General features: G+C 54.7%; 36 protein-coding genes and 1 pseudogene (1 of these 37 cut by a window edge). 10 read left to right on the top strand and 27 right to left on the bottom strand.

From position 1 onward, the window contains the following. Positions 1-69: 69 nt before the first annotated feature. From tilS to rpsB, 21 genes are all read right to left on the bottom strand, one after another. The gene (tilS, locus tag ABLV11_RS09020) at positions 70-1,377 is read right to left on the bottom strand and encodes a tRNA lysidine(34) synthetase TilS (protein WP_162556145.1); all 1,308 of its coding nucleotides are present in this window, start codon (positions 1,375-1,377) and stop codon (positions 70-72) included. 63 nt (positions 1,378-1,440) lie between these two features. Next, on the bottom strand, positions 1,441-1,830 hold the full coding sequence (locus ABLV11_RS09015) for a VOC family protein (protein WP_004107908.1): 390 nt from the start codon (positions 1,828-1,830) through the stop codon (positions 1,441-1,443). A gap of 62 nt (positions 1,831-1,892) precedes the next feature. After that, a complete protein-coding gene (locus ABLV11_RS09010) occupies positions 1,893-4,031 on the bottom strand; it encodes a lysine decarboxylase LdcC (RefSeq protein WP_064372834.1) in 2,139 nt (712 codons plus the stop codon). A 76-nt stretch (positions 4,032-4,107) separates the two neighbouring features. Further along, positions 4,108-5,898, bottom strand: coding sequence for a chitinase (locus tag ABLV11_RS09005; protein WP_004107911.1), 1,791 nt, complete (start codon positions 5,896-5,898; stop codon positions 4,108-4,110). A 190-nt stretch (positions 5,899-6,088) separates the two neighbouring features. Beyond that, positions 6,089-7,048: an acetyl-CoA carboxylase carboxyl transferase subunit alpha gene (gene accA / locus ABLV11_RS09000; protein ID WP_004107912.1), complete on the bottom strand. Its 960-nt coding sequence runs from the start codon at positions 7,046-7,048 to the stop codon at positions 6,089-6,091. Between the two features lie 12 nt (positions 7,049-7,060). Beyond that, positions 7,061-10,543, bottom strand: a complete 3,483-nt coding sequence (dnaE, locus tag ABLV11_RS08995; protein WP_016807405.1) for a DNA polymerase III subunit alpha — start codon at positions 10,541-10,543, stop codon at positions 7,061-7,063. A gap of 38 nt (positions 10,544-10,581) precedes the next feature. Further along, positions 10,582-11,178, bottom strand: a complete 597-nt coding sequence (rnhB, locus tag ABLV11_RS08990) for a ribonuclease HII (RefSeq protein ID WP_023320356.1) — start codon at positions 11,176-11,178, stop codon at positions 10,582-10,584. Further along, positions 11,175-12,323, bottom strand: coding sequence for a lipid-A-disaccharide synthase (gene lpxB, locus ABLV11_RS08985; RefSeq protein WP_004107922.1), 1,149 nt, complete (start codon positions 12,321-12,323; stop codon positions 11,175-11,177). Before lpxB ends, rnhB begins: the two co-directional genes overlap by 4 nt. Further along, on the bottom strand, positions 12,323-13,111 hold the full coding sequence (gene lpxA, locus ABLV11_RS08980; RefSeq protein ID WP_004110721.1) for an acyl-ACP--UDP-N-acetylglucosamine O-acyltransferase: 789 nt from the start codon (positions 13,109-13,111) through the stop codon (positions 12,323-12,325). The genes lpxB and lpxA overlap by 1 nt, the downstream gene beginning before the upstream one ends. A 3-nt stretch (positions 13,112-13,114) precedes the next feature. Beyond that, entirely contained in the window at positions 13,115-13,570 is a 456-nt protein-coding gene (fabZ, locus tag ABLV11_RS08975) for a 3-hydroxyacyl-ACP dehydratase FabZ (RefSeq protein WP_004098761.1), read from the bottom strand. A gap of 102 nt (positions 13,571-13,672) precedes the next feature. Then, positions 13,673-14,698 (bottom strand): UDP-3-O-(3-hydroxymyristoyl)glucosamine N-acyltransferase, encoded by a 1,026-nt coding sequence (gene lpxD / locus ABLV11_RS08970; RefSeq protein ID WP_004107927.1) that lies wholly within the window; start codon positions 14,696-14,698, stop codon positions 13,673-13,675. 3 nt (positions 14,699-14,701) lie between these two features. Next, positions 14,702-15,187 carry a molecular chaperone Skp gene (gene skp / locus ABLV11_RS08965; RefSeq protein WP_004098757.1) on the bottom strand — a complete coding sequence of 162 codons (486 nt, stop codon included), beginning with the start codon at positions 15,185-15,187 and terminating at the stop codon, positions 14,702-14,704. Between the two features lie 130 nt (positions 15,188-15,317). After that, complete coding sequence (gene bamA / locus ABLV11_RS08960) at positions 15,318-17,747, bottom strand: outer membrane protein assembly factor BamA (protein ID WP_032728922.1); 2,430 nt, start codon at positions 17,745-17,747, stop codon at positions 15,318-15,320. Between the two features lie 31 nt (positions 17,748-17,778). Then, positions 17,779-19,131 carry a sigma E protease regulator RseP gene (gene rseP / locus ABLV11_RS08955; RefSeq protein WP_004107932.1) on the bottom strand — a complete coding sequence of 451 codons (1,353 nt, stop codon included), beginning with the start codon at positions 19,129-19,131 and terminating at the stop codon, positions 17,779-17,781. 11 nt (positions 19,132-19,142) lie between these two features. Further along, on the bottom strand, positions 19,143-20,000 hold the full coding sequence (gene cdsA / locus ABLV11_RS08950; RefSeq protein WP_004107933.1) for a phosphatidate cytidylyltransferase: 858 nt from the start codon (positions 19,998-20,000) through the stop codon (positions 19,143-19,145). Positions 20,001-20,012: 12 nt separating this feature from the next. After that, the gene (gene ispU, locus ABLV11_RS08945; protein WP_004107935.1) at positions 20,013-20,771 is read right to left on the bottom strand and encodes a (2E,6E)-farnesyl-diphosphate-specific ditrans,polycis-undecaprenyl-diphosphate synthase; all 759 of its coding nucleotides are present in this window, start codon (positions 20,769-20,771) and stop codon (positions 20,013-20,015) included. A 242-nt stretch (positions 20,772-21,013) separates the two neighbouring features. After that, entirely contained in the window at positions 21,014-22,213 is a 1,200-nt protein-coding gene (gene ispC / locus ABLV11_RS08940) for a 1-deoxy-D-xylulose-5-phosphate reductoisomerase (protein WP_004110719.1), read from the bottom strand. A gap of 225 nt (positions 22,214-22,438) precedes the next feature. Next, positions 22,439-22,996, bottom strand: a complete 558-nt coding sequence (gene frr, locus ABLV11_RS08935) for a ribosome recycling factor (RefSeq protein ID WP_004107940.1) — start codon at positions 22,994-22,996, stop codon at positions 22,439-22,441. Between the two features lie 206 nt (positions 22,997-23,202). Then, on the bottom strand, positions 23,203-23,928 hold the full coding sequence (pyrH, locus tag ABLV11_RS08930) for a UMP kinase (protein ID WP_004098747.1): 726 nt from the start codon (positions 23,926-23,928) through the stop codon (positions 23,203-23,205). Positions 23,929-24,074: 146 nt separating this feature from the next. After that, positions 24,075-24,926 carry a translation elongation factor Ts gene (gene tsf / locus ABLV11_RS08925; RefSeq protein ID WP_004098746.1) on the bottom strand — a complete coding sequence of 284 codons (852 nt, stop codon included), beginning with the start codon at positions 24,924-24,926 and terminating at the stop codon, positions 24,075-24,077. Positions 24,927-25,045: 119 nt separating this feature from the next. Further along, positions 25,046-25,771, bottom strand: coding sequence for a 30S ribosomal protein S2 (gene rpsB / locus ABLV11_RS08920; protein ID WP_003856207.1), 726 nt, complete (start codon positions 25,769-25,771; stop codon positions 25,046-25,048). Positions 25,772-26,094: 323 nt separating this feature from the next. On the opposite strand from rpsB, the gene map reads away from it, so the two are divergent. The 5 genes from map to ABLV11_RS08895 all read left to right on the top strand — a co-directional run bounded on the left by map (position 26,095) and on the right by ABLV11_RS08895 (position 34,266). Further along, positions 26,095-26,889, top strand: a complete 795-nt coding sequence (map, locus tag ABLV11_RS08915; protein ID WP_224329788.1) for a type I methionyl aminopeptidase — start codon at positions 26,095-26,097, stop codon at positions 26,887-26,889. A 192-nt stretch (positions 26,890-27,081) separates the two neighbouring features. Further along, entirely contained in the window at positions 27,082-29,745 is a 2,664-nt protein-coding gene (glnD, locus tag ABLV11_RS08910) for a bifunctional uridylyltransferase/uridylyl-removing protein GlnD (RefSeq protein WP_105889724.1), read from the top strand. Between the two features lie 33 nt (positions 29,746-29,778). Then, the gene (gene dapD, locus ABLV11_RS08905; RefSeq protein WP_004107948.1) at positions 29,779-30,603 is read left to right on the top strand and encodes a 2,3,4,5-tetrahydropyridine-2,6-dicarboxylate N-succinyltransferase; all 825 of its coding nucleotides are present in this window, start codon (positions 29,779-29,781) and stop codon (positions 30,601-30,603) included. A 107-nt stretch (positions 30,604-30,710) separates the two neighbouring features. Then, entirely contained in the window at positions 30,711-31,100 is a 390-nt protein-coding gene (locus tag ABLV11_RS08900; protein WP_004098742.1) for a DUF3461 family protein, read from the top strand. A gap of 187 nt (positions 31,101-31,287) precedes the next feature. After that, positions 31,288-34,266, top strand: coding sequence for a putative mucin/carbohydrate-binding domain-containing protein (locus ABLV11_RS08895; RefSeq protein WP_224329790.1), 2,979 nt, complete (start codon positions 31,288-31,290; stop codon positions 34,264-34,266). A gap of 37 nt (positions 34,267-34,303) precedes the next feature. Here the strand turns inward: ABLV11_RS08895 and cdaR are convergent, their stop codons facing one another. The 3 genes from cdaR to dgt form a co-directional block, all read right to left on the bottom strand. Then, positions 34,304-35,461, bottom strand: coding sequence for a DNA-binding transcriptional regulator CdaR (cdaR, locus tag ABLV11_RS08890; RefSeq protein ID WP_004098741.1), 1,158 nt, complete (start codon positions 35,459-35,461; stop codon positions 34,304-34,306). Positions 35,462-35,651: 190 nt separating this feature from the next. After that, positions 35,652-37,091 carry a serine endoprotease DegP gene (gene degP, locus ABLV11_RS08885; protein ID WP_004107952.1) on the bottom strand — a complete coding sequence of 480 codons (1,440 nt, stop codon included), beginning with the start codon at positions 37,089-37,091 and terminating at the stop codon, positions 35,652-35,654. Between the two features lie 134 nt (positions 37,092-37,225). Further along, positions 37,226-38,740, bottom strand: coding sequence for a dGTPase (dgt, locus tag ABLV11_RS08880; RefSeq protein ID WP_016808888.1), 1,515 nt, complete (start codon positions 38,738-38,740; stop codon positions 37,226-37,228). Between the two features lie 84 nt (positions 38,741-38,824). Here dgt and mtnN point away from each other — a divergent pair, with 84 nt between their 5' ends. From mtnN to ABLV11_RS08865, 3 genes are all read left to right on the top strand, one after another. Then, positions 38,825-39,523, top strand: coding sequence for a 5'-methylthioadenosine/S-adenosylhomocysteine nucleosidase (mtnN, locus tag ABLV11_RS08875; protein WP_004107960.1), 699 nt, complete (start codon positions 38,825-38,827; stop codon positions 39,521-39,523). Then, positions 39,516-40,316 (top strand): vitamin B12 ABC transporter substrate-binding protein BtuF, encoded by an 801-nt coding sequence (gene btuF, locus ABLV11_RS08870; protein ID WP_017144950.1) that lies wholly within the window; start codon positions 39,516-39,518, stop codon positions 40,314-40,316. Before mtnN ends, btuF begins: the two co-directional genes overlap by 8 nt. Before the next feature lie 180 nt (positions 40,317-40,496). Next, entirely contained in the window at positions 40,497-41,120 is a 624-nt protein-coding gene (locus tag ABLV11_RS08865) for a TRIC cation channel family protein (RefSeq protein WP_004107962.1), read from the top strand. 87 nt (positions 41,121-41,207) lie between these two features. On the opposite strand, the gene erpA is transcribed toward ABLV11_RS08865, so the two are convergent. Together erpA and clcA are read right to left on the bottom strand one after the other, a co-directional pair. Further along, positions 41,208-41,552, bottom strand: a complete 345-nt coding sequence (erpA, locus tag ABLV11_RS08860) for an iron-sulfur cluster insertion protein ErpA (RefSeq protein WP_004098733.1) — start codon at positions 41,550-41,552, stop codon at positions 41,208-41,210. Between the two features lie 81 nt (positions 41,553-41,633). After that, positions 41,634-43,052 (bottom strand): H(+)/Cl(-) exchange transporter ClcA, encoded by a 1,419-nt coding sequence (clcA, locus tag ABLV11_RS08855; protein WP_148721406.1) that lies wholly within the window; start codon positions 43,050-43,052, stop codon positions 41,634-41,636. A 180-nt stretch (positions 43,053-43,232) separates the two neighbouring features. Here clcA and hemL point away from each other — a divergent pair, with 180 nt between their 5' ends. Continuing rightward, positions 43,233-44,513, top strand: a complete 1,281-nt coding sequence (gene hemL / locus ABLV11_RS08850; protein WP_004107964.1) for a glutamate-1-semialdehyde 2,1-aminomutase — start codon at positions 43,233-43,235, stop codon at positions 44,511-44,513. Positions 44,514-44,790: 277 nt separating this feature from the next. Next, positions 44,791-44,938, top strand: a pseudogene (locus tag ABLV11_RS08845) (Rpn family recombination-promoting nuclease/putative transposase); the annotation flags it as partial. A gap of 113 nt (positions 44,939-45,051) precedes the next feature. On the opposite strand, the gene fhuB reads toward ABLV11_RS08845, so the two are convergent. Continuing rightward, positions 45,052-46,356: the 3' portion of a Fe(3+)-hydroxamate ABC transporter permease FhuB gene (gene fhuB / locus ABLV11_RS08840; RefSeq protein ID WP_224329792.1), read on the bottom strand. Its footprint extends 678 nt past the window's final position; the window shows 1,305 of its 1,983 coding nt (coding positions 679-1,983); the start codon falls outside the window, past its right edge — the gene reads right to left on this strand; its stop codon occupies positions 45,052-45,054.

The raw sequence follows: 46,356 nt of genomic DNA, 5'->3' as shown, positions 1-46,356 counted from the left end.
TATAGCCTTACAGGATCAATCACCACCTCCCTAGGAGGTGGTTTAGGGATGACAATCAAAACGGGTGGCCTAGCCGCCCGTTTTCCTCCATCTCATCTGGAAGCCTTCACTTTCCTGAACTTTCCCATCGACGGTAATAAACAGACCATCGGCGGCGGCAATAAGCGTTTCGCCATAGAACAGTAGCGGAGTCGTATCGCGTCGCCAGGGCGCAACGCCCAGCTCCTGCCAGATTTTTTTCAGCTTGCGACCACCGTTGCGACCCACGATATGCAGATTACCGCTGGCACGAAAGCGAACAGTAACGGCTTCTCCCTCGCGCGGCCCGCGTAACGGCCCGCCGGACAGTAAACTCAGCTCGCCGAGACCGTCAGGTAACGGCAGCGGGCTGGCAGTATCGCGCCACTCCAGCATTGTCTCACTCTGGCCTGGAATATATCTCACCCAGTACAGACGCTGCTGGTAGCGGCGAACGGTAAACGGACCAAGGCGCAAACAGGGAAACGCATCCTCGCGCGCCATCGCCACTTCACGCCAGATACGCTCCGGCACCTCGCGCGAAGGCATTGGTGCATTGAGCCCAGCCAGCCAGCGGCGCAGCAGCGCGGCCCGCCGAGGTGCGCTCATAGTCGTCAACGGAGCGATAGTTAACGAACTGTCCTCAGCAACCAGCGTTGCCAGCTCGGCGGCCAGCATTTCATCCAGCAGCTGTTCCTGTTCGCCGCACAGGCTGGCGCTGCGCGCCACGGCCTCGGCAAAGTGCGGCCAGCGTGCATGAAGCAGCGGGAGAATCCGCAGGCGGAGAAAGTTGCGATCGTAAGCGTCATCCTGGTTGCTTTCGTCTTCAATCCAGCTGAGCTGACGGGCCATCGCCCACTGATGGAGGGAGTCACGGCTTTCGTGAAGCAGCGGGCGCAGCAGTTTCGTCCCGGCAAAATCGGACTCGCCGGCCATCGCCGAGAGCCCGGTAGGGCCGCTTCCCCGCTTAAGGGCTAACAGGAAGGTTTCGCACTGGTCGTCAAGATGCTGCGCGGTCACCAGCGCTTCGCCGGGCGCCAGCGCCGAACGAAATGCCTGGTAGCGCGCCTGCCGCGCATGAGCCTCAATTCCCAACCCCTCATCGGCGAGCGCGACCCGCTCTACCAGAAGCGGCACCTGCCACTGCTGGCACATTTGCTGGCAGTGCGCCACCCAGTCGTCGGCGTTGGCGCTAAGCCCGTGGTGAATATGTATCGCCCTCAGGCGAACGGTGGGATCCTGCTCGCGCCAGAGCACCAGGCGATATAAAAGCACGCTCGAATCCAGCCCGCCGCTAAAGGCCACTAAAAAATGGCGGTGCGGCTGAAGCGTGTGCGCAATGTCCGGGATCATCATCATGAGAGTACTAACTGAGGAAAGCGTGTTCGGCACGTTACCCGCCAGAACACGCGCTGACAAGAATTACTGCTGATAAATCTCCAGCGGCAGCCCGTCGGGATCGTTAAAAAAGGTGAAACGCTTACCGGTAAAAGGGTCGATACGAACCCCTTCACAAGGCACACCGTGCGCCTCAAGATGAGCCACAGCAGCATCGACATCATCGACGCTAAACGCCAGATGGCGTAACCCGCAGGCTTCGGGGCGACTCGGACGCGAGGGAGGAAACGGGAATGAAAACAGTTCAATGACATATTCACCATTCAGCGCCAGATCGCCTTTCCAGGAATCACGCTCTGCGCGATAAAACTCCCCCTGCAGGGTGAACCCCAGGATGTCGCAGTAAAACGCTTTACTCTTCGCATAATCCGTCGCAATGATAGCGATATGGTGAACCCGTTTTAAACCCAGCATGGTACCACTCCTCCTGTTGAAGCCAACAACGTTACTCGCTCAGTTCATTATTGCGCAAGCGCTTAGTCATTTTTTAAGACTCGAACCCAGTACACCCCATCTTCATCGCGTTTCGCGCCGTGGATATCGGTTTCGAAGCCCGGATAGTGGCGGCCAATAGAGCACAGCATGAGCAGGAAATTGAGCACCGCGCGGCTCTCTTCGGCGATCATCTCACCGGGCATCAACAGCGGCACGCCGGGCGGGTACGGTAGGATCATATTCGCTGAAATACGCCCGACCAGATTTTCCAGTTCGATAGTTTCCACTTCACCTTTGATCTGCCGCTGCCAGGCCTGATGCGGCGTCATTTTCATCTCCGGCAGGACGTCAAAGGCGCTAAGCATCAGCTGCGAGAGCTGGTGCTGGCGAATCAGACGATGAATACCCTGCGCCAGATCCTGAATGCGCATATTGCGGTAAAAATCCGGATCTTCAGCGTACAGATCCGGCAGCATATTTTTCACTCGCAAATTGAGATCGTAAGAGCGTTTGAACTCAGTCAATCCGCGCAACAGTCCCATCGCTCGGGTTTTATCTATACCGATACTGAAAAGGAACAGCAGGTTGTACGGGCCCGTTTTCTCGACGACCACGCCGCGCTCATCAAGGAATTTCGCCACCAGCGCCGCCGGTATACCTTCATTATCCATATTACCCTGCTCATCCATGCCGGGCGTCAGAATCGTCACTTTCACCGGATCGAGGTACATATGGTCGCTATCGGCATCCTGAAAACCGTGCCACTGTTCACCGGGCGAAACCGGCCAGCACTGCGCTTCACCAATCTCTTCCGGCTGCCAGATATCAAAGAACCAACCGTCAGACTCCTCGCGTAATCGCTGCACCTCTTTACGAAAATCCAGCGCCCGCTCAATCGAACGCTGGATCAGTCGCCTGCCGGAATTACCCCGCAGCATGGCTGCCGCCGTTTCAATAGAGGCAACGATCGGGTAGCTCGGTGAGGTCGAGGTATGCATCATAAAGGCTTCATTGAAGGTATCTTCATCGTAGCTGCCTTTAATATGAATCAGCGAAGCCTGCGATAGCGCCGCCAGCATTTTGTGCGTCGACTGCGTTTCAAAGATCACTTTGCCCGGGATGCGATCGCCGCTCATCCCGCTTTTCCCGTGATAGATCGGATGGAAATGAGTGTAGGGTACCCAGGCGGAGTCAAAGTGGATTGACGGCACGTCGAGGGTCTCTTTGATCCAGGTCGTGTTATACAGCAGCCCGTCATAGGTGGAGTTAGTGATCACCGCATGAACCGGCCACCCGGCGCCGCCGGTGGCGTTGACTTTTTGTTGAATACTATCGCGGGTAAATTCACGCTTGGGTATGCCGCCGAGGATCCCTAGCGCGTTGCGCGTCGGTTTCAGCCATAGCGGCACCACATCGCTCATCATCAGTAAATGGGCCAACGATTTATGGCAGTTGCGATCGATAAGCAGGGTGCTGCCCGCCGGGGCAGAATACATACCAACAATTTTATTCGACGTCGAGGTTCCGTTGGTGACCATATAGCTCTGCTCGGCGCCGAAGGCGCGGGCAATATACTCCTCGGCCTCCAGATGCGGGCCGCTATGATCGAGCAGCGACCCCAGCTCCGTCACGGAAATAGAGACGTCGGCCTTTAAGGTATTACCGCCAAAGAAATCATAAAACAGACAACCCACCGGGCTTTTTTGATAGGCCGATCCGCCCATATGTCCAGGCGTACAGAAGGTATATTTTCCCTCCTGTACGTAGTTAAACAGCGCCCGGGTAAACGGCGGGGTGATGTTGTCGAGGTATTCGCGGGTGTATTGACCGATGCGGGTAGCGATCTCTTCCGAAAGCCCCAGCGCATATTCAAAGAACCATAGCGTCATACGCAGGTCCTGACTGCTGACGTCCATCGTCGAATGGGCGTTGATAAAGGCGTACAGCGGCAGATACTCATTTAAACGATTGATATCGCTGCACAGATCCACGCTGTACTCATCCCAATCGAAAATGACTCCGCAGATCCGCGGATTATGCTCAATAAACTGCAAAAGGTCGGCGCTATTTTGCGGCCAGATGGTCTGGAAACCTTGCCGTTGCAGGGCAGCTTCCAGTTCTTTCATCGGTTCGTCTTTATAATAGACGCCGTGGGGACCCATGATCGCAATAATATTCACGCTTTCCTCCAGGAATTGACCTAAGGAAAGCATAATAGCACCCCGCCAGCGCTTAGCGCTGGCGGATTTATCTCTATTACAACGCCTTCCACGCATCGCCCCAGGCAATGCCGGCGCCAGGCTCATAGTAAGTCGGCGCCACGTTGCACCATGCTCCTTCCGGAAGCGGTTTACACTGATACAGCGCGCCGTGGTTATTGACGATATCGCCCTCTTTCCATGTCTGGGTACTGCTCCAGGAAGGATAGCTAATGGTATCGCTATCTTTGCCATCCGTCGTTTCGTCCGCAGCAGCGGCTTTGGCCTTGACGTTCAGAGTGTAAGTTGCCGTGCTGGACAACGAACCGTCGCTTACCGTCAGGCTAACCACATACTGGGCATCGCGATCTTTTTCCGGTGCGGTGAAGGTAATTACGGCTTTATCCTGTCCGCTAAGGGTCTGGCCGTCCTGAGACATCCAGGTGTAGCTTAGCTTGTCGCCGTTCGCATCGGTAGAACCTTCCGCGCTCAGAGAAACCCTGGCACCAGCTTCAATTGCGCCAATCGGACCGGCGATGCGAGCCACCGGCGCCACGTTCGTCTCCTGCGCAGGTGTGGTATCGTCAGGCTTGACCGGCGTAATATCCTCGGACTGGCCGCTGTCATCAACGATATTGACGTTGAAGTGGCTCTGCACACACTTCGCATAGTCGCCCTCTTTAAAAGCGGTATACGGCGTCTGATAGCCCACCAACTGGCAGGCGTTAGTCTTGCCGTCAGCGGTGTCCGGACTCCATCCCCAATCCTCTTCCCAGTAAATCGGCAATGCGCCCGCACCGCCTTCATCGAACTGCTTCATATTCTTACAGCCGAGAACTTCGTCGTCGGCAATCGGCACTTTGAGGTAGTTTGCGAACTCTTTGTAGTAAGCAATACGGTTAAGAGACTGCGCGTTCTCTTCCGCTCCGCCGCACTCAACGCCGCCGTTGATAATCTGAATGGTTACCCCAAAGCCTTCGACCAGGCCATTTGCTTTATCATGATCGTTTGGAACCCAGGTTCCGTCGATGACGTGCAGCATAGAGGGCTTCGGCGGCTGCGGATAAACGAAGAAGAAGACGGCGCTCGCCAGGTTCATCCAGGTATCCGCCACCAGCTCCGGTTTATCCAGCAGCGGACGAACGTCGCCATCGTACATTGCATCGGAGAACGGACCATAGTTGTAGTTATAGGACAGCTGTTTCGCTCCGCGGCCGAAGTAGCTCAGGTAGTCGCCGTCTTTATCTTTACCGCATGGCCAGGTCTGCCCCTGCCAGATAGAGGGATCGCATTCGCCGTTATAGCCGCCCTTCTGACCTTCAACCCAGCCAACCTCACGCAGATAAACCAGCGCCTGACGCCATTCGGGAATATCACGCCAGCTTTCATGGCCGCCGGTCTCCTGAGCAAAGTGGGCAAACATGGTTGCCAGCGATTTACGGCAGATGGCATCGCTGTCGCGTCCGTCGGTATAGGTTCCGCACACGGCAGGGAATTTACCAATAGCTTTCAGAAAATTAGAGTAGGTATATTCTGCGGCGCGCATCGGGAACAGATATTCCCAATCCTGTTCTGAAAGGATGCTTTCAACACGCTTAACGTTCGCCGGGTTGCTCGCCAGGCCCGGTGCGATTTTCTCCACTTCGCTGTTAGGCAGGGTTTGAATTGATGATTTAACCGACTCCATCAGCGGAAAGTCGGTTAAGGCTTTTTCTTTAGCGGCCAGGTCGCTCGCTTTCATGGTTGTCGCTTCCGTTGCGCCCAGCAGCGGTGCAGCCTGTGCGGCCCCCAGGCTTAACATGATCCCTGCGGCCACGGCGCTTATCGCGACGGTTTTGTGCAATGCCATAGAACTTCTCCTTTATCCTTGTTAACGGCCTGCCGGGTTGCAATACCAGGCAGTCGCTACTGTTTTAAGGGAGAGCGGCATCATCGGCTAATCACATTAGCTCATGTTCTTCTCACGTCATCTCAATAAACAACACATAAAAAAAGGGCCGGAAAATCCGACCCTTAGCGTTGAAAAATGAGATCAATAATCAGGCGTAGCCGTAGCTCATCAGGCGTTGGTAGCGGCGGTTCAGCAGTTCTTCCTCGCCAAGCACGTCGAGGTCAGCCAGATCGGCCAACAGCTGTTCTTTCAGTGAGGCTGCCATCGCTTCCGGATTACGATGCGCGCCGCCCAGCGGTTCAGGAATGATGGAGTCAATTAGCTTCAGCTCTTTCAAACGCGGAGCAACAATTCCCATCGCTTCAGCGGCCAACGGCGCTTTGTCAGCGCTTTTCCATAGAATGGACGCACAGCCTTCCGGGGAGATAACGGAATAGGTGCTGTACTGCAGCATATTCACTTTATCACCGACGCCAATCGCCAGCGCGCCGCCGGAGCCGCCTTCACCGATAACGGTGCAGATAACCGGCACGCTCAGACGGGACATTTCACGCAGGTTGCGAGCAATCGCTTCAGACTGGCCGCGTTCTTCCGCCCCGACGCCTGGATAAGCACCAGGGGTGTCGATGAAGGTGATGATCGGCATTTTAAAGCGCTCTGCCATTTCCATCAGACGCAGCGCTTTACGATAGCCTTCCGGCGCCGGCATACCGAAGTTGCGGCGAATTTTTTCTTTGGTTTCACGCCCTTTCTGGTGGCCGATAATCATCACCGGACGCCCGTCCAGACGCGCAATCCCGCCAACGATAGCTTTATCATCGGCGTAGGCGCGATCGCCGGCCAGTTCGTCGAATTCGTCGAAAGCCAGGCGGACATAATCCAGGGTGTATGGGCGACGTGGATGGCGGGCCAGCTGGGCAACCTGCCATGCACCAAGATCGGCGAAGATCTTGCGCGTCAGCTCTACGCTCTTTTCACGCAGGCGATGCACTTCTTCATCGATATTAATATCCAGTTTCTCATCCTGACGGCTAACCGCAGTCAGAGAATCGATTTTCGCTTCCAGCTCTGCAATCGGCTGTTCAAAATCAAGGAAATTCAGACTCATAGTATTCCTGTATTAGTCAAACTCCAGTTCCACCTGCTCCGAGCCGATAAGGCCACGCAGATCGTTAAGTAAACGATCGCTCGGAGAGACGCGCCATGTTGCGCCAAAACGCAACCGCGCGCGTGCATCCGCCCTCTGATAATAGAGGTGTACTGGAATAGTTCCCGAACGGTGGGGTTCCAGAGACTGACGGAGTCGGTTTAAAAGCTGGTCATCAATTTGCCTGTCCGTCAGCGAGATAGCAAGCCCGCGAGCATATTTTTCCCGGGCTTCGTCAATGTCCATAACTTCACGAGCGGTCATTTTAAGCCCCCCGCTGAAGTCATCAAAGCTGACCTGTCCGCTGACGATAAGTATGCGGTCTTTTTCCAGCAGCTGCTGGTATTTATCCAGAGCGTCGGTGAATAGCATCACCTCCAGACGCCCGGAACGGTCATCCAGCGTACAGATGCCGATACGATTGCCGCGCTTGGTGACCATGACCCGCGCGGCAATAACGAGCCCCGCCGCCGTGGTCACTTTACCACGATCGGTCGGATGCATGTCTTTGAGTCGTACGCCGCCAACGTAGCGTTCGATCTCTTTCAAATACTGGTTAATCGGGTGCCCGGTCAGGTACAGCCCCAGGGTCTCCCTTTCGCCATCCAGCACCACCTGTTCCGGCCACGGCTGGCAGCTGGCGTAGGACTGCTCGATTTGCTCCGGCTCTTCCGCCAGCACGCCGAACATGTCCGCCTGACCGATAGCTTCGGCTTTCGCGTGCTGATCGGCAGCCTTCAGCGCGTCGCCCAGCGAATTCATTAACGCCGCGCGATGCGGCCCGAGGCGGTCAAAGGCCCCGGACATGATCAGTTTTTCCAGCACCCGACGGTTGAGTTTTTTAATATCCGTACGCGCGCAGAGATCGAACAGTTCGCGGAAATAGCCGCCCTGATTACGGGCTTCAATGATCGCTTCAATCGGACCTTCGCCGACGCCTTTAATCGCGCCGATACCATAAACGATTTCGCCATCGTCGTTAACGTGGAAATGGTACAGGCCGGAGTTAATATCCGGCGGCAGAATCTTCAGCCCCATCCGCCAGCACTCATCCACGAGGCCGACGACTTTTTCGGTGTTATCCATATCCGCGGTCATCACCGCCGCCATAAATTCAGCCGGATAGTGCGCCTTCAGCCACAGCGTCTGATAGGACACTAAAGCATAAGCGGCAGAGTGCGATTTGTTAAAGCCATAACCGGCGAATTTCTCCACCAGGTCAAAGATCTTCATCGCCAGCTCGCCGTCAACGCCATTTTTCTTCGCGCCTTCTTCGAAGACAGAACGCTGCTTGGCCATCTCTTCCGGTTTTTTCTTACCCATCGCACGACGCAGCATATCCGCGCCGCCGAGGGTATAGCCGGAAAGCTCCTGGGCGATCTGCATGACCTGTTCCTGGTACAGGATAATGCCATAGGTTGGCTCCAGTACCGGTTTCAGACATTCATGCTGCCACTGTACGTCCGGATACGATATCTCTTCACGGCCGTGTTTACGGTCGATAAAGTTATCCACCATCCCCGACTGCAGCGGCCCCGGACGAAACAGGGCCACCAGGGCGATCATATCTTCGAAGCAGTCGGGCTGCAGACGCTTAATCAGATCCTTCATGCCGCGCGATTCAAGCTGGAAGACGGCGGTGGTTTCCGAGCGCTGCAGCATATCGAAGCTTTTTTTATCGTCGAGCGGAATAGCGGCGATATCCAGCGGCCCCTCGCCATTCTTCTCGCGGCGGGCGTTGATCATCTCCAGCGCCCAGTTAATGATGGTGAGCGTACGCAAACCGAGGAAGTCGAACTTTACCAGCCCGGCATATTCGACATCGTTTTTATCAAACTGGGTAACCGGATGCTGGCCCGCTTCATCGCAGTATAGCGGGGCAAAATCGGTAATTTTGGTGGGCGCGATCACCACCCCGCCCGCGTGTTTACCGGCGTTACGGGTGACCCCTTCGAGCTTACGCGCCATGTCGATCAGCGCTTTAACCTCTTCATCCGCCTCGTAAATTTCCGGCAGCTGCGGTTCGGCTTCAAACGCTTTCGCCAGCGTCATCCCCGGGTCTGGCGGCACCAGCTTGGAAATACGATCCACAAAACCGTACGGGTGACCAAGCACGCGGCCAACGTCGCGGATTACCGCCTTCGCCGCCATGGTACCAAAGGTAATAATCTGCGAAACCGCATCGCGGCCGTACATGTCCGCAACGTGCTCAATCACCTGGTCGCGTTTCTCCATGCAGAAGTCAACGTCGAAGTCGGGCATGGAGACACGTTCCGGGTTAAGGAAACGTTCGAACAGCAGGTCGAATTCCAGCGGATCGAGGTCGGTAATTTTCAGCGCATAGGCCACCAGCGACCCGGCGCCGGAACCACGGCCGGGCCCGACCGGCACGCCGTTATCCTTGGACCACTGGATAAACTCCATCACGATCAGGAAGTAGCCCGGGAACCCCATCTGGTTAATCACCTGCAGCTCAATATCCAGACGCTCATCATATTCAGGACGGCGTTTTGCCCGCTCATCCGGGTCGGGGAACAGGAATGCCAGACGCTCTTCCAGACCCTCTTTAGATTTCTTAATCAGATAATCTTCGGTGGTCATATCCCCGGTCGGGAACTGCGGCAGGAAGTATTCACCAAGGCGCACGGTCACGTTACAGCGTTTGGCGATCTCAACGCTGTTTTCCAGCGCTTCGGGTATATCGGAAAAGAGCTCGCACATCTCTTCTTCGCTGCGCATATACTGCTGCGGCGAATAGTTGCGCGGACGCTTTGGATCGTCGAGGGTAAAGCCGTCGTGGATGGCCACGCGGATTTCATGAGCATCGAAGTCGCCCGGCTCAAGGAAGCGAACGTCGTTGGTTGCCACCACCGGTAAGCCGCGAGTTTCCGCCAGCTTCACCGCCGCATGCAGATAAGACTCTTCATCCTGGCGGCCGGTGCGAATGAGCTCAAGGAAATAGCAATCAGGGAAATGCTGCGCATAAAAATCAACGCACTGATCCACCAGCGCCATATTGCCGCGCAGCAGACTACGGCCCACGTCGCCCATACGCCCGCCAGAGAGCAGAATTAAGCCTTCTTTTAATTCGATCAGCCAGTCGCGATCGATAATCGGGCCCGCTGCGCCATAGCCGCGCTGATAGGCTTTGGAGATCAGCAGCGTCAGGTTTTGATAGCCAGTATTATTCGCAGCCAATACCGTAAGCTGGCTCAGTTCATCGCCGAGCAGATCGCTCTGGACGTGGAAATCGGCCCCGACTATGGGTTTAATTCCGGCGCCGTGTCCCGTTCCGTAGAACTTCACCAGCCCGCAGAGGTTGGTAAAATCAGTGATCGCCAGCGCAGGCATGCCGAGCGCGGCCGCCTTTTTTACTAACGGTCCGGTTTTCGCCAGACCATCGATCATGGAATAGTCGCTGTGCACCCGCAGGTGTACGAAACGTGGTTCAGCCATCTTCAGATTCCGCGTTACTTTAGTGCTTGCGTGTCAGTTCAGGACGCCAGGCCCAGCGCGCGTTTCACCGGGCCAAAACTGCGCCGGTATTGCTCGATAACGCCATGTTCCAGCAGCTTTTGCAGATGAAAAGCGGTGGGATAACCTTTATGTTGTGCAAAGCCGTACTGTGGAAATTGCCGATCCAGCGCGGCCATTTCCGCATCGCGCGTCACTTTCGCCAGAATCGATGCGGCGCTGATTTCCGCCACCCGGCTATCGCCTTTGACAACCGCCAGCGAAGGTACGGGCAGCGGCGGACAGCGGTTACCATCAATAAGAACAAATTCCGGGGAGACGCGCAAACCCGCGACGGCGCGCTGCATGGCCAGCATGGTCGCGTGTAAAATATTCAGTTCATCGATTTCATGCGGCTCCGCCCGACCCAGGCTCCAGCACAGCGCTTTTTCTTTGATCTCGTCAAATAGCGCCAGGCGCCGTTTTTCGCTGAGCTTTTTCGAGTCATTAAGACCCACAATCGGTTTGGCCGGATCGAGTATCACCGCAGCCGTCACCACCGCGCCAACCAGCGGACCGCGTCCGACTTCATCGACTCCCGCAACCAGATGGGTATGCGGATACACGAATTCCATCATTTTGCTAACTCCAGAACTGCATCCGCCGCCTGCTCATCAGCGTTGCAGCGGATCTGCTGATGCAGCGCGCGGAAGGTTTCATGCATATCGTGGCTGGTTTTACCGTCGGCCAGCAGCGGCTTCAGCGCCTCCGCCAGCGCCTGCGGTCGGCATTCATCCTGCAGCAGCTCTTTAACCAGTTCACGCCCGGCCAGTAAGTTCGGTAACGACACGTAGTCGGTCTTCACCAGCCGTTTCGCCAGCCAGAAGGTAAAGGGCTTCATCCGATAACCAACTACCATCGGGCACTTAGCCAGCATACACTCCAGCGCAGCCGTGCCGGAGGCCAGCAGCGCAGCATCGCTGGCGATCATTGCATCGCGAGCCCGCCCATCCAGTAGGTGAACGGCCAGCTCCGGCGCCGTTTCCGCCTTGATACGCTCAAACTGTTCCCGCCGCTTCGCGTTGACCAGCGGAACGACCACTTCCAGATCGGGATAATATTCTCGCAGGATTTGCGCCGTTTTCAGGAAGTCGGCGCTGAGCATCTCGACTTCTGCCCCACGGCTACCCGGCAGCAGCGCCAGGCAGTGTACGTCACGCGCGATCCCCAGACGGTCGCGCGCCGCGTCTTTGTCCGGGTCCAGCGGCATCGCATCCGCCATCGTGTGGCCGATAAACCGGCAGGGAACGTTAAATTTGTCATAAAACGCTTTTTCGAAAGGCAGGAATGCCAGAACCAGATCGGTGGATCTGCCAATTTTGAAAACGCGTTTTTGCCGCCATGCCCAAACCGATGGGCTGACGTAATGGATCGTTTTGATACCCTGCTTCTTCAGATTACCTTCGAGGGTGATATTGAAGTCAGGCGCATCAATACCGACGAACACGTCTGGTTTAAGCTCGGTAAAACGTCGGGTGAGATCGGCGCGAATGTGCAGCAGTCGACGCAGGCGTCCCAGCACTTCAACAATGCCCATCACCGCCAGCTCTTCCATCTCGTACCAGGCCTCGCAGCCTTCCGCCTGCATTAACGGCCCGGCAACGCCTACAAAACGAGCATCAGGCATACGGGCTTTGAGCGCGCGAATAAGACCGGCACCAAGAATATCGCCGGAGGTTTCTCCGGCGACCAGGGCAATCGTCAGGGGACGTGATTCAGCCATTAACGAATCAGGCCGCGCGTGGAGCGAGCAAAGAAGTCGGTAAATGTCTGCACTTCAGGATACTGTGTCGCCAGTTCGGCGATCTCGGCTTTCGCTTCATCCAGCGTTTTACCGCTGCGGTACAGTAGCTTATAGGCGTTACGAATCGCAGTGATCGCCTCACGGCTGAAGCCGCGACGTTTCAACCCTTCGATGTTAACGCCAAACGGCGTTGCGTGGTTGCCCTGAGCAATAACGAACGGCGGAACGTCTTGCGCTACGCCGGAGCAGCCGCCCACCATCACATGCGCGCCAATAATGCAGAACTGATGCACGGCAGTCATGCCGCCGATGATAACAAAATCATCCAGCGAAACATGACCTGCGAGGGTGGCGTTATTAGCCAGAATACAGCGGTCGCCAAGCGTACAATCATGCGCCACGTGGGCGTTGATCATCAGCAGGTTATCGCTGCCCACCTTCGTTAATCCACCGCCCTGTACTGTGCCACGATGAATGGTGACGCTTTCGCGGATGCGGTTGCGATCGCCAATTTCCACGCGGGTCGGTTCGCCAGCATATTTCAGATCCTGGTTAACTTCACCGATGGAAGCGAACTGATAGATCTCGTTGTCGCGGCCAATTTTGGTATGACCGTTGATGACAACGTGAGATTTCAGTACGGTGCCTTCGCCGATTTCGACGTTAGCGCCAACAATACAAAACGGGCCAATGTGGACGTTAGCGCCAATAACGGCGCCTTCTTCTACAATGGCGGTAGGATGAATAAAGGCGGTTTTATCAATCACGTATCAGGCCTCCCGGCTACGGGCACACATCATCGTTGCTTCGCAAACCACTTTCCCGTCCACCGTCGCAACGCCTTTGAAACGAGTCAGGCCGCGACGGGTTTTCTCAAAAGTGACTTCCATAATCATCTGATCGCCAGGCACGACCGGACGTTTGAAACGCGCTTCGTCAATCCCGGCAAAATAATACAGCTCGCCCGGTTCCAGTTTTCCAACGCTTTTGAATGCCAGAATGCCGGTAGCCTGGGCCATCGCTTCCAGAATCAGTACGCCCGGTAAAATCGGCTTACCAGGGAAGTGCCCCTGGAAAAACGGCTCATTTACAGAAACATTTTTTACTGCGCGTAGAAAACGACCTTCTTCAAAATCCAGCACGCGATCGACCAGCAGGAACGGGTAACGGTGAGGCAGCAGTTCCAGAATCTCTTCAATGTGCAGAGTATGAGTGTCAGTAGTCAAAATACTCTTCCTGTCTAAATATACTAAAAGGCAATAATAACACGGCCTGCGGCAATCTCATGAATGCAACAGGCCGAAAATTTAAATGTGGCTGGAGAAGCACTAATCTTGTTGATTAACCTTGCGCTCAATGGCTTTGAGACGCTTGCTCATATCATCAATATTCAGTACCAGCGCAGCGGTCTTGCGCCAGACCTTATTCGGCTGCAGCGGGATACCTGAAGAATAAACGCCTGGCTCGGTGATCGGTCGCATAACCATCCCCATACCCGTGACGGTGACTTTATCGCAGATTTCCATGTGGCCGTTGATCACGCTGGCTCCGCCGATCATGCAGTAGCGGCCAATCTTGAGGCTGCCCGCCATAATCACGCCACCAGCAACTGCGGTGTTGTCGCCAATTACCACGTTGTGCGCAATCTGACACTGGTTATCAATAATCACGCCGTTACCAATGACGGTGTCGTCCAGCGCGCCGCGATCGATGGTCGTACAAGCGCCTATCTCCACGCGATCGCCGATAATGACGCGACCCAGCTGCGGGATCTTAACCCAGTTGCCGCGATCGTTCGCGTAGCCGAAGCCATCTGCGCCAATCACCGTGCTGGACTGAATCAGGCAATTCTCGCCGATCTCAATGTCGTGGTAAACGGTGACGTTGGCCCATAAACGCGAGCCGGCACCTATTTTCGTATTTTTCCCAACGAAGCAACCGGCGCCGATAACCACGTTATCACCGAGGATAACACCCGACTCGATAACGGCATTCGGGCCAATCGCTACGTGAGTACCCAGCTTCGCCGTGGCATCGATGACCGCGCTCGGCGCGATATCCTGCGCCGGCTGCGGCGTGGTATCAAGAATTTGAGCCATGCGCGCGTAGGTCAGGTAGGGATTACGCACTACCAGCGCGGCGCTGTGGGCAAAAGGCAAATCATCCTGCGTCATCACGACGGCAGATGCCTGGCAAGCGGCCAGGTGTTCACGGTACTTAGGATTTACCATGAAAGTAATATGGCCCGCTTTCGCGGACTGCATGGACGCAACGCCGGTGATGACGATATCGCCATCACCGTGTAATTCTGCATCCAACTGCTGGGCTAAATCAGCCAGTCGAATTGAAGGCATTACTTATTTAACCTGTTTCAGCACATCAGCGGTGATGTCTTTTACATCGCTGCTGTTGTATGCAACGGCATTAGAGTCAACAACCAGATCGATGCTCTGATCTTTAGCGACGCTCTGCACAGCGCTCTGGATACGAGTCACCAGCTTGCCGCGCTCTTCGTTAGAACGACGTGCACGATCCTGTTCAAAAGACTGCGCTTTCTGGGAGAAAGTCTGGCGCTGAGCCATCACGTCTTTTTCCAGTTTGGTACGGTCAGAGCCCGCTTTCATGGACTGCAGACGCTGCATTTTAGACTGCAGGTCGCCTTCCATACGCTGCAGCTCGCTCGCGCGGCCTTTAAACTCGTTTTCCAGCGTGTTAGAAACGCCTGTTTTCTGGGCAACCTGCTGGAACAGGCTGTTCATGTTAACCATTGCAATTTTATCTGCCGCCTGAGCGGAAGTTACCATTGCTAAACCCAGACCTGCAGCTAATAACCACTTTTTCACAATTAACTCCTTACCATCCCATGAGTACCCAGGGGTACCGTTATTTGCGTGGCCAGGCGATAACCTCAGTTATCGCCAATAGTCAGCGCTATACTGCAACTGCACTTACATTCCATTGTAGCCAACACAATTACCAGGTTTTACCGATGTTAAACTGGAACTGTTCAGCTTTGTCTCCATCGTACTTTTTAAACGGCTGAGCGTAGGAGAATACCAACGGTCCTAACGGCGACATCCACTGCACCGCGATACCCGCAGACATACGGATATTGCTCGGATCGCTATAGTCCGGGTAACCGCCATAAGCGCTTGAATCCCAATTCGTATCCCACACGGTACCCATATCCCAGAAGAAGGAAGTACGGACCGAGTTGGCATATTTATCGCTGATAAACGGCGTTGGGGTAATCAGCTCAAGGCTGGCCACCGCCATGGCGTTACCGCCCACCGCATCATCAGATTTACACGGTGCAGACTCGCTGCTCTTACATTCGTTATCGTAGCTGTCATCATCGTCATGACGGCTGCTGGCCGGGAAATACACTGCCTTCGGACCGATAGTGTTGGACTGGAAGCCACGCACGGTGCTTGAACCACCGGCATAGAAGTTCTCATAGAACGGCATCTCTTTGCCGCCCAGACCATCACCATAACCAAAGCGGGTTCGACCCAACATGACCCATTTATGATCGTCATCGATCGGGACATAAGTCGCGGTATCCAGCGTCGCTTTGTAGTATTCGTTATCCGAACCCGGAATCGTCACTTTACCGTTCAGGTTGACGCGTGAACCTTCGGTCGGGAAGAAGCCCCGGTCGAGCTTGTTATACGTCCAGCCGTAGTTGAAGGTGAAGTCGTCAGCACTGAACGAGTTTCTGTCGTTCGTGTTGTCCGGATACTGTCCCATCGAATTCAGGTAACGCCACATGGATACTTGAGGCTGCATATTGGACAGCTTGTTATGCACATAGCCAAGGCCCGCGCGCAGCGTGTTGTACTCGTTGACCGGGAAGCCCAGCGTAATATCTGTACCATAGCTCTTGTTGGTATAGTCAGACAGATCCGCATCGTTAGCATCGAAGTCGTTATAGAAGACACGACCGCCGAGGCTGACGCCATCCACGGTAAAGTACGGGTTCGTCACCGACAGTTCAGTATAGGTCTGGTAATCGTTTTTGGTGCCGTTAATTCCCACAGAATAGCCGGTACCGAGCCAGTTATCCTGCTGAACGCCGGCCTGGAAGCTTACGCCGCTTTCCGTACCGTAACCCACGCCGAAGTTAAAGCTACCGGTATTGCGTTCTTTAACTTTATAGACCACGTCAACCTGATCCGGGCTGCCCGGCACGCGCTGCGTATCGGTATCAACCGTTTCAAAGTAGCCCAGACGATTCAGACGATCTTTCCCCTGGTCGACCAGGTCGCTGCCCAGCCAGGCACCTTCCATCTGACGCATTTCGCGACGCAGAACGGCATCTTTCGAGGTATCGTTGCCTTCGAAGCGAATTTTACGCACGTAGTAGCGGTTACCCGCATCGACGTTTACGTGCAGCTTCACGGTCTTATCACTATCGTTGATTTCCGGCTGGGACTGAACGCGCGGATAGGCGTAGCCGTAGCGACCAAGGAGTTTCTTAATGTCATTCTCCATTTTGGTCACTTTGGTGCCGTTATACAGCTCGCCCGGCTCGACTTTAGTCAGCGCTTCAATTTCTGCCGAATGCCCTGCCAGGTCTCCCGTCACCTGCACGCCAGAAAGCTTGTACTGATCGCCTTCGGTAATGTTGATGGTGATGTAGATCCCTTTTTTATCCGGAGTCAGGCTAACCTGCGTGGAGTCAATGTTGAAACGAGCATAGCCGCGATCCAGATAGTAGCTGCGCAGCGTTTCGAGATCTCCCGCCAGCTTCTGTTTCTGATATTTGCGATCGCCGACCACGTTCCACCACGGCACTTCATCGCGCAGCTGGAAGGTAGAAATCAGTTCATCGGTGCTGAATGCATGATTGCCGACGATATTGATCTGCTGGATTTTCGCTGAGACGCCTTCCTGGAATACCAGTTTCAGGTCGACACGGTTACGCGGCAGCGGCGTCACGACAGCTTTAACGCTGGCGCTATACTTACCGACGCTATAGTAGAAATCCTCCAGCCCCTTTTCGATATCAGCAAGCGTGGTGCGATCGAGAGATTCCCCTACGCGTACGCCGGATGCCTCAAGGTTTTGCTTGAGCATGTCATCTTTCACCGACTTGTTGCCGGAGAAAGTGATGCTGGCAATCGTTGGACGCTCTTTCACCTGCACCAGCAGGGTATCACCATCGCGCAGAACGCGAACGTCCTCAAAGTTGCCGGTGGCAAACAGGGCGCGGATGGTATTACTGATATCATCATCGGTTACGGTATCGCCAGGACGCACTGGCATACTGAGGAGGGCCGCACCAACAGCGACACGCTGAAGGCCTTCGAAATGAATGTCCTTCACCACGAACCCGTCAGCACCGTATACGGTTGCGCTGCTAAACAGCAGCGACGCTATGAGCAACTTTTTCATCGCCATCGTTATTATGCGTTCTTCCTAACAAACTCTCTTACAACCGAGAGAAATCATTGAAAAGTGCAAGCCCCATTAACAGCACCAGCAATATTGAGCCAATGCGATAACTAAAGTCTTGAACTCGCTCGGATACCGGTCCGCCTTTCAGCTTTTCAATCGCCAAAAACAGCAGATGTCCCCCGTCAAGAACGGGAAGCGGGAACAGGTTGATTATTCCGAGGTTCACGCTGATGAGCGCAAGAAACATCAGATAATAAATCAGCCCAAACTCCGCTGACATCCCAGCCCCCTGGGCGATAGAAATCGGCCCGCTGAGGTTGTTCAGTTTGACATCACCGGTTATCAATTTGCCCAGCATCTTGACCGTTAACGACATCAGCTGCCAGGTTTTATCCGTGGCTTCAGCGATGGCGGCAAACGGCCCGTACTGACGCACTGTCTTATATTCATCAGGCAGCGGGATGACCTTAGGTACGACCCCTGCAAACCCCTCAGCTTTACCTTTGGTAGACTTCGTATCCGGCGTCAAGGTTACCGACAGGGGGCTACCCTGCCGCTCGATGTCCAGAACTAACGCCTTACCCGGATTATCACGCACCAGATTAACAAACGTCATCCACTGCGTTAACGGTTGACCATCGACTTTAACGATCCTGTCGCCCGCTTGCAAACCCGCCTTCTGCGCCGCCGAGTTAGATTGTACTTCAGCCAGGACGGTATCAATCTGCGCGCTGCGGGGCTGAATGCCTAATGAAGCAACCGGATCTTGTTTATCCGGCTCAAACGCCCAACGCTGCAGATCGAGGATTTTATCCTGGCGTTGATTGGTCCCGAAAGGGGCGACGGTAACTATTGTTTGCCGATCGCCAATCTTTGCCACCAGCGCCATACGTACTGCATCCCAATCAGGCGTTTCGATGCCATCTATCGCTTTAAGTTCCATTCCTTTTGCAATTTGTGCTTGCGCGGCAATAGAGTCAGGAGCGATATCGGCAACGACCGGTCGCACGCCGGGGACACCGATGATAAAGACCAGCCACCAGGCAAAAATGGCAAAAAGGAAGTTGGCAATCGGCCCCGCGGCAATTACTGCGGCACGCTGACCCACGGTTTTGTTGTTAAACGCGCAGTGGCGCATCTCGGGCGCCACCGGCTCAACGCGCTCATCGAGCATTTTGACATAACCGCCCAATGGGATAAGGGCGATAATAAATTCCGTTCCCTGCTTATCAAAACGGCGCCACAGCGCTTTGCCAAAGCCAATAGAAAAACGCTCAACGCGGATACCGCAGCGGCGAGCTACCCAGAAATGGCCAAACTCATGGACGGTGATCAGCACGCCCAGCGCAATAATAAAAGCAGCCAAATTCCAGAGAACGCTCAGCATAAAACCTTCCGTCAAATCGTCCTGAAAACCAACAAGAGTAGACAAGCAAACACAGGTACCGCAGCCGTCAGGCTATCGATACGATCGAGGATACCGCCGTGTCCGGGAATCAGATTTCCGCTATCTTTGATGCCAGCTTCGCGTTTAAACATGCTTTCGGTCAGATCGCCCAGTACCGAGGCCAGGGCCGCCACAACCGAACACACCAGCAGGACCGTCGGCGTCACGTCCAGATGGGCCCACCAGCCGTAAGCCCAGGAGATAACCGCAGCCGTTAACAGCCCGCCGAAAAAACCCTGCCAGGTTTTACCCGGAGAAACCTTCGGCGCCAGCTTATGCTTACCGAACATTTTCCCGAACATATAGGCGCCGGAATCCGCGCCCCAGACCAGAATCATCACGTAAAGTAACCACAGCGCACCGCTGTAATGATCGTCGGCGTAATGCCACGCTCGCAGCGCCAGCATGCCCCAAAAAAACGGGACAATGGTCAGGATGCCGAATATCAGACGGAGCGTTTTTGAATTGCGCCAGAAGGCCGCAGAAGCGGGGTAAGTCAGAACCAGAAGCAGCGCGACTATCCACCAGCCGAATGATGCCCACAGCGCTCCCTCAACCAGCGGTTGATGAACGTCATAATGGTATTCCGGCATCAGGAATAGCATCAGCGCCAGCAGCAGACCGCAAAGCACCGACAGCCAGACTCGCTGCGTCGTTGAAGTGAAACCGCTAAATTGCCCCCACTCCCACGCGGCGAGCATACAGACCACCAGCGTGACGATGGCAAAGCCCGCAGGCGGCAATAGAAAAAGCGCCGCAATAACGACGGGGATTAAGACGAAAGCAGAAATCAGGCGATACTTCAGCAAAAGTGACCCCCATCAGGCATTGCTGCCACCCGGCTCAGTGCCGCCGAAACGACGCTCTCGATTAACAAAGGCATGGAGTGCACCTTCAAAGTCCTGTTCAGCGAAATCGGGCCAAAGAACATCCGTAAAGTAAAGTTCGGCATAGGCAATTTGCCAAATCAAAAAGTTACTAATGCGGTGCTCTCCCCCGGTCCTAATAACTAAATCTACGGGAGCCAGTTCATGCATGCATACCTGCTGGCTCAGCATCTCTTCCGTGATTTGTTCGGGCTGGAGTAACCCGTCTTGTACCTGTTTGGCCAGATGACGAACGCCCTGAACGATATCCCAGCGGCCACCGTAGTTGGCGGCAATGTTCAGAGTCAAACCGGTGTTGTTCTCAGTAAGCGCTTCCGCTTTGCGAATACGTTCCTGTAAACGCGCATTGAATCGCGTGGTCTCGCCGATGATACGCAGGCGCACATTGTGCCTGTGCAGACTTTTTACTTCGCTATCCAGTGCCCAGACAAACAGCTCCATCAGCGCGCTGACTTCCTGCGCCGGGCGATTCCAGTTTTCACTGCTGAACGCGTATAACGTCAACGCTTCAATACCATTATTAGCCGCGAATGAGACGGCGCGACGAACAGACTTCGCGCCGGCTTTATGGCCAAAGGCGCGGATTTTTCCTTGCCGTTTAGCCCAGCGACCGTTGCCGTCCATAATAATGGCGACATGACGACAGCCATGCGCAGGCAACATTTCGCTGACAGTTTGATTAGCAGACAACATAACGCGTTTTAAGTCCATAATAAGGATTAGCTAAGCTACTAAACACGGGCCACCGGTCAGCGCTGGATACGCATTTTTATCCGGTGCCGGAGCTACGGCCAATCGCAGAGAACAACCAAAAGCTTTACGCAAAAAAGCCGTGTCTTGCCACGGCCACCGTAATCTTTCACACCAAAATGCAACGATCGGATGGCGCAGACTATATCACCGAAGCCATGCGCCCACAAATATCACAACGAGTATCAGAATTTGCGCTGCGCCGCTAGCAGCCGACCTGCGCTTGCCCGGGCCATAGCGTCAATAGCCAGTACTTCATCAATACTTTGCGGTTCATTTAGCGTCTGTTGATCCAAGACCGACTGATTGATTGCCGCAATATCGGTAAAGCGAATATCACCGTTGAGGAATGCCGCGACCGAGACTTCGTTTGCCGCATTCAGCGCGGTTGTCGCCGCCTGCCCCACGTCAAACGCGTCCATTGCCAGCTTCAGGCAGGGATAACGCGCATAGTCCGGCGCGGAGAAGCTCAGGTTGCTCAGTTGACAAAAATCCAACGGTTTTGCTCCTGAGTTGAGACGCTTTGGCCAGCCCATCGTATGGGCAATCGGCGTCCGCATATCCGGCTCGCCGAGCTGCGCCAGCACGCTGCCATCCTGATAGCGCACCATCGAATGAATCACCGATTGCGGATGAATCAGAACTTCCATCTGCTGCGCAGATGCATTAAACAACCAGCGGGCTTCGATATACTCCAGCCCCTTATTCATCATGGTGGCGGAGTCGACAGAAATCTTGCGCCCCATGGACCAGTTTGGATGCTTACATGCCCGATCGGGGGTCATCGCCGCCAGTTCCGAAATCGCCGTTTCGCGGAAAGGACCACCGGAGCCCGTTAGCAGAATCGACGACACGCCGTTTTGGGTTAAATCAGCGTACCCCAGATCCTGTTGAACTGTTTCCGGCATACTCTGAAAAATCGCATTGTGCTCGCTATCTACCGGTAACAAACGCGCTCCGTATCTCTGCACGGCCTCCATAAACAGACGGCCGCAGGTCACCAGCGACTCTTTGTTCGCCAGCAGCACCGTTTTACTCGCGCGAATAGCTGAAAGCGTCGGTACCAGGCCCGCTGCGCCGACAATCGCCGCCATGACCTGGTCAACGTCGTCGAGCGCTGCGACTTCCGCGGCAGCCTGCTGGCCGCTCATGACCTCAGTCCGGCTACCCTGCTCGCGCAGTTTTGACCGCAGCAGTTCAGCGCTGCGCGCATCATCCATTACCGCGTAACGAGGGGAGAATTCCAGACATTGTTCAACCATACGGTCGACATTTTTCCCGGCGACCAGCGCAGTGACAGAAAAACTATCTGGATTATGGCGCACCACGTCCAGCGTGCTGCAGCCGATAGAACCGGTCGAACCGAGAACGGTTAATTGCTTCATGAGGCGTCCAGAAAAGGTAGACAGGATTAAAAGCAAAACGCCGCCAGCAAACCCTTGTGCATCAATGATCGGATGGCAGAGCGGAGGCGCAGCGCCTTTGACATGGTGCCAAAGGCTACAAGGCCAGCCGTCTGAACGCAATCCCGAAAATTGAGCGTACGGTCTCCTGTACGGCGTTTCAGATTTTACGCAGGTCGATGGTCAGACCCGCGTGTCGGCAGAGAATCAGAACTGCATCAGTTCCGCTTCTTTATCCGCCAGCGCCGCATCAACTTTTTTGATAGCAGCATCAGTCATTTTCTGCACATCTTCCTGAGAACGGCGATCGTCATCTTCGCTGATCTCTTTCTCTTTCAGCAGTGCTTTTACTTTGTCGTTGGCATCGCGACGAACGTTACGTACGGCAACGCGCGCCTGTTCAGCTTCACCACGCACGATTTTGGTCAGATCTTTACGACGTTCTTCGGTCAGCGGCGGCAGCGGAACGCGGATATCGCTTCCCGCGGAGCTTGGGTTCAGACCGAGGTCGGAAGCCATAATCGCTTTTTCAACGGCCGGGCTCATAGAGCGATCGAAAACGTTGATCTTCAGCGTGCGGGAGTCTTCTACCGTTACGCTAGCCAGCTGGCGCAGCGGGGTCGGCGTGCCGTAGTATTCCACGATAATGCCATCCAGCAGGCTGGGAGAAGCACGACCCGTGCGTATTTTGCTGATTTGGGTTTTGAACGCTTCGACGCATTTCTCCATGCGTACTTCAGCATCTTTTCTGATATCGCTAATCACGTTACGAATCCTTGAAAACTTGTCTCAGACAGACCAGACGGTCGCCCACTGCAAAAGTGAGCTAAGTATAGTCATGTTTATGCTCAGCGTCCTTCAGGCTGAGGAATCAGCCGCAGCATTCCGTCCACCGAGCATGTTGAAAACCATCGGGTCAAAAACCCGAAAAAGTAAGGCCGAATATTACCCGTATTTGGCGCCGACGGGAATTACTCCGTAATTAATGTGCCTTCTTTTTCGCCCATCACCACGCGACGCAGCGCGCCAGGCTTATTCATATTGAATACGCGAATCGGCAATTTGTGGTCGCGGGCCAGGGTAAAGGCAGCAAGATCCATCACTTTCAGCTCTTTATCCAGCACTTCGCTGTAGGTCAGCTGATCGTACATGGTTGCAGAAGGATCCTTGGCCGGATCGGCGGTAAAGACACCGTCGACTTTGGTCGCTTTTAGCACCACATCGGCTTCAATTTCAATACCGCGCAGGCAGGCAGCGGAATCGGTAGTAAAGAATGGGTTACCGGTACCCGCGGAAAGAATCACTACGCGGTTGTTACGCAGCAGGCTAATTGCTTCTGCCCAGCTGTAGTTATCACACACGCCGTTCAGCGGAATCGCTGACATCAGGCGGGCGTTCACATAGGCGCGATGAAGTGCATCACGCATTGCAAGGCCGTTCATGACCGTTGCCAGCATGCCCATGTGGTCGCCCACAACGCGGTTCATACCTGCTTTCGCCAGACCAGCACCACGGAAAAGGTTACCGCCACCAATCACTACGCCAACCTGAATACCCAGCTCAACCAGTTCTTTAATTTCCTGAGCCATGCGGTCAAGTATGCTCGCATCAATACCGAAGCCTTCTGAACCTTGCAGAGCTTCGCCACTTAACTTAAGCAGAATACGTTTGTAGACGGGTTTTGCATTGGTAGCCATGTTTCTTTCCTGAGACTGTCAACGAATGAGATGAGTTAATTCCGGCGACATTGTACGTCGCTTTTCAGCGTGCCCACTATAGCGGTTGGCTGAATTTACACATTAGGCGCAAAAAGAAGCCGCCCTCAGGCGGCTCCTTTTGAAAATTAAGACTGCTTGGACATCGCAGCAACTTCTGCTGCAAAGTCAGTCTCAACTTTCTCAATGCCTTCGCCCACTTCAAAGCGGATGAAGCCAGTCACGTCAGCGTTATGCTCTTTCAGCAGCTGAGCAACAGATTTGCTCGGATCCATAACGAACGGCTGACCGGTCAGAGAAACTTCGCCGGTGAATTTCTTCATGCGGCCTTCAACCATTTTCTCTGCGATTTCTTTCGGCTTGCCAGACTGCATGGCGATATCCAGCTGAACCTGGTACTCTTTTTCTACCACTTCAGCGGAAACGTCTTCCGGCTTAACGAATTCAGGCTTGCTTGCAGCGATGTGCATAGCCAGCTGTTTAACCAGCTCTTCGCTCGCGCCTTTAGCAGCAACCAGAACACCGATACGCGCGCCGTGCTGGTAAGAACCCAGTACTTCGCCTTCCAGGGAAGACACGCGACGGATGTTGATGTTCTCACCGATTTTAGCAACCAGCGCAACGCGTTCTTCTTCGAACTGTGCTTTCAGAACTTCAACGTCGGTGATTTTGCCAGCAACTGCAGCATCCAGAACTTTGTTAGCAAATGCCTGGAAGCCACCATCTTTAGCAACGAAGTCAGTCTGGCAGTTAACTTCCAGAATGATGCCGTAGGTGCCATCGATTTTGGTAATGATGACGCCGTCAGCTGCAACGTTGCCTGCTTTTTTCGCTGCTTTAATAGCACCGGATTTACGCATGTTTTCGATTGCCAGCTCGATGTCGCCGTTCGCTTCAGTCAGCGCTTTTTTGCAATCCATCATGCCTGCGCCAGTACGCTCGCGCAGCTCTTTTACCAGGGATGCGGTAATTTCAGCCATTCTTTAATCCTCGGGAGATGTGATCTGCCCGGTTCCAGGAACCAGACAGATTTGAAAGTGAAAAAGGGGCCGCTAAGAGGCCCCTATTTATACACGGTACTAAATAAGGGTATGCCTTATTATTCAGCTTCTACGAAGCTTTCTTCCGCCTGAGAAGCCAGATCCTGAGAACGGCCTTCACGAACGGTAGCAGCAACAGCGCTCAGGTACAGGCTAACTGCACGGATTGCGTCGTCGTTACCCGGGATAACGAAGTCAACGCCGTCCGGATCGGAGTTAGTATCAACGATAGCAAATACCGGAATACCCAGGTTGTTTGCTTCTTTGATTGCGATGTGCTCGTGGTCAGCGTCGATAACGAACAGCGCGTCCGGCAGGCCGCCCATGTCTTTGATACCGCCCAGGCTGTTTTCCAGCTTGTCCAGCTCACGAGTGCGCATCAGCGCTTCTTTCTTGGTCAGCTTGTCGAAAGTACCGTCCTGGGACTGAGTTTCCAGGTCTTTCAGACGTTTGATAGACTGACGAACGGTTTTCCAGTTAGTCAGCATACCGCCCAGCCAGCGATGGTTCACGAAGAACTGGTCGCAGCTGTTAGCAGCGTCTTTTACCGCTTCGCTTGCAGCGCGCTTAGTACCAACGAAAAGGATTTTACCTTTGCGAGAAGAGATCTTGTTCAGTTCAGCCAGCGCTTCGTTGAACATCGGTACAGTTTTCTCAAGGTTGATGATGTGAACTTTGTTACGCGCACCGAAGATGAAAGGCTTCATTTTCGGGTTCCAGTAACGGGTCTGGTGACCAAAGTGAACACCAGCCTTGAGCATGTCGCGCATGGAAACAGTTGCCATGTTTAAAACCTCTATAGATAAAAGTTGGGGTTATGCCTCCACGTATCCCATATTACCGACCCCAAAGGGCACCCCGGAATATGTGCCGATACGTGTGTGTTGTTACACAAAGTGAGATTTGTCGCTTCAGTCCATCTTGTGTATCTGAGAATGGAACAGAAGTCCGGCGCGCTTTATATCACAAAACAGGACCGGACACCAACTGTTGTTGACGTCGCGTGCTGTTAATGATTCTCAATTTGGCAGCAGGACGCCCGGACTGTTAACATTGTTCAGACATAATCTATTATTGTCGAAAAAATCGACACTGCTGGACACAATCCATGGCTATTTCTATCAAGACATCTGAAGACATCGAAAAAATGCGCGTTGCCGGCCGCCTGGCCGCTGAAGTGCTGGAAATGATCGAACCCTACGTAAAACCGGGCATTAGCACCGGCGAACTGGACCGCATCTGCAACGATTATATCGTTAACGAGCAAAAAGCCGTTTCTGCCTGCCTGGGCTATCACGGTTTTCCCAAATCCGTCTGCATCTCTATTAATGAAGTGGTGTGCCACGGGATCCCGGACGACGGCAAGCTGCTGAAAGATGGCGATATCGTCAACATTGACGTCACCGTCATTAAAGATGATTTCCACGGCGATACGTCAAAGATGTTTATCGTCGGCAAGCCGACTATTCTTGGCGAGCGCCTGTGCCGCATTACCCAGGAAAGCCTCTATCTGGCCCTCAAAATGGTCAAACCGGGAATCAATCTGCGCACTATCGGCGCAGCTATTCAGAAATACGTTGAAGCCGAAGGTTTCTCCGTGGTGCGCGAGTATTGCGGACACGGTATCGGCCGCGGTTTTCATGAAGAGCCGCAGGTGTTGCACTACGATTCTCCGGAAACCAACGTGGTGCTCAAGCCAGGCATGACCTTTACCATTGAGCCGATGGTCAACGCCGGCAAAAAAGAGATCCGCAGCATGAAAGACGGCTGGACGGTAAAAACCAAAGACCGGAGCTTGTCTGCACAGTATGAGCATACTATTGTGGTGACAGACAACGGCTGTGAAATACTGACGTTACGCAAGGATGACACCATCCCGGCGATAATCTCGCACAACGATTGATGAAAAGCCGGCGCCAGCCGGCTTTTTTATGACGAGCACCCTGTGGGCCGCCGCAAGCGACGTTAAAAATCGCTCCCGGCGATTTTTTATGACGGGCATCCTTGCCCGTCACCCTAAGGGCCGCCGCAAGCGACGTTAAAAATCGCTCCCGGCGATTTTTTATGGGCGATAGTTTTTTCTTATGGTGGCGCGATGAGCAACTCTTTATCTGATACTGTCTCCCCTTCCCTGGCCGGACAGCCCGCTAATCCGGGCCGCTGGCCGAAGAGTGATTTCAACTGCGCGGCTATCAAGACGCATATCGACGCTTTCCAGCGCTGGCTGGGCGAGGCTTTTGACCAGGGCATCGTCGCAGAGAAGTTGATTGAGGCGCGGACCGAATTTATCGATCAGCTGCTCCAGCGGCTGTGGATTGAGTACGGTTTCGGGTCAATTAATGACATCGCGCTGGTCGCCGTCGGCGGTTACGGTCGCGGCGAACTCCACCCGCTGTCAGATATCGATCTGCTTATCCTGAGTCGTAAAAAGCTGCCCGATGAGCAGGCCCAGAAGGTCGGCGAGCTGCTGACGCTACTGTGGGATATTAAACTGGAAGTTGGCCACAGCGTGCGCACCCTCGAAGAGTGCCTGCTTGAGGGGCTATCAGACCTCAGCGTCGCCACCAACTTGATCGAATCGCGTCTGCTTATAGGCGACGTCGCGCTGTTCCTTGAACTGCAAAAGCACATCTTCAGCGACGGCTTCTGGCCATCGGAAAAATTCTTTGCGGCAAAAGTTGAAGAACAGAATGTCCGCCATCAGCGCTATCACGGAACCAGCTATAATCTGGAGCCGGATGTGAAAAGCAGCCCCGGCGGCCTGCGCGATATTCATACTCTGCAGTGGATCGCGCGCCGCCATTTCGGCGCCACCTCGCTTGATGAAATGGTCGGTTTCGGCTTCCTGACCGAAGCCGAGCGCAACGAGCTTAATGAATGCCTGCATCAGCTGTGGCGGATTCGTTTTGCGCTTCATCTTGAGCTCAACCGCTACGATAATCGCCTGCTGTTCGACAGGCAATTCAGCGTCGCCCGTCGCCTGCGCTATGAAGGCGAAGGCAACCAGCCGATCGAACATATGATGAAGGATTTCTTCCGCGTCACTCGTCGGGTCAGCGAGCTGAACCAAATGCTTATCCAGCTGTTTGAAGAAGCGATTCTGGCGCTCACCGAAGATGAGAAACCGCGGCCGATTGATGATGATTTTCAGCTGCGCGGCACGCTTATCGATCTGCGCGACGACACGCTGTTTATCCGCGAACCGCAGGCGATTCTGCGCATGTTCTTTATGATGGTGCGCAACAGCAGCATCACCGGTATCTACTCCACCACGCTTCGCCATCTGCGCCACGCCCGGCGCCATCTGACGCAACCGCTTTGCTATATTCCCGAAGCGCGGACCCTGTTCCTCAGTATGCTGCGCCATCAGGGCGCGGTTAGCCGGGGACTGCTGCCGATGCACCGCCATAGCGTGCTGTGGGCCTATATGCCGCAATGGTCGCATATTGTTGGTCAAATGCAGTTTGACCTGTTTCACGCCTATACCGTCGATGAACACACTATCCGCGTACTGCTCAAGCTGGAGAGCTTCGCCAAAGAAGAGATCCGTAGCCGTCACCCGCTGTGCGTTGAGCTGTGGCCGCGCCTGACGCATCCGGAGCTGATCTTTATCGCCGCCCTCTTCCACGATATCGCCAAAGGGCGCGGCGGCGACCATTCAATTCTCGGCGCGCAGGATGTGTTGAAATTCGCCGAGCTCCACGGTCTTAACTCTCGCGAAACCCAGCTGGTCGCCTGGCTGGTGCGCCATCATCTGCTGATGTCGGTCACCGCCCAGCGCCGTGATATCCAGGATCCGGAAGTGATCAAGCAGTTTGCCGAAGAGGTACAGACGGAGAATCGTCTGCACTATCTGGTCTGCCTGACCGTTGCCGATATCTGCGCCACCAACGAAAACCTGTGGAATAGCTGGAAGCAAAGCCTGCTGCGCGAGCTCTATTTCGCCACCGAAAAGCAGCTGCGCCGGGGAATGCAAAATACGCCGGATATGCGCGAGCGGGTGCGTCACCACCAGCTACAGGCGCTGGCGCTGCTGCGAATGGAAAATATTAATGAACAGGCGCTGCATCAAATATGGAACCGCTGCCGCGCGAACTACTTCGTGCGCCATACGCCAAACCAGCTCGCCTGGCATGCGCGCAATCTGCTGCAGCACGATCTCAGTAAGCCGATGATCCTGCTCAGTTCCCACGCCTCGCGCGGCGGCACCGAGATTTTTATCTGGAGTCCGGACCGCCCTTATCTCTTTGCCGCCGTTTGCGGCGAGCTGGATCGACGTAATCTTAGCGTTCACGATGCGCAGATCTTTACTACCCGCGACGGTATGGCGATGGATACCTTTATTGTTCTTGAGCCGGACGGAAGTCCGCTTTCCGCCGACAGGCACGAAATGATCCGCGTGGGCCTGGAACAGACCATCACCCAGCGCAGCTGGCAGCCGCCGGCTCCCCGCCGTCAGGCGGCAAAACTGAGGCATTTCTCCGTCCCAACGGAGGTTAATTTCCTGCCGACGCATACCGACCGCAAATCTTTTCTGGAACTGATTGCTCTCGATCAGCCGGGTCTGTTAGCGCGCGTTGGTCAGGTGTTTGCCGACCTCGGAATTTCGCTCCACGGCGCGCGAATTACGACAATTGGTGAGCGAGTAGAAGATTTATTTATAATCGCCACCGCAGACCGGCGTGCCCTTAATAATGAGCTGCAGCAAGAAGTGCAACAACGGTTGACAGAGGCCCTCAATCCAAACGATAAAGGGTAACGTATTTTTTTAAGTAAATGGAAAGAGTAAACAATGCAGCAATTACAGAACGTTATTGAGTCCGCCTTTGAGCGTCGCGCCGACATCACCCCGGCAAACGTGGATACCGTAACCCGCGAAGCGGTTAACCAGGTGATTTCTCTGCTTGATTCCGGCGCGCTGCGTGTCGCTGAAAAAGTCGACGGCCAGTGGGTCACCCATCAATGGCTGAAGAAAGCGGTTCTGCTCTCTTTCCGTATTAACGATAACCAGGTTATCGATGGTGCGGAGAGCCGCTACTTCGATAAAGTCCCAATGAAATTCGCGGATTATGATGAAGCGCGCTTCCAGAAAGAAGGCTTCCGCGTCGTTCCGCCAGCGGCCGTTCGCCAGGGAGCGTTTATCGCTCGCAACACGGTTCTGATGCCGTCCTATGTGAACATCGGCGCGTACGTTGACGAAGGTACCATGGTTGATACCTGGGCGACCGTCGGCTCCTGCGCGCAGATCGGTAAAAACGTTCACCTGTCCGGCGGCGTCGGCATCGGCGGCGTGCTGGAGCCGCTGCAGGCTAACCCTACTATTATCGAAGATAACTGCTTTATCGGCGCGCGTTCTGAAGTGGTTGAAGGCGTGATCGTTGAAGAGGGTTCCGTGATCTCCATGGGCGTCTATCTCGGCCAGAGCACCAAAATCTACGATCGCGAAACCGGTGAAGTGTTCTACGGCCGCGTGCCGGCAGGCTCCGTTGTCGTCTCCGGCAACCTGCCGTCGAAAGATGGCAAGTACAGCCTGTACTGCGCGGTCATCGTGAAGAAAGTTGATGCCAAAACCCGCGGCAAAGTCGGAATCAACGAACTTCTGCGTACTATCGACTAAGCAGTATAAAAAGCGGGAGGCATCCCGCTTTTTTTATATATTGAGCTGGCGAAGATGGATTTTTTCGTTAATTATTCAAAGATTACGATGATATCAAAGGTACCGTTATGTACGATAATCTGAAAAGTCTTGGTATTACCAATCCTGATGAAATCGATCGCTATAGCCTGCGGCAGGAAGCCAATAACGATATTCTGAAAATCTACTTTCAGAAGGATAAAGGCGAGTTCTTCGCCAAGAGCGTCAAGTTTAAATATCCGCGTCAGCGCAAAACCGTGGTCGCCGACGGCGTGGGCCAGGGCTATAAAGAAGTTCAGGAGATTAGCCCTAACCTACGCTATATCATCGACGAGCTGGATCAAATCTGTCAGCGCGATCGTACCGAAATCGATCTGAAACGTAAGATCCTGGACGACCTGCGTCACCTGGAAAGCGTTGTCACGAATAAGATCAGCGAAATTGAATCCGATCTGGAAAAACTGACGCGAAATAAATAAGCCTGATACGGGCCAGAGTCTGGCCCTGTTTCCCCCTCTCTTCTCTCACTCATGCCTCATCTGCGAACTCAGTGAACCTCAGATTTTCGTCTCTCATCTCATTTCATCTCATTTTACTATCCACATGAATTACATAATAAAATAATGACATGTATGTTCATTTTCCACCTAAAAAGGAGGTCATACTATGACACTGGAAATTGAACAAACATGTTATACTCTGCAATCTGCGCCCTGGCTGGATCGCGCAGATTTTCAAAAAGGACGCAAGCACGATCGTCAGCCTCTGGGCTTTATTCTGCCCGCCAATACGGTGCTGCAAATCCGCCAGCCGGATATTAGTAACGGTAATGCGATCCTACGCCTGCTGTGCGATGATACCGCGGTAGAGAGCACCTGCACGCTGGCCACAGGCTGGAAAACAGTCAGCGCAGCCGTCGATACCGTCCCTTTTGTCGATACTCTGTTTACTGACCAGCCCTGCGAGTTCACTATCGTCTATCAGCAACCTGCGGCAACTAAACCCCTACCGAGCTGGAAAGCGGGCCAATCCGAGGATGAATTTTTCTTCAGTTGGGAGAAAAATAAATCGTCATTCGCGCTGCTTGATTTGGATGTTATTACCCTGCTGCTGCCCTATGCCGACCGCGATAATGCGATGAAAGCGGGCTTACCGGCACTGCACCGTTTTTATACCCACATTTTCAAATGTTATAACGAGTGGGCTGGTCTAAGCGATAATCCGGATGCGCCGTGGAACCAGGATGTTGCCAACCGCTACTTTGTACGAGCTGATAAACATGGCGTCGGCCTGGCTTATTATGGTTCAGGGTGGTGCGCACAAAACTCCGCAACCATTGGCGAAGGCTGGCTGGATAACGTCGCCACGCAGTGGGTAATCCTGCATGAGATTGGCCACGGTTATCAGGGTAAATTTATGCAGGACACCACTCTGCCCGTTAGTGAGGTGTGGAATAATATTTACGCCTCGTTCTACCAGCAGCTCACGCTGAACCAGGATAATCATCTCTATGTTGATGGCTGGCTTTATAACTATGGCCAGCAGGCCGTGCAAGAAGTCCAGCTAATGAACTATATTAACGACCAGACGCCGGTAGCCAGCTGGGGCCTGCGTCCGCGTCTGCAATTTTTGATGCTGATGCTGCTCAAAGCGGGAACCAAAGCATTTAGCGCCTTCAACCAAAACTATCGTGAACTGGCCAATGGGGATAACTTCTGGCCGTCCGATCATCAGCTTGTTGATATGCTGGCGACCGCCATTGCTACCGCCACTGGGTATGATGTGACTCCATTTATCGAGCTAGGCGGCTTAACGCTGGAAAATGCTACCCGAAAAAATATCGCCGCGATGGGCGCAAAACCGCTCTATCCGCTATATCTTTTACTTCCGCAAAGCGAATGGGATAGCGCGCGGCGGCAGCTGGGCCTGGATTCCTTCGTCTGGCTGGTGGATAACAGCGAACTGGCATCATTAGGCAAAACGGGCACGCTTTCCCTGACGCTCAATATCGACCAGCCGGATCAAATCTACGGTCGGACGCTGACTATCAAGGATAATTGCGGCACGCGTTATTCCCTGCTTGTCGATGATGACACCTTGCTTCTGAATGACATTCCCATTGGCATTTATCAGATCGATCCACCGAAGGGCCGTTCACAAAAATATCGTCCGGACATCAGCTATCTTATTGTAAAAGAAGGTGCCAATGCCGCTACCGTCAACTATACCCGGCTAAGCGACACCAGCGCGCACAACGTGAGAATGGACTTTTTAGGTCTTAGCGATAAGCTATTTGCCTGTCTTGATATCGATTACGAAAATCAGCAACTTATTTTAGACGTTATCAGCACTACGCCGCATAGCTACTATCCTGATACGCTGTATGCTAGCGTAAGCGTTCTTTCCGCGAGCGGTGAAAAGATTTTTGAGCGCAAAATGAACGGCACGAACTGCGCCACCGGTAAGGAGATTGTTCCCTTCGGCCCTCACTATCACTTATATATTACTCACGTCGAGCCGGGACGACTGAAAGCCTCGCCGGGATATTTAACGCTGCTCTCAAGTGGAAAATTCCAGCTGATGCGCATTGATGATAATGGGCTTTATAGCTTTATCCTCGACAATAATCCGGCAGAAGACTTACAGACTATTTTCGAACACAATGCTCTGGCGATACGTAGCAAGCCATGGCTGTTAGCACAGGAAGAGAGCGTAAGTAAAAACGATCTCTGGCTGCTGCTCTCTCGTATGGAAGAGCCTCAGCGCAGCAAATTGCTCAAAGAGTATGCCGACGTCCTGCCCCAGGATAATAGCGAACCGGGCGAACTGACGGGCAAAAGCGTTACCCTCAATCTCAGAGGGCAAGGCAATAAAGATTTCTGCCAGATCGTTATCGATAATCAGCAGCACGCAATGACGGTCGCCACGCGTACCGGCGCGCCGCACCCGTATTATGTTTCCCATACCTATGCCAGCATTACGGTAACCGGAGCGGACGAAACGGTGGTTTATCACCGCAACTATGCTGGCGCGGCCAGCAACCGGGCAAACAGCGAAACTATCGCGCTCGCTGAAAATATGATCATCGAGGTTTTCCATGATGAGCCATTCCGCTCCAGCGCCAGCAACGATACGACTCATAGTGCCATTACGCTGAAGCAGCACAACTGCTGGCGGGTAGTGAAGGATGGGCTGACGACCTGTTCGCTTATACCCGAAGAGCAGGATGAGGAAACCCCTGATGCTGAGGAGGGGGCAACAGAGCTTTACGGCGATCTCTTCACCTGGCAGCTGCTCGGCGAAAATAATACCCGTTTCGCGACGATGGAGATGGATATTGGCGGCGGCGTGCTGACCTTTGCCGCCAGCCCTGGGGTGCCGAATAAGCAATTTACGACGACCTATGCCACGGTAAATGTCTACAATACGCGCGGCTCGGTGGTTTATCGCCAGTCCATTAAAGGCTCATCGCAGCTTGGCGATTATATAGATACGGCAATACTTGATGAGGGCTATATCGTCGAAGTCTTTCATGCCGAAGCCGGAGATCGCTCCGTCATCATCAATCCGTTAAATGGTCATTCCTGGGCACAGCCTAATACCGTCTCCTGGCAAGTCACGGCCCGCGGACTGCAGCGCCTGTAATCCGCCATTCCCACTCCCGCCTGCGGCGGGAGTGTTTTTAACGCTGCTCATCCAGCTGGAGTGCAATATACAGCAGCAGACGATCGTCAAAATTTCCCAAATCCAGCCCCGTCAGTTCAGAAATACGGTTCAAGCGATATTCCAGCGTATTACGATGGATAAATAGCGCTTTGGAGGTCGCCAACGGCTGCACGTTATGACGAAACCAGGCCTGTAAAGTACGGCGCAGCAGGCCATTGTTATCCATCGCCTTCAGGCGAACCAGCGGGCGCGCCAGCTCATTGGCCTGCCAGCCACCGCGCAGGCTATCCAGCAGGACCGGCAGCATCAAATCCTGGTAGAAATAGCTACGGCTTTCGGGCATCCGCTGCTTGCCGACCATCATCGTGGTCCGGGCGGTGCGGTACGAGCGAGCAATGCTGCCCGGCCCGGTAAAGAAATTGCCCAGCGCCACGCGAAAACGCAGCTGACCGTTCTCTTTCATCCGGCTAATTAGCTGCTCAACGCGTTTGCAGTGATCTTCTGCATCCCAGCGCCCAAAGGCATTCAGCGCGGGCTTCAGCACCACCATCTCGGTCAGCGAGACAATGGCCACCAGATTATTACGATCCGGCGTGGTCAGCGCGGTTTGCAGCTGCTGCAGTTCCGCCATCGCGCTATCGACGCCCAGCTGGCCGCTATCTACTTCAATCATCGCCACGACGCGCGGTTGATTGAGATCGATCCCCAGACGCTGCGCCCACTCAGTCAGCGCTGGCGTGTTCTCTTCCGCCTGAATCAGGTTCATGACCAGCTCTTCGCGCAAACGGCTATCCTGGGCCAGGAGATGCATCAGCCGCGATTGTTCCAGCATCATCTCGGCGGTCATACAAACCAGTTCCCCGTATTTGCGCAGCGACTCCGGTTCCCCGGTCAGACCGATTACGCCGACGATCTCTCCTTCCAGACGCAGCGGCAGATTGATCCCCTGACGCACGCCGTGCAGGTGGCGGGCAACAGCATCATCAATGTCGACAACCCGTCCCTGAGAAAGCACCAGCAGCGCCCCTTCGTGCAATTCACCAATTCGCTCGCGGTCACCGCTGCCGATAATGCGCCCTCGGGCATCCATCACGTTAATATTGGTATCAATGATGCGCATCGTGCGCGCCACGATATCCTGCGCCATTTTGGTATCAAGATGCCAGCCAGCCATGTAACCCTCCCGTGAGCAGGCTACCAGCATAGAAGAGTTGGCAAAACGCCGCATTGTGCATTTGCCCAAAGCCGGGGAGAGAAGTATGGAGTTGTGGAAGATGTCACAGAACCAAAAATGGAACCCTCAGCAGAAAGAAAAAGCCCCTTCCCTCCGCAAGGAGAGAAGGGGCTTTGCAGACGGCGACGAATTACTGCATCAGCAGATAAATAGTCGCATCGCCGCGCTGAATGTTCAGCGCCAGAACAGAGGGCTTGGCATCAAAGATTTTGCGCAGGTCGGCAATATTTTTCACCGGTTGCTGGTTAGCGCCAACGATGATATCGCCTTTTTTCAGGCCAATCTGCGCCGCCGGAGTGCCCGCTTTCACGTTGCTCACCACGACGCCTTTGTCCTGGCCTTTGTTGCTCATTTCCGCACCTTCAATACCGTTGAAGATCGTGCTGGAATCAACCTGATTCTGGTTGCTCTGCTGCAGCTCAACGGTCACCGTCACCGGCTTACCGTCGCGCAGCAGGCCAAGCTCGACTTTGCTGCCGATCGGCATGGTACCCACCTGGGCACGCAGAGCGGCGAAGCTGCTGATCGATTTACCGTTCAGCGTGGTAATCACATCGCCGGCTTTAATGCCCGCCTTAGCGGCGGCCGAGTTTGGCATGACCTGGCTGACGAACGCGCCGCGCTGCGCATCAACTTTCATCGCTTTCGCCAGCTCGGAATTCAGCTCGGTACCCATGATACCCAGCTCACCGCGCTTCACCTGGCCAAACTTAACCATCTGATCGGTAAGGTTTTTCACCATGTTGCTCGGAATAGCGAAGCCGATACCAATGTTGCCGCCGTCCGGCGCCAGAATCGCGGTGTTGATACCGATCAGCTCGCCGTTCAGGTTAACCAACGCGCCGCCGGAGTTACCGCGGTTAATGGCCGCATCGGTCTGGATAAAGTTCTCATAGTTTTCAACGTTCAGGCCGCTACGACCTAACGCGGAGACGATCCCCGAGGTCACGGTTTCGCCCAGACCAAACGGGTTACCGATCGCTACGGTGTAATCGCCGACGCGCAGAGCGTCAGAGTCCGCCAGTTTAATCGCGCTCAGGTTTTTCGGATCCTGAATTTGAATCAGCGCAATATCAGAACGCGGGTCTTTGCCGACGACTTTCGCGTCGAACTTACGGCCATCGCTCAGCTGAACTTTAATGGTTGTCGCGTTATCCACGACGTGGTTGTTGGTGACGACATAGCCTTTAGCGGCATCAATGATGACCCCGGAACCGAGGGCCATAAATTTCTGCTGCTGTCCGCCGTTACCGCCCGGCGCGCCGCCTTGTCCGCCGCCCTGACAGAACGGAGAGCTCTGGAACGGTGAACCATCCTGGCAGAATGGTGAATTATCGCCAAAGAACTGCTGGAAGTTTCGCGGCATCCGCGGCGTATTAACGGTGGTGCTCCCCTCAACGTTAATGCTCACGACCGACGGCATCACTTTTTCCAGCATCGGCGCCAGGCTTGGCATCTGCTGCGCATTAGTTGCCGAAGAAGCTGTTTCCGCCGCGCTCGCAGAGAGAGGGGACAACGCCAGACCTAAACTCAGAGCCAGGGCACTCATTGCTAACGTGGTTTTTTTCATATGTTTCAATCTCGATTTCAGATAACGAATAGTTGCTGTGTAGGTGACTATCAGAGTCATTTTATAGCGCGAAGTTCCGGAATGAAGTTTTGGTAAAAGTAAAAATTTATTGTCCGTCTTTACAAAACTCAGCCTTATTCTACGGCCATCAGGCGACGATATTCATCCCATGCATACAAGTCGGTCATTCCGCTGATATAGTCCTGAATGAGACGACAGCGATAATAATATTCCATCACCGGAAATTCCGGATTACTGCGTGAAATCTTATTTACGGCCTCGACGTAAGCCAGCCGATGGCGAGTCGAAAGTTTCTGGAACAGACGCGAAGCAATCGGTAAACTCCGCACCCGCTCTTTTTCCACCAGCAGACTAAACTCATCGAGCGATAATTTTAGCAACGGCTGGTATATATCTAACAAACCACTAATCACGCGATAACCTTGCAGTTCCAGCTGCTCAACGTCAGGATGGCTAAACACATGTTTTACCGCAACATTTTTGTATAGTTCAAGCAGCTGACTGCAATCGCTATCGTCTTCAAGCAGCGCGTGATTAAAATCGCCGCTGAAAATCTTCTCCAGGTTATCAATAAACCGACGCGCCGCGTACGGTACCAGCCTATTGAGCGTATTCACCCGTAAATACATAAAAAACTGATCTTCAGTGCTGCGACTCAGAGAATTCGCACGCGATTTCTCCCAGGCGTTTTCGACAACTTGATTAAACAAGGAGCCTTTTTCGTGAACCCCCCAGGCCTCATAGAGATGCTGATAAAGCTGCTCTACGCTGAAGATGCGTTTTTCTACCGCATCCTCAAGGTCGGCAACGCAATATGAGATATCATCCGCGGCTTCCATAATCCACGTTAATGGGAATCGATTGTAAGGAGCCAGATCCAGTTCTTTACGCAACCTCGCAACATAGCCTTCTTCGGCTAAATAATAACCAGGTTTCTTCATTAAATAATTGTGGCTGGCCGGCGGTTCCCCGCGCCACCATGCCGGACGGGTATATTTTAAAATACAGCCCACCTGCGCCCAGGTCAGATTCATTCGCATCAGCGTATGCACTAACCGAATGCCCTGCGCATTTCCCTCAAACCAGCACAAATCCTGGCGAACCTTACGGCGAAGCTCATTCAGTTGGCTATCGCCTTCCTGCAGGCGCAGCGCCGCAACTACGCAGCGATCGTCGGTTAACGGCTGGCTGGCCGCATCGCCGGGAAAAAGCCGCTGGCTGAACCAATCGTTAATTGCCGCCTCGCCAAAATGGCCAAATGGCGGATTGCCGATATCGTGCATCAGGCAGGCCATTTCAACAATGCTCTCAAACGGCCCGGTGAGCTCATCCAGCCCGTAGCGTTCGAGCAGCTTCTGCTCTTTCAGCCGGCTCAGCACCTCTTTAGCGATATAGCGGCCCACCTGCTGAACTTCCAGGGAGTGGGTCAACCGCGTACGCACCGCAGCGTTGCGCTCCAGCGGGAAAACCTGAGTTTTTTGCTGCAGCCGGCGGATCGCTGGCGAGTTAATGATGCGCCCGCGATCGCTTTCGAAAATTCGCAGGATTTCTCGCTCCGTCTCAACGCCCTGCGGTGAACGGTAGCGGCGACGCCAGTTAATCTTGTTGCGAAAATCGATCTTAGCCATGATCTCCCCCGAGCGAGCAATAACGTTTCCTTCTAAGCGCATGATAGACTATGCCGCTAAAACCCACACATCGCGAGTAAATCTATGAAAATCGGCATTATTGGCGCAATGGAAGAGGAAGTTACCCTTCTGCGCGACAAAATCGACAACCGCCAGACTATCACTATCGGCGGCAGCGAAATCTACACCGGCCAGCTTCAGGGTATTGACGTCGCTCTGTTGAAATCGGGTATCGGCAAAGTTGCCGCCGCCATGGGCGCGACCCTGTTGATGGAACACTGTAAGCCGGATGTGATTATCAACACCGGTTCTGCGGGCGGTCTGGCATCAACCCTGAAGGTCGGCGACATCGTCGTTTCCGACGAAACGCGCTATCACGATGCGGACGTTACCGCGTTTGGCTATGAGTATGGTCAGCTGCCGGGCTGTCCGGCCGGTTTCAAAGCCGATGAGAAGCTGATTGCCGCCGCAGAGACCTGCATCAAAGCGCTCAACCTTAACGCGGTACGCGGGCTCATCGTCAGCGGCGATGCTTTCATCAATGGTTCCATTGGTCTCGCAAAAATCCGTCACAACTTCCCGCAGGCCGTCGCGGTAGAAATGGAAGCCACGGCCATCGCGCACGTCTGCCACAACTATGGCGTACCTTTTGTAGTCGTTCGCGCCATCTCCGATGTTGCCGATCAGCAGTCGCATCTCAGCTTCGACGAGTTTCTCGCCGTTGCCGCGAAACAATCCACCCTGATGGTGGAAAACCTGGTGCAGCACCTGGCCCGTGGCTAAGTCGTTTATAACGGCGCTTGCCGCCCTGCTGCTGCTCGCCCCGGCGTGGCTTTTCGCCGCGCCGCGGGTGGTGACGCTCTCTCCCGCCAATACAGAACTGGCGTTTGCCGCCGGCATTACGCCAGTTGGCGTCAGCAGTTATTCCGATTATCCCCCTGAAGCCGCAAAGATAGAGCAGGTCTCCAGCTGGCAGGGGATGAATCTGGAACGTATCGTCGCCCTCAAGCCCGACCTGGTGCTGGCCTGGCGCGGCGGTAACGCTGAGCGGCAGGTCAATCAGCTAAGCTCGCTCGGGATAAAAGTCATCTGGGTCGAAACGTCGACCATTGAAGACATTATCGCGACGCTTCGCCAGCTGGCGCAGTGGAGCCCGCAGCCGGAAAAGGCGCAGCAGGCGGCGCAGAATATGCAAAGTGAGTACCAGAAGCTGAAAGCCCGCTATGCCAACGTGCCGAAAAAACGCGTTTTTTTACAGTTCGGCGCCAACCCTCTCTTTACGACCAGCAAAGGCTCGATTCAGGATCAGGTTCTGACGCTGTGCGGGGGAGAAAACATTTTTGCCGCCAGCCGGGTTCCCTGGCCGCAGGTTAGCCGTGAACAGGTGCTGGCAAGGCAGCCGCAGGCTATCGTTATCGCCGGCGATGCCAGTAAACTTCCCGCCGTTGAGCGCTATTGGCAGAATCAGCTAAAAATTTCTTTTATTGCGCTACATGGCGACTGGTTTGAACGCGCGAGCCCACGTATTATCCTCGCCGCAAAACAACTCTGTACTGCGCTCGAACAGGTAAAATAATCACCTGATAGCCCAGGTGCTCAGAACCTATCCCACCAGGCGCTATTGTTGCAGACAGTCTGGAACACAGCGAGGAACAACCGCAGCGTACACGCAGTACGTGAGGTTCGTCAGCGCTGACCAGGGTCAAACTGGCAAATGAAATAGCCTGATGGGGTAGACTATAAGTGGGAACTGACGATGCTTGTCTATTGGCTGGATATTATTGGCACCGCCGTGTTTGCCATCTCTGGCGTCCTGCTGGCTGGAAAGCTGCGCATGGACCCTTTCGGCGTGCTGGTATTAGGCGTGGTGACCGCAGTGGGCGGCGGAACCATTCGTGATATGGCCCTTGCTAACGGCCCGGTATTTTGGGTTAAAGATCCTACCGATCTGGTAGTGGCGATGGTCACCAGCATGCTGACTATCCTGCTGGTGCGCCAGCCGCGTCGGTTACCGAAATGGGTGTTGCCGGTACTGGACGCCGTCGGCCTGGCAGTATTTGTCGGGATCGGCGTCAACAAAGCCTTCCTTGCTCATAGCGGACCGCTGGTGGCCATCTGCATGGGCGTCGTCACCGGCGTCGGTGGAGGGATTATTCGCGACGTGCTGGCGCGCGAAATCCCGATGATTCTGCGTACGGAAATCTACGCGACCGCCTGCATCGTTGGCGGTATTGTACACGCAACGGCGCACTACACTTTCCAGGTTCCGTTAGAAAACGCGGCGATGTCAGGGATGGTGGTTACGCTGGTGATTCGGCTGGCGGCAATCCGCTGGCACCTGAAGCTGCCAACGTTTGCGCTTGATGAGAATGGACGGTAATAAAAGCAAAACGGTAACCTTAACGTTACCGTTTTTAATGTTTGCTCCCTCTCCCTGTGGAAGAAGGGGCTCACGATCGCACTATCTTTAGACGCTGAATGAGGAGCCGCAGCCGCAGGTGCTTTTCGCATTCGGGTTGGTCACGATAAAACGCGAACCTTCCAGTCCCTCGGTATAATCGACGGCGCCGCCGACCAGATACTGCAGGCTCATTGGGTCAACCACCAGGCCGACGCCCTGCTTCTCGATAGTCATATCGCCTTCGTTAACCTGATCGTCAAAGGTGAAGCCGTACTGGAAACCGCTGCAGCCACCGCCGGTGATGTACACGCGCAGTTTCAGGTTCGGATTGTCTTCATCCGCAATCAGGTCTTTTACTTTAATCGCTGCGGCTTCGGTAAACTCCAGCGGCAACGCTACGTCATCACTCATTTTATGCTCCCATTGATACTTCTGACCGGTTAAAGAATAACCCGACCTTTTGAGCCATTATCTAATACCCGAGTAAATCGTTCAAGTATTCTCCCCGCCGACAGGCTGCGCCCTGGCTTCCTGTTCCGCTTTTTGTTTTGCGAGAGTACGCTGCAGAATAGTCGAGTATAAAGGCTTACCGCCGAGGAATTGTGCCAATAGTGTTGCGCCGAGGCAGGTAATAATCATTGGCAAAATGAGCTGATAATTATCGGTCATCTCCAGCACCAGCACGATACCGGTCAACGGCGCGCGGACTGAGGCGGCAAGCAGCGCCCCCATACCGGCAATGGCAAAGGTTCCCGCATCCAGATGATACGCCGGAAACAGCGGCATCGCCGCCATACCAAACGCCGTACCCAGCAGCGTCCCCAGCGCCAGCATCGGGGCAAAAATTCCGCCCGGCGCGCCGGAAGAGAAGCAGAGCAGCGTGGTAATCACCCTCGCGATAAAAATAAACAGCAGCAGGCCAACGGAAAAATTGCCCGCCGCGGCGATGGGGATCAGGTTAAATCCGCCGCCGGACGCTGCCGGCTGAATCAGTCCCAGCACGCCGCAGCTACCGCCGATCAGGCCGCCAATCAGCACCCATTTCTTGATGTTGCCGCCGTGAATCCGCTGGAACATATCCTGGGTACGCAGCACCAGAGTATTAAACAACGGACCCACGCAGCCAAAAATCATCCCAAGGATCAAATACAGCCACAGCGTGTTGACCGGCGCATTGCTGAGCTTACCGACCTCGATAACTGCTTTATCGCCATTGAAGATACGGAAAACGATGGTTGCCATAATCACGCCGGTAAACACGGCTTTAATGGAGATCAGGTTGTAGCGAAACTGCGGGCGCATCTCTTCAATAATAAACAGAATCCCGGCCAGCGGCGCGTTAAAAGCGGCGGAGAGCCCCGCGGCGGCGCCGGTCGCCAGAAGCGTATGACGCGCTTCCGGACTGCGCATGCGGAAGACGTCCACCACCATGCGCCCAAGATTGCCCCCAAGCTGCACCATCGGCCCTTCGCGCCCCAGCACCATCCCCGCGCCCAACGTGCCCATGCCGCCGATAAACTTCACCGGCAGCACGCGCCACCAGCGAACGGGACGCAATTCCTCCAGCGCGCCTTCAATTTCCGGGATCCCGGAGCCGCCTGCTTCCGGCGCAAAACGACGGACGAGGAAATAGCCCACCATCGCCAGCAAAGCGGAGAGGATAAAAGCCAGCGGCCAGACCAGAAACCAGTGGTCTGCCACCTCTACCAGCGCGCCAATGCGCACGTTTTGCACCCAGTTGACGCTTTTCTCAAACGCGACGCCAACCAGCCCCGCCAGCGTTCCGACAACGGCCGCCATCAATAACACCGCCAGCGGCGTTTTATCACGCTGAATCAACCGACGCACGGCATCGCTGCGGCGAACGCGTACGAACTGATGTGCTGAAGAAGAGGGATTTTCTGCTTTCATGCCATTATCAATGATTAGTAATACAAATAGAAAGAAGGGCATTCTAGCCAACCGGACAGGCTCCGTCGTCAAAAAAATGCGCTGCGCCCCCATTGTTTCAATTGGGCAAAACTTTCATAACCTTCCTGGAATAACTTAGAATAGTCGACAAAACATTTTTCACGAACCAGGACTCCGGTAATGAGCAAATCTGAAAATCTGTATAATGCTGCGCGTGAACTTATCCCCGGCGGCGTGAACTCTCCGGTACGCGCCTTCACCGGCGTCGGCGGCACACCGCTGTTTATTGAGCGCGCCGACGGCGCATATCTCTACGACGTCGATGGTAAAGCGTATATCGATTATGTCGGCTCCTGGGGCCCAATGGTGCTGGGCCATAACCATCCGGCAATCCGCAATGCGGTTATTGAAGCTGCTGAGCGCGGCCTGAGCTTTGGCGCGCCGACGGAGATGGAAGTTAAAATGGCGGCGCTGGTCACCGAACTGGTCCCGACCATGGATATGGTCCGGATGGTGAACTCCGGTACCGAAGCCACTATGAGCGCCATCCGCCTGGCACGTGGCTTTACCGGTCGCGACAAAATTATCAAGTTCGAAGGCTGCTACCACGGTCACGCCGACTGTCTGCTGGTGAAAGCCGGTTCAGGCGCGCTGACGCTTGGCCAGCCGAACTCGCCGGGCGTGCCGGCGGATTTCGCCAAACACACCCTGACCTGCACCTATAACGATCTGGCCTCGGTCCGCGCTGCGTTCGAACAGTATCCACAGGATATTGCCTGCATCATCGTTGAGCCGGTGGCCGGTAATATGAACTGTATTCCACCGCTGCCGGAGTTTCTGCCGGGCCTGCGCGCGCTGTGCGACGAATTCGGCGCGCTGCTGATTATTGATGAAGTCATGACCGGCTTCCGCGTGGCGCTGGCGGGCGCGCAGGATTACTACGGCGTGGTGCCGGATTTGACCTGCCTTGGCAAAATCATCGGCGGCGGTATGCCGGTTGGCGCATTCGGCGGTCGCCGCGAGGTGATGGATGCCCTTGCTCCGACCGGCCCGGTTTACCAGGCAGGTACCCTCTCCGGCAACCCCATCGCCATGGCGGCAGGTTTCGCCTGCTTAAGCGAAGTGGCGCAGCCCGGCGTACATGAGACGCTAACTGAACTCACCAACCAGCTGGCACAGGGCCTGCTGGACGCCGCTCGCGATGCCGGTATTCCGCTGGTGGTGAATAACGTCGGCGGCATGTTCGGCATTTTCTTTACCGATGCGCCAAGCGTGACCTGCTACCAGGACGTGGTGAAGTGCGATGTAGAACGGTTTAAACGCTTCTTCCACCTGATGCTGGAAGAGGGCGTCTACCTGGCGCCGTCGGCGTTTGAAGCGGGCTTTATGTCTATCGCTCATAGCGAAGAGGATATCGACAATACCGTCGCCGCAGCGCGTAACGCCTTCGCGAAGCTGTAACCCTGATTGCCGGGACTGCCCAGTCCCGGCAATATCTCTGTCATCTCGCCGCAAAGCCTCAATTTGCGTGGGTTCACGCATAACAATCTGCAAGCGCGATCGCTTCGAAAGATTGTCATCATCCCGCCTCGTAGAACCCAAAATCGTCGGCAGACAATGGGCAGGCAAAAGCAGATTCTCAGCGGAAACTCAGCCGCAAGGATTGCTCAGAATGACAACACAATCGTCCCCTACACCACATGACGCCATTTTTAAACAGCTACTGGTCCATACCAATATGCAGCACCGGCGTATTGCGATCCTGGAGCTCCTGCAGAAGCATATTCGCCAGCGGGATCTCATGTTGCTGCTCGAGCATGCTTAACGCGGGATACACTACCGCCGAGCAGCTAAAAGTGTTTTTTAGCTATATGGGGCAGCGCGGTCGTGACGGAAAACGAATTAGAGCAGTTGCAGAATTCCGCAGTTAGTCCTAACTGAATCCGGGCAAAAAAGGGATAACATCGCGATGACCGCCGGGCATCGCGATGATGAAAAGCTACCGACTCTGCTTTCTCAACAGATAGATAAAGTACGGCGCGCCGATAAACGTCGACAGCAATCCCGCCGGGATCTGATACGGAAACATCAGCATCCGGCCGCACCAGTCGGCGAACACCAGCAGCACCCCGCCAATCAGGCCGGAGATCGCCATATGCGGCATCGTACGCCGGAATCCCATCATACGCGCAATATGCGGCGCCATTAATCCCACGAAGCTGAGGGGGCCAATCGTTAGCGTTGCGGCCGCGGTCAAACATGCCGCCAGCAGCAGTAGCCCGATACGTGACGGCGTCAGCGCCATGCCGACCGCCTTCGCCGCCTCGCCGCCCAGCGGCAGAATCGTCAGCCAGCGACGGCAAAATGGCGTCAGCGTAAGCAGAACAAGCATCACCGCGCCGCTGCGCATCACGAGTTCCGGCGTGGCGCTGTAGGTTGAGCCGGAAATCCACGTCAGGATCTGCGCCATTCGCGGATCGCCGCTGGCCTGCAGCATCATCAGCAGCATGGTAAACGCCGTGCTCAGCGCCATCCCTGCCAGCAGCATGCGATGCGGCGAGAACCCGCCGCGCCCGGCGGCAATCAGGATGATCAGCAGCGTCGCCGCCGCTCCGAGGCTACCGGCGGGCAGCAGCCAGCCAAAGGCATTCCCCGGCACAAAGAACAGCATCACCACCACGCCAAACGCCGCGCCTGAGCTGATGCCGAGCACTTCCGGACTGGCCATCGGATTACCGGTCAAACGCTGGATAATGCAGCCCGCTACCGCCAGCATTACGCCAGCGAACAGCGCCGCCAGAATGCGCGGCCAGCGCCAGGGCATTAGCTCATCCAGTAGCGTACCGCTGGCCCAGTGCCAGCCCTGCGCATCGCGGCCGAAAGCCAGCGCAGCGACGATGGCCAGCAGCAGCAGCGCCAGCCCGCCCAGCGCGAACCACAGCACATGTTGCCGTTCAGCCTGCACCCTGGCGCCGCCGTTCATCACCGGCGCGCTAATGCTGCGCAGGCGCGGCAGCAGCCATAGCAGCAGCGGCGCGCCAATCAGGGCGGTTACCGAACCGGTGGAGACTTCCATCCACACCCGGGCCAGCCAGAGGATAACCTGATCGGAGAGCCACAGCAGCAGCGCGCCAATCAGCGCCGCCAGCAGCAGGCGCGATAGCAGACGACGAGCGCCCAGCATCTTCGCCAGCAGCGGCGCGAACAGGCCGATAAAGCCAATAATCCCCACCGCATTCACCAACAGGGCGCTGATGACAATCGCCAGGGTCAACGCCCCCAGCCGTGCCAGCGAGAGCGCCAG

Source organism: Klebsiella sp. GW_Kp181, assembly GCF_040062315.1.
GTDB lineage: Bacteria > Pseudomonadota > Gammaproteobacteria > Enterobacterales > Enterobacteriaceae > Klebsiella > Klebsiella oxytoca.
The sequence above is the reverse complement of the archived record's forward strand: the minus strand, read 5'-3'. Positions and strand labels throughout refer to the sequence as shown.

What these genes read in the sequence shown, in the direction of transcription:
- tilS (WP_162556145.1), bottom strand. Translation starts at nt 1,377, where the DNA reads ATGATGATGATCCCGGACATTGCGCACACGCTTCAGCCGCACCGCCAT.
- ABLV11_RS09015 (WP_004107908.1), bottom strand. Translation starts at nt 1,830, where the DNA reads ATGCTGGGTTTAAAACGGGTTCACCATATCGCTATCATTGCGACGGAT.
- ABLV11_RS09005 (WP_004107911.1), bottom strand. Translation starts at nt 5,898, where the DNA reads ATGGCATTGCACAAAACCGTCGCGATAAGCGCCGTGGCCGCAGGGATC.
- accA (WP_004107912.1), bottom strand. Translation starts at nt 7,048, where the DNA reads ATGAGTCTGAATTTCCTTGATTTTGAACAGCCGATTGCAGAGCTGGAA.
- dnaE (WP_016807405.1), bottom strand. Translation starts at nt 10,543, where the DNA reads ATGGCTGAACCACGTTTCGTACACCTGCGGGTGCACAGCGACTATTCC.
- rnhB (WP_023320356.1), bottom strand. Translation starts at nt 11,178, where the DNA reads ATGATGGAATTCGTGTATCCGCATACCCATCTGGTTGCGGGAGTCGAT.
- lpxB (WP_004107922.1), bottom strand. Translation starts at nt 12,323, where the DNA reads ATGGCTGAATCACGTCCCCTGACGATTGCCCTGGTCGCCGGAGAAACC.
- lpxD (WP_004107927.1), bottom strand. Translation starts at nt 14,698, where the DNA reads ATGCCTTCAATTCGACTGGCTGATTTAGCCCAGCAGTTGGATGCAGAA.
- bamA (WP_032728922.1), bottom strand. Translation starts at nt 17,747, where the DNA reads ATGGCGATGAAAAAGTTGCTCATAGCGTCGCTGCTGTTTAGCAGCGCA.
- rseP (WP_004107932.1), bottom strand. Translation starts at nt 19,131, where the DNA reads ATGCTGAGCGTTCTCTGGAATTTGGCTGCTTTTATTATTGCGCTGGGC.
- ispU (WP_004107935.1), bottom strand. Translation starts at nt 20,771, where the DNA reads ATGTTGTCTGCTAATCAAACTGTCAGCGAAATGTTGCCTGCGCATGGC.
- ispC (WP_004110719.1), bottom strand. Translation starts at nt 22,213, where the DNA reads ATGAAGCAATTAACCGTTCTCGGTTCGACCGGTTCTATCGGCTGCAGC.
- pyrH (WP_004098747.1), bottom strand. Translation starts at nt 23,928, where the DNA reads ATGGCTACCAATGCAAAACCCGTCTACAAACGTATTCTGCTTAAGTTA.
- tsf (WP_004098746.1), bottom strand. Translation starts at nt 24,926, where the DNA reads ATGGCTGAAATTACCGCATCCCTGGTAAAAGAGCTGCGCGAGCGTACT.
- rpsB (WP_003856207.1), bottom strand. Translation starts at nt 25,771, where the DNA reads ATGGCAACTGTTTCCATGCGCGACATGCTCAAGGCTGGTGTTCACTTT.
- map (WP_224329788.1), top strand. Translation starts at nt 26,095, where the DNA reads ATGGCTATTTCTATCAAGACATCTGAAGACATCGAAAAAATGCGCGTT.
- glnD (WP_105889724.1), top strand. Translation starts at nt 27,082, where the DNA reads ATGAGCAACTCTTTATCTGATACTGTCTCCCCTTCCCTGGCCGGACAG.
- dapD (WP_004107948.1), top strand. Translation starts at nt 29,779, where the DNA reads ATGCAGCAATTACAGAACGTTATTGAGTCCGCCTTTGAGCGTCGCGCC.
- ABLV11_RS08900 (WP_004098742.1), top strand. Translation starts at nt 30,711, where the DNA reads ATGTACGATAATCTGAAAAGTCTTGGTATTACCAATCCTGATGAAATC.
- ABLV11_RS08895 (WP_224329790.1), top strand. Translation starts at nt 31,288, where the DNA reads ATGACACTGGAAATTGAACAAACATGTTATACTCTGCAATCTGCGCCC.
- cdaR (WP_004098741.1), bottom strand. Translation starts at nt 35,461, where the DNA reads ATGGCTGGCTGGCATCTTGATACCAAAATGGCGCAGGATATCGTGGCG.
- degP (WP_004107952.1), bottom strand. Translation starts at nt 37,091, where the DNA reads ATGAAAAAAACCACGTTAGCAATGAGTGCCCTGGCTCTGAGTTTAGGT.
- dgt (WP_016808888.1), bottom strand. Translation starts at nt 38,740, where the DNA reads ATGGCTAAGATCGATTTTCGCAACAAGATTAACTGGCGTCGCCGCTAC.
- mtnN (WP_004107960.1), top strand. Translation starts at nt 38,825, where the DNA reads ATGAAAATCGGCATTATTGGCGCAATGGAAGAGGAAGTTACCCTTCTG.
- ABLV11_RS08865 (WP_004107962.1), top strand. Translation starts at nt 40,497, where the DNA reads ATGCTTGTCTATTGGCTGGATATTATTGGCACCGCCGTGTTTGCCATC.
- erpA (WP_004098733.1), bottom strand. Translation starts at nt 41,552, where the DNA reads ATGAGTGATGACGTAGCGTTGCCGCTGGAGTTTACCGAAGCCGCAGCG.
- clcA (WP_148721406.1), bottom strand. Translation starts at nt 43,052, where the DNA reads ATGAAAGCAGAAAATCCCTCTTCTTCAGCACATCAGTTCGTACGCGTT.
- hemL (WP_004107964.1), top strand. Translation starts at nt 43,233, where the DNA reads ATGAGCAAATCTGAAAATCTGTATAATGCTGCGCGTGAACTTATCCCC.